General features: G+C 58.2%; 53 protein-coding genes (1 of these 53 running past the window's edge). 26 read left to right on the plus strand and 27 right to left on the minus strand.

The window, feature by feature from the left end:
• Positions 1–469 carry the 5' portion of a hypothetical protein gene (locus FHT86_RS26685; RefSeq protein ID WP_133710182.1) on the minus strand. It extends 14 nt beyond the left edge of the window, so 469 of the gene's 483 nt are visible here — the first part of the coding sequence; its start codon is at positions 467–469; its stop codon lies beyond the left edge, outside the window.
• Between the two features lie 257 nt (positions 470–726).
• On the opposite strand from FHT86_RS26685, the gene FHT86_RS26690 reads away from it, so the two are divergent.
• Positions 727–1,227, plus strand: a complete 501-nt coding sequence (locus FHT86_RS26690; protein WP_133710181.1) for an NUDIX domain-containing protein — start codon at positions 727–729, stop codon at positions 1,225–1,227.
• 53 nt (positions 1,228–1,280) lie between these two features.
• Here FHT86_RS26690 and FHT86_RS26695 read toward each other — a convergent pair whose 3' ends face one another.
• Positions 1,281–1,781: a histidine kinase gene (locus tag FHT86_RS26695; RefSeq protein ID WP_133710180.1), complete on the minus strand. Its 501-nt coding sequence runs from the start codon at positions 1,779–1,781 to the stop codon at positions 1,281–1,283.
• 361 nt (positions 1,782–2,142) lie between these two features.
• On the opposite strand from FHT86_RS26695, the gene FHT86_RS26700 reads away from it, so the two are divergent.
• Positions 2,143–3,027: an AraC family transcriptional regulator gene (locus FHT86_RS26700; RefSeq protein WP_133710179.1), complete on the plus strand. Its 885-nt coding sequence runs from the start codon at positions 2,143–2,145 to the stop codon at positions 3,025–3,027.
• A gap of 173 nt (positions 3,028–3,200) precedes the next feature.
• Complete coding sequence (locus FHT86_RS26705; protein WP_133710178.1) at positions 3,201–5,387, plus strand: TonB-dependent siderophore receptor; 2,187 nt, start codon at positions 3,201–3,203, stop codon at positions 5,385–5,387.
• Positions 5,388–5,515: 128 nt separating this feature from the next.
• Here the strand turns inward: FHT86_RS26705 and FHT86_RS26710 are convergent, their stop codons facing one another.
• The 3 genes from FHT86_RS26710 to FHT86_RS26720 form a co-directional block, all read right to left on the minus strand.
• Positions 5,516–6,286, minus strand: coding sequence for an alpha/beta fold hydrolase (locus FHT86_RS26710; RefSeq protein ID WP_133710177.1), 771 nt, complete (start codon positions 6,284–6,286; stop codon positions 5,516–5,518).
• A 367-nt stretch (positions 6,287–6,653) separates the two neighbouring features.
• The gene (locus tag FHT86_RS26715; protein WP_133710176.1) at positions 6,654–8,441 is read right to left on the minus strand and encodes an adenylate/guanylate cyclase domain-containing protein; all 1,788 of its coding nucleotides are present in this window, start codon (positions 8,439–8,441) and stop codon (positions 6,654–6,656) included.
• A 134-nt stretch (positions 8,442–8,575) separates the two neighbouring features.
• Positions 8,576–8,845, minus strand: coding sequence for an antibiotic biosynthesis monooxygenase (locus FHT86_RS26720; RefSeq protein ID WP_133710175.1), 270 nt, complete (start codon positions 8,843–8,845; stop codon positions 8,576–8,578).
• Between the two features lie 667 nt (positions 8,846–9,512).
• Here FHT86_RS26720 and FHT86_RS26725 point away from each other — a divergent pair.
• The 6 genes from FHT86_RS26725 to FHT86_RS26750 all read left to right on the plus strand — a co-directional run bounded on the left by FHT86_RS26725 (position 9,513) and on the right by FHT86_RS26750 (position 18,443).
• A complete protein-coding gene (locus tag FHT86_RS26725; protein WP_133710174.1) occupies positions 9,513–10,115 on the plus strand; it encodes an ANTAR domain-containing response regulator in 603 nt (200 codons plus the stop codon).
• Positions 10,112–11,338: a CmpA/NrtA family ABC transporter substrate-binding protein gene (locus tag FHT86_RS26730; RefSeq protein WP_133710173.1), complete on the plus strand. Its 1,227-nt coding sequence runs from the start codon at positions 10,112–10,114 to the stop codon at positions 11,336–11,338. The genes FHT86_RS26725 and FHT86_RS26730 overlap by 4 nt, the downstream gene beginning before the upstream one ends.
• Positions 11,339–11,658: 320 nt before the next feature.
• Entirely contained in the window at positions 11,659–12,930 is a 1,272-nt protein-coding gene (locus FHT86_RS26735) for an MFS transporter (protein ID WP_133710172.1), read from the plus strand.
• Positions 12,931–12,948: 18 nt separating this feature from the next.
• Complete coding sequence (nirB, locus tag FHT86_RS26740) at positions 12,949–15,399, plus strand: nitrite reductase large subunit NirB (protein WP_133710171.1); 2,451 nt, start codon at positions 12,949–12,951, stop codon at positions 15,397–15,399.
• 10 nt (positions 15,400–15,409) lie between these two features.
• The gene (gene nirD / locus FHT86_RS26745; RefSeq protein ID WP_166656946.1) at positions 15,410–15,739 is read left to right on the plus strand and encodes a nitrite reductase small subunit NirD; all 330 of its coding nucleotides are present in this window, start codon (positions 15,410–15,412) and stop codon (positions 15,737–15,739) included.
• A 46-nt stretch (positions 15,740–15,785) separates the two neighbouring features.
• Positions 15,786–18,443: a nitrate reductase gene (locus FHT86_RS26750; RefSeq protein ID WP_133710170.1), complete on the plus strand. Its 2,658-nt coding sequence runs from the start codon at positions 15,786–15,788 to the stop codon at positions 18,441–18,443.
• Between the two features lie 65 nt (positions 18,444–18,508).
• Here FHT86_RS26750 and FHT86_RS26755 read toward each other — a convergent pair whose 3' ends face one another.
• Complete coding sequence (locus FHT86_RS26755) at positions 18,509–19,921, minus strand: DUF1254 domain-containing protein (protein ID WP_133710169.1); 1,413 nt, start codon at positions 19,919–19,921, stop codon at positions 18,509–18,511.
• Positions 19,922–20,125: 204 nt separating this feature from the next.
• On the minus strand, positions 20,126–20,890 hold the full coding sequence (locus FHT86_RS26760) for a hypothetical protein (RefSeq protein WP_246779705.1): 765 nt from the start codon (positions 20,888–20,890) through the stop codon (positions 20,126–20,128).
• 1,254 nt (positions 20,891–22,144) lie between these two features.
• On the opposite strand from FHT86_RS26760, the gene FHT86_RS26765 reads away from it, so the two are divergent.
• Together FHT86_RS26765 and FHT86_RS26770 are read left to right on the plus strand one after the other, a co-directional pair.
• Positions 22,145–22,342: a hypothetical protein gene (locus FHT86_RS26765; protein ID WP_133710168.1), complete on the plus strand. Its 198-nt coding sequence runs from the start codon at positions 22,145–22,147 to the stop codon at positions 22,340–22,342.
• Positions 22,343–22,547: 205 nt separating this feature from the next.
• The gene (locus FHT86_RS26770) at positions 22,548–23,354 is read left to right on the plus strand and encodes a Ku protein (RefSeq protein WP_133710167.1); all 807 of its coding nucleotides are present in this window, start codon (positions 22,548–22,550) and stop codon (positions 23,352–23,354) included.
• Here FHT86_RS26770 and ligD read toward each other — a convergent pair.
• Both ligD and FHT86_RS26780 read right to left on the minus strand, forming a co-directional pair.
• Complete coding sequence (gene ligD / locus FHT86_RS26775) at positions 23,351–25,891, minus strand: DNA ligase D (protein ID WP_133710166.1); 2,541 nt, start codon at positions 25,889–25,891, stop codon at positions 23,351–23,353. The genes FHT86_RS26770 and ligD overlap by 4 nt on opposite strands.
• Positions 25,892–25,894: 3 nt before the next feature.
• Positions 25,895–26,728 carry a Ku protein gene (locus tag FHT86_RS26780; protein ID WP_166656945.1) on the minus strand — a complete coding sequence of 278 codons (834 nt, stop codon included), beginning with the start codon at positions 26,726–26,728 and terminating at the stop codon, positions 25,895–25,897.
• A gap of 216 nt (positions 26,729–26,944) precedes the next feature.
• Between FHT86_RS26780 and FHT86_RS26785 the strand changes: the two genes are divergently transcribed.
• The 4 genes from FHT86_RS26785 to FHT86_RS26800 all read left to right on the plus strand — a co-directional run bounded on the left by FHT86_RS26785 (position 26,945) and on the right by FHT86_RS26800 (position 29,349).
• Entirely contained in the window at positions 26,945–27,118 is a 174-nt protein-coding gene (locus tag FHT86_RS26785) for a hypothetical protein (RefSeq protein WP_166656944.1), read from the plus strand.
• Positions 27,119–27,318: 200 nt separating this feature from the next.
• Positions 27,319–27,546 (plus strand): hypothetical protein, encoded by a 228-nt coding sequence (locus FHT86_RS26790; protein WP_133710164.1) that lies wholly within the window; start codon positions 27,319–27,321, stop codon positions 27,544–27,546.
• Between the two features lie 66 nt (positions 27,547–27,612).
• Positions 27,613–28,806, plus strand: coding sequence for a glycosyltransferase family 4 protein (locus FHT86_RS26795; protein WP_133710163.1), 1,194 nt, complete (start codon positions 27,613–27,615; stop codon positions 28,804–28,806).
• A 249-nt stretch (positions 28,807–29,055) separates the two neighbouring features.
• Positions 29,056–29,349 (plus strand): Sf3a2-prov protein, encoded by a 294-nt coding sequence (locus FHT86_RS26800; protein WP_133710162.1) that lies wholly within the window; start codon positions 29,056–29,058, stop codon positions 29,347–29,349.
• A 76-nt stretch (positions 29,350–29,425) separates the two neighbouring features.
• On the opposite strand, the gene FHT86_RS26805 is transcribed toward FHT86_RS26800, so the two are convergent.
• Positions 29,426–30,403, minus strand: a complete 978-nt coding sequence (locus FHT86_RS26805) for an alpha/beta hydrolase (protein WP_183868947.1) — start codon at positions 30,401–30,403, stop codon at positions 29,426–29,428.
• 807 nt (positions 30,404–31,210) lie between these two features.
• Between FHT86_RS26805 and FHT86_RS26810 the strand changes: the two genes are divergently transcribed.
• Complete coding sequence (locus FHT86_RS26810; RefSeq protein WP_133710161.1) at positions 31,211–31,648, plus strand: hypothetical protein; 438 nt, start codon at positions 31,211–31,213, stop codon at positions 31,646–31,648.
• A gap of 155 nt (positions 31,649–31,803) precedes the next feature.
• Here the strand turns inward: FHT86_RS26810 and FHT86_RS26815 are convergent, their stop codons facing one another.
• The 3 genes from FHT86_RS26815 to FHT86_RS26825 form a co-directional block, all read right to left on the minus strand.
• Positions 31,804–33,153, minus strand: a complete 1,350-nt coding sequence (locus FHT86_RS26815) for a carbohydrate porin (RefSeq protein WP_133710160.1) — start codon at positions 33,151–33,153, stop codon at positions 31,804–31,806.
• Positions 33,154–33,359: 206 nt separating this feature from the next.
• On the minus strand, positions 33,360–33,698 hold the full coding sequence (locus FHT86_RS26820) for a hypothetical protein (protein ID WP_133710159.1): 339 nt from the start codon (positions 33,696–33,698) through the stop codon (positions 33,360–33,362).
• An 80-nt stretch (positions 33,699–33,778) separates the two neighbouring features.
• Complete coding sequence (locus FHT86_RS26825; RefSeq protein WP_133710158.1) at positions 33,779–34,666, minus strand: MBL fold metallo-hydrolase; 888 nt, start codon at positions 34,664–34,666, stop codon at positions 33,779–33,781.
• A gap of 285 nt (positions 34,667–34,951) precedes the next feature.
• Here FHT86_RS26825 and FHT86_RS26830 point away from each other — a divergent pair, with 285 nt between their 5' ends.
• Positions 34,952–35,164, plus strand: coding sequence for a hypothetical protein (locus FHT86_RS26830; RefSeq protein WP_133710157.1), 213 nt, complete (start codon positions 34,952–34,954; stop codon positions 35,162–35,164).
• Between the two features lie 281 nt (positions 35,165–35,445).
• The gene (locus FHT86_RS26835; protein ID WP_133710156.1) at positions 35,446–35,844 is read left to right on the plus strand and encodes a cupin domain-containing protein; all 399 of its coding nucleotides are present in this window, start codon (positions 35,446–35,448) and stop codon (positions 35,842–35,844) included.
• Between the two features lie 130 nt (positions 35,845–35,974).
• On the opposite strand, the gene FHT86_RS26840 is transcribed toward FHT86_RS26835, so the two are convergent.
• Positions 35,975–36,301: a hypothetical protein gene (locus FHT86_RS26840; protein WP_133710155.1), complete on the minus strand. Its 327-nt coding sequence runs from the start codon at positions 36,299–36,301 to the stop codon at positions 35,975–35,977.
• Positions 36,302–37,156: 855 nt separating this feature from the next.
• Between FHT86_RS26840 and FHT86_RS26845 the strand changes: the two genes are divergently transcribed.
• Positions 37,157–37,414 (plus strand): hypothetical protein, encoded by a 258-nt coding sequence (locus FHT86_RS26845; RefSeq protein ID WP_133710153.1) that lies wholly within the window; start codon positions 37,157–37,159, stop codon positions 37,412–37,414.
• A gap of 152 nt (positions 37,415–37,566) precedes the next feature.
• Here FHT86_RS26845 and FHT86_RS26850 read toward each other — a convergent pair whose 3' ends face one another.
• On the minus strand, positions 37,567–37,854 hold the full coding sequence (locus FHT86_RS26850; protein WP_133710152.1) for a hypothetical protein: 288 nt from the start codon (positions 37,852–37,854) through the stop codon (positions 37,567–37,569).
• A 271-nt stretch (positions 37,855–38,125) separates the two neighbouring features.
• Between FHT86_RS26850 and FHT86_RS26855 the strand changes: the two genes are divergently transcribed.
• The gene (locus FHT86_RS26855; protein ID WP_133710151.1) at positions 38,126–39,106 is read left to right on the plus strand and encodes an MYG1 family protein; all 981 of its coding nucleotides are present in this window, start codon (positions 38,126–38,128) and stop codon (positions 39,104–39,106) included.
• Positions 39,107–39,126: 20 nt separating this feature from the next.
• On the opposite strand, the gene FHT86_RS26860 is transcribed toward FHT86_RS26855, so the two are convergent.
• Positions 39,127–39,294 carry a hypothetical protein gene (locus FHT86_RS26860; protein ID WP_166656943.1) on the minus strand — a complete coding sequence of 56 codons (168 nt, stop codon included), beginning with the start codon at positions 39,292–39,294 and terminating at the stop codon, positions 39,127–39,129.
• 350 nt (positions 39,295–39,644) lie between these two features.
• Between FHT86_RS26860 and FHT86_RS26865 the strand changes: the two genes are divergently transcribed.
• A complete protein-coding gene (locus FHT86_RS26865; RefSeq protein WP_133710150.1) occupies positions 39,645–40,292 on the plus strand; it encodes a hypothetical protein in 648 nt (215 codons plus the stop codon).
• Position 40,293: 1 nt separating this feature from the next.
• Positions 40,294–41,571, plus strand: coding sequence for a hypothetical protein (locus tag FHT86_RS26870; protein ID WP_133710149.1), 1,278 nt, complete (start codon positions 40,294–40,296; stop codon positions 41,569–41,571).
• A gap of 70 nt (positions 41,572–41,641) precedes the next feature.
• Here the strand turns inward: FHT86_RS26870 and FHT86_RS26875 are convergent, their stop codons facing one another.
• Positions 41,642–42,256 carry a hypothetical protein gene (locus tag FHT86_RS26875; RefSeq protein WP_246779679.1) on the minus strand — a complete coding sequence of 205 codons (615 nt, stop codon included), beginning with the start codon at positions 42,254–42,256 and terminating at the stop codon, positions 41,642–41,644.
• A gap of 85 nt (positions 42,257–42,341) precedes the next feature.
• On the minus strand, positions 42,342–43,031 hold the full coding sequence (locus FHT86_RS26880; protein ID WP_133710148.1) for a DJ-1/PfpI family protein: 690 nt from the start codon (positions 43,029–43,031) through the stop codon (positions 42,342–42,344).
• An 85-nt stretch (positions 43,032–43,116) separates the two neighbouring features.
• Between FHT86_RS26880 and FHT86_RS26885 the strand changes: the two genes are divergently transcribed.
• The 3 genes from FHT86_RS26885 (at position 43,117) to FHT86_RS26895 (ending at position 46,526) form a co-directional block, all read left to right on the plus strand.
• On the plus strand, positions 43,117–44,067 hold the full coding sequence (locus FHT86_RS26885) for a GlxA family transcriptional regulator (RefSeq protein WP_133710147.1): 951 nt from the start codon (positions 43,117–43,119) through the stop codon (positions 44,065–44,067).
• 257 nt (positions 44,068–44,324) lie between these two features.
• The gene (locus FHT86_RS26890; RefSeq protein ID WP_133710146.1) at positions 44,325–44,762 is read left to right on the plus strand and encodes a hypothetical protein; all 438 of its coding nucleotides are present in this window, start codon (positions 44,325–44,327) and stop codon (positions 44,760–44,762) included.
• A gap of 480 nt (positions 44,763–45,242) precedes the next feature.
• Entirely contained in the window at positions 45,243–46,526 is a 1,284-nt protein-coding gene (locus FHT86_RS26895) for a cystathionine gamma-synthase family protein (protein WP_133710145.1), read from the plus strand.
• Positions 46,527–46,662: 136 nt separating this feature from the next.
• On the opposite strand, the gene FHT86_RS26900 is transcribed toward FHT86_RS26895, so the two are convergent.
• The 8 genes from FHT86_RS26900 to FHT86_RS26935 all read right to left on the minus strand — a co-directional run bounded on the left by FHT86_RS26900 (position 46,663) and on the right by FHT86_RS26935 (position 54,496).
• The gene (locus FHT86_RS26900) at positions 46,663–47,610 is read right to left on the minus strand and encodes an ABC transporter permease (protein WP_133710144.1); all 948 of its coding nucleotides are present in this window, start codon (positions 47,608–47,610) and stop codon (positions 46,663–46,665) included.
• Positions 47,611–47,615: 5 nt separating this feature from the next.
• On the minus strand, positions 47,616–48,593 hold the full coding sequence (locus FHT86_RS26905; protein WP_133710143.1) for an ABC transporter permease: 978 nt from the start codon (positions 48,591–48,593) through the stop codon (positions 47,616–47,618).
• Position 48,594: 1 nt separating this feature from the next.
• Complete coding sequence (locus FHT86_RS26910; RefSeq protein ID WP_246779680.1) at positions 48,595–50,091, minus strand: ATP-binding cassette domain-containing protein; 1,497 nt, start codon at positions 50,089–50,091, stop codon at positions 48,595–48,597.
• 27 nt (positions 50,092–50,118) lie between these two features.
• Positions 50,119–51,132: a substrate-binding domain-containing protein gene (locus FHT86_RS26915; protein WP_133710142.1), complete on the minus strand. Its 1,014-nt coding sequence runs from the start codon at positions 51,130–51,132 to the stop codon at positions 50,119–50,121.
• A 145-nt stretch (positions 51,133–51,277) separates the two neighbouring features.
• Positions 51,278–52,162: an SMP-30/gluconolactonase/LRE family protein gene (locus FHT86_RS26920; RefSeq protein ID WP_166656942.1), complete on the minus strand. Its 885-nt coding sequence runs from the start codon at positions 52,160–52,162 to the stop codon at positions 51,278–51,280.
• Between the two features lie 2 nt (positions 52,163–52,164).
• A complete protein-coding gene (locus FHT86_RS26925) occupies positions 52,165–52,356 on the minus strand; it encodes a tautomerase family protein (RefSeq protein WP_133710140.1) in 192 nt (63 codons plus the stop codon).
• A 124-nt stretch (positions 52,357–52,480) separates the two neighbouring features.
• Positions 52,481–53,227, minus strand: a complete 747-nt coding sequence (locus FHT86_RS26930) for a response regulator transcription factor (RefSeq protein WP_133710139.1) — start codon at positions 53,225–53,227, stop codon at positions 52,481–52,483.
• Positions 53,228–54,496, minus strand: coding sequence for a GAF domain-containing sensor histidine kinase (locus tag FHT86_RS26935; RefSeq protein ID WP_133710138.1), 1,269 nt, complete (start codon positions 54,494–54,496; stop codon positions 53,228–53,230).
• A gap of 286 nt (positions 54,497–54,782) precedes the next feature.
• Here FHT86_RS26935 and FHT86_RS26940 point away from each other — a divergent pair, with 286 nt between their 5' ends.
• Positions 54,783–54,986: a cold-shock protein gene (locus tag FHT86_RS26940; RefSeq protein WP_133710137.1), complete on the plus strand. Its 204-nt coding sequence runs from the start codon at positions 54,783–54,785 to the stop codon at positions 54,984–54,986.
• Between the two features lie 622 nt (positions 54,987–55,608).
• Here FHT86_RS26940 and FHT86_RS26945 read toward each other — a convergent pair.
• Positions 55,609–56,388: an alpha/beta fold hydrolase gene (locus FHT86_RS26945; protein ID WP_133710136.1), complete on the minus strand. Its 780-nt coding sequence runs from the start codon at positions 56,386–56,388 to the stop codon at positions 55,609–55,611.
• Between the last annotated feature and the right edge of the window lie 124 nt (positions 56,389–56,512).

The following is a 56,512-nucleotide window of genomic DNA, read 5'->3' on the forward strand; positions in this document are numbered from 1 at the left end:
GCTGTATAGCCCCGGCATGAGGAAGTTGCTTGATAAGAGGATCATTTCGACCGTCCACGAAATAGGCTCGCAACCGCTCATAAATCTTTGCATTTTCCCTCGGACTGCAGTGCCACATCGTTTGTTGGAGCGTGTCGCCGAGCGTTACCGACCGCTGATTTCTCCCATGCATCATTGAGAAAAACTGCTTGGCGATCGTGTGGAAGAGATTCAGTTGTGAATTGTGTCTGAGCTTGCCGGCCTCGTTCAGATCCTCGAAATAACCCTGGACCATATCGAGACGATGCGCCTTTCCTTCAACATAGGCTATCATCACCTGTGCAATGATAACCTGTTCGTTCGCCCAGTTCGGGAATACCGCACTCTCTTCCGGCATGGCGCCGTTGACGACAAGGATGGTCTGCATATCCGGTCCGAGGATAATCGTCTTCATCCCGTAACTGTCGACGATCCAGTGCGCCATTTTCATCGATCTGCCTGGTTATCGGCGGCAATCTAAAGTCGCCTTCTGACAGCGACCTGAATCGCTGACGCGTTGGCGACCTGCCGGTGCGGCAGGCTATTTATCATGTTCGCGGCGCCGATCACGGCGATGAATCGGTTGCTGGCTTCAAGGAAAGGCCTCTCTTATGGTGTCATGGAGGTCTTCTCGTTACATTGGCACGGCTTGCCCGGCCGCGCGTTGGCAAAGGTGGGGTATGGCTTCATTCGCAGGAGCGATCGTCGATGAAGAAGAGCGCCGGCATCCTGATGTATAAAAGGACGCAAAGCGATATCCTGGTGTTGCTCGTTCATCCCGGTGGTCCCTTTTGGCGCAAACGGGATGAAGGCGCATGGTCCATTCCCAAGGGAGAATATCCGGAGGATGAACCAGCCGAGGCCGCCGCTCGACGCGAATTCGCCGAGGAAATGGGCCATGTCCCGGAAGGCAGCTTGCAGCCGCTGGGAGAACTGCGTCAGAAGGGCGGAAAACATGTGACCGCCTTCGCTCTCGAAGGAGAATTCGACACGTCCGCGCTGCGCAGCAACCTATTCGAAATCGAATGGCCACCCCGAAGCGGACGTCTCCAGTCGTTTCCCGAGGTTGATCGCGCCGAATGGTTTACCCTTTCCGATGCTCGCGGGAAGATCATTGCCGGCCAACTTCCCTTCCTGGAGCGTCTGGGAACGCTTGACCGTCCAACGGTACCGATCACCGACACCACACAGACGGAAGGACCGCGATAAAGCAAAGGCATCAGCATGTGCGGTTCCCTTTGCCATCCTTTGCCTCTGAAGACTCAGTCGTTGATTGGCTTAAGAGAGTTCATAATCTTCTGCACCGCTTCGTCATGCTTGTCCTGAGTTTCCTTTGACCCCCAGTAGGTGACGACCAGAAGCTTGTCCTCGGACGGCTGCAGCAGGCCGAGTTCGACATCGACCGGGCCGTCCTTGTCTTTGCCATCCCATTCGAGATGCGCCATCTTCATGCCGTTAAGCACGGAATCCGGATATTCATGCTTGGACTTGTCGTCGATTTCGACGCCGTTTTTCAAAAGAAAATCGATGACGTCGTCGAGGGTCTTGTCAATCGTCTTGTCGCTGGCGATATCGATGGAGAAGTAGATTGCGGAGTCCGGCGAGGTTGCATCGACGCCTGTTTCCGTTTCCTTAGGCCCCCAACTATGCGGAATTGAAACCTCGGCAATCGGTTCCTCGCTCGGAAACTGCAGGGTCTCAGCGTGAGCAAGAAGCGGGAAAGTTGCCGCGAATGCCGCAGCGATGAGAAGCGCTTTTTTCATTTTAGGTCCTATCAACGTCGATTGAATGCTGTTTTGTCAGCCGCAGGCGTGGGACTCACGCTCCTCTTGCAGAAATATCGACAACCCATTGCGAAGACTAGGCAAAGGCGGCTTGCTGCGAGGCTCAAAATTGGGGTGTTCTCAAAAAGCGAATGCGTCGCCACCTTTGAGAGTTGCGTTGCGTTTGTGTGTCCTGGTGTCTCGACGGCCTCCGCCGTCCAAACCGATCGTCCACCATGCGAAAGAGGTGATGCGCTTGACGCGAACCTTCCTCAATCGACGCATTGCCACGAAAGTTTCGCTGATATAATAACTTGACTTTATTACGAAGGATTATTGCAGGCGGAGTTTGAAGCTGAGGATGACGTTTCAGCCAAGGATGCAAAACAGGATCGGCGGTTTCTCGGTCATTGGTGGCGTTCATCGACGCCGGTGGAACGGCATCGTTGCCGACGTCTGGAATGTCAATTGCGCGGCCCGTGCCGGCGGCTACTACATCGCCGACGATCCCAGGCTCTTCATCCTGCTTGATCAGCGCGGCTCCGGTACGAGCAGCGTCAGGCTCTCGCCGCGTGTTCAAAGCCGGCAGCAGGATTATGACCATGAAAGGATTTCCTACATTCCAGCGGGAATGGAGCTATGGGCCGATCTTGCAGGCATCGATTTCGTGCGTCATCTCGATATCCATTTCAACGCCGAAATCATCGGCCGACGGCTGATGGAGGATCTCGATCCGGCCCGCCTCGACAATCCACGCCTGCATTTCTCCGATCCGCGGGTGATGTCGCTTGCCGAGCTGATCGCGGCCGAATGTGAGAATCCCGAGCCTCTGCATGATCTTTACGGCGACGGCCTCACACTTTCGCTGCTGATCAATGTGCTGCAGCCTCGCGGATCGCAGCCGCGTCGGCGCAGCGAGCTCGCCTCCTGGCAATTGCGCCGGGCCGTCGACTACATCGAGGAAAATTGCCTCCGAAACATCCGCCTGGAAGAGCTGGCGTCACTGACCGGCCTGTCGCAATCGCATTTCAGCCACGCCTTCAAGGCGTCGACCGGCCTGCCGCCGCACCAGTGGCAGACCAAAGCCCGGTTGGAACGGGCCAAGCAATTGCTGCTGAAAGGCAACACGCCGCTCACCAATATCGCCGTCGAAACCGGCTTTGCCGATCAGGCGCATTTCACCCGCGTCTTCCGCAAGAATGTCGGCATCACCCCGGCAAGCTGGAAACGAAGCCAGATTGCCTAAAAGCCACACCCTGCGGGCAATTGCCGGCACTGTGGAGAATTGCCCAAAAACGTTCAATTTCCCGAATTCGCGACAAGCCGTCCCGTTAAATATGAGTTAATTGCTCATCTTATTGTGAAGGAGTGCCCACCTGGGTTGAGCTGGGTGTCGCAAATTTGGGGCTGACGACGGAAATGCAGGGTTTGACTGAAGACGTATCGATGAAACGGGTATTGGCGGTGGGCGCTGCCGTTGCAGCAATGGTGCTGGCCTCACAGGCCACGGCGCAGGAGAGCCCAACGGAACTGAAACCGCTGGTCATCCAATCCGGGCAGGATAACAGCGAAGCGAGCGGCACGGCCCCGGTCAAAGGTTATGTCGCCAAGAAGACGACGACCGGTTCCAAAACCGACATGCCGATCACCGAGGTGCCGCAATCGGTCTCCGTCATCGGCCGGCAGGAAATGAACGATCGCGGCGTCACCAACAAGGTCGACGAAGCGCTGCGCTATACACCCGGTGTCACCACGCAGCCCTTCGGCAATGACGGCGATACTGATTGGTTCTATATCCGTGGCTTCGACGCGACGCAGACCGGCGTTTTCCTGAACGGGCTGACGCTCTACAGCTATGGTTTCGGCGGCTTCCAGATCGATCCCTTCATGCTCGAGCGGGTCGAGGTGCTGAAGGGCCCCTCCTCGGTGCTCTATGGCGGCGCCAATCCCGGCGGTCTTGTCAACATGGTGCGCAAGGAGCCGACCGACGATCCCTATTATGACACCGAGATCGGCATCAACAATCTCGGCAACGCCTTCCTGGGCTTCGATTTTTCCGACAAGCTCTCGGCTGACGGCGTCTATCGCTACCGGCTGACCGGCAAAGTCGCCGGTGGCGATACCTACAGCGACAATACGCATGATCTGCGTGGCTTCGTCATGCCGCAGGTCACCATCTCCCCTGACGACTCCACCAAGCTCACTGTGTACGGCATGGTCAGCGGCCTGGATGAGGTCCATACCGGCAACGGCTTCTTTCCCTATGTCGGCACGGTGGTCGACGCGCCCTTCGGCAAGATCGACCGCAAGGCCTTCTATGGCGAGCCGGACATTGATAACCTGAAATATGCCCAGCAGATGCTTGGCTACGAGTTCTCGCATGAACTCGACGGCGGTTGGACCGTGTCGCAGAATGCGCGCTACGGCCATCTCTACAAGCGAGAGGAAGGGCCTTACCTAAACGGCTATGTGGACGGCAATCCGCTCGATCCGTCCTATGACGATCCGAACTATATGCTCAACCGCATCGGCTTCTTCGAACGATCGAAGGTGGATACCTTCTCAGTCGACACCCGAGCACAGAACGAATTCGACACCGGCGCCATCAGCCATAATTTCATGATCGGCTCGGACTACTCGATCTACCGGCTCGACCAGATCCAGGCTTGCTGCGGCTCCAATCCGATCAGCGCCACCGATCCGGTCTATGGCACGCCGCAGGGTGCCAATTTCGTTTACCTCAACCAGTCGCTGACGCAGCAGCAGCTCGGCATCTATACGCAGGACCAGATGCGTTTCGGCGGCGGATGGCTGTTGACGCTCAACGGCCGTTACGACTTTGTCGATATCGATTCCGATGCGAAGGTCGGCACCACCTACAGCACCAATGAAAAGGCGGCGAGCGGCCGGGCGGGCCTCGCCTACGAGTTCTCCAACGGCATCACGCCCTATGTCAGCGCCGGTACCTTCTTCAATCCCCTGATCGGTACCAGCGTCAGCGGCGGCGGCCTGACGCCCGAGAAGGGCGAGCAATATGAAGCCGGCGTCAAATACGAGCCCGATTTCATCGACGGCCTGATCACGGCATCGATCTTCCAGATCGACCGCAAGAACATGGCGCTGACCGACCCCGTCACCTTCCTGCAGCGCCAGATCGGCGAAGTGCGCTCACGCGGCGTCGAATTCGAAGGCAAGGTCAATCTTAACGACAATTGGAAACTGCTCGGCTCCTACTCCTACACCGATCTCGAAATCACCAAGGATCTCGACCAGACCGTTGTCGGCAATTCGCCCTACCTCGTGCCGAACTCCACCGCTGCACTCTGGCTCGACTATGCCTTCACCAGCGATACGCTTGACGGTCTCAGCATCGGCGCCGGCGTGCGTTATCAGGGCAAGTCCTGGGCAGACGAGGCCAACACCCTGCGGGTGCCTTCTGCGACGCTCTTCGATGCCGGCATCCGCTACGAGAAAAAAGGCTGGGGCGCTTCGCTCAACGTCGCCAACCTCTTCGACAAGGACTATGTCGCGGGCTGCGCGGGCGAAAATGTCTGCGGTTATGGCGAGGCGCGGACCATTACCTTCAAGCTCAGCAAGAAGTGGTAACACCAGGATACAATTACACTTTTATTCTGGAGTAACAGAGAAAAGAGGATTGCCGATTGGCAATCCTCTCCCAGTGTAAACATTCGCATATCGGCTACATTTATGAGCAGGTATGCGATGGGTTCTTCTTAGTTCGAGACGGCCTTTGCGGCTTCTTCGATGAGTTTTGCAACGTCGTTCGGTTTCGACAAAAATACGGCGTGGCTTGCTTTCGCCTCATAGATCTTGCTTCCGGCACGCTTTGCCATGCTGCGCTCGAGGTCAGGATTGATCGACCGGTCTTCTGTGGCGACGAGTGCGAAGCTCGGCTTCTTTTTCCAGGCCGGCTCACCCGCTTCGGTACCAAATGCCTTCTGCGAGGCAAACACCTGGGATCTGCCGATGAAGTCCGCCTCCGCCTGCGGCAGGTCAGCGGCAAACATCTCATGCACCGCCTCTGGGTCCATATAAAGGAAACCGTCCGGCGTTGCCTTGACGCCGTTCTTCCTCATGTGCTCGACAGGCTTGCTCTCAACAAGCTTTGCCAGGCTTTCACCCTTGTCAGGCTGGAATGCTGCAACGTAGACCAGTGCCGCGACATTGTCGGCATTACCGGCATCGCTGATGACCATGCCGCCATAGCTATGGCCGACAAGCACGCTTGGACCATTTTGCAGGTCGAGGACCCGCTTCGTCGCAGCGACATCGTCGGCCAGCGATATCAGCGGCTCCTGCACGATCGCAACCTTGTACCCGTCCTTCGTCAGAATATCGGATACGGTTCGCCAGCCGGACCCATCGGCAAACGCGCCGTGAACGATGACGATATTCTTCACCTCGGCAGCAGAGGCGATGGACAACGGCCCCGCCGTCGTTACCGCGAGAGCCACAGCCGCCCGGAACAGAATGTGTTTGATCACAGAGAAATCCTTTCGCAAGATAGTTTGCGTGATATTGATTATGATGCAAACTATCTACTGCCACTCTCTGCGTGTCCAGGTGCCCCGGACAAGCATAGACGACAAATTTGTCCGCCAATGTGTACGGTGGGCTTCTTCGTACATTGGCTTACAAATTTGCGGTATTAGGTAGCGAATGCCCCAACCGCCGTTTCATGCAACGGGTGGCTAGCCGCAACCATGCGCCACATCTGGACATTCGGGAGCAGGAAGTCCTGGGCTAAGGTGCATCGGATCCGAACACCAATCCGTCGCAGATTAGGGAAGAGCGGCTTGGTGTCCGGGATCCACAGTCCAGCTTGTCAGCGGACGCTCCACCGCCGCCAAGCTATTCGGGCAACCCCAGTATGCGCGCGCCTTCTGCAAACCTGTCGGCCACTGCCCGCACCATCCCCAGTTCGAAGAACACATGGAGCCGAAATCCCGGTTCCAGTTCGAGCAACCGTTGCACGACTGGCCGTGCTTCCACCTGGCGGCCAGCGAGCGCCAACGAAGCGGCCTGAAAGAAATAAAGCGTACTGAACCGTGGATTTGCCTGAGCGGCCCTCGCGCAATGCGATACCGCCTCGTCGTATCGCTTCTGCTGGATGGCCGCTGTTCCGAGCGCCAAATGTGCTGCAAAGGCCATCGGATCGAATGGGCTGAGCCTTAGCGCGCGTTCGGCATTGGAGGTCGCCTTGGCGTCTTGACCGGCGAAGGCGTAGATGACGGAGCCGAAGTAGAGTGCGGTAGCGCAGGAGGAATTTAGCGACAGGGCGCGCTCGGCGGCGTTCAACGCCGCTTCTTGATCCTTGCCCAGCATAAGGATCGCAAAAGCGGCGATGGCCAATGCCGTCGCGTCGTCGGTGCCGCTCGCAATCACGGAGCGCGCGTGCCCGATCCCGGCGACCTTGTCGGCCTCGCTGAAGCCGCCCCGCGTGAAGAAAATCTCGTGGCACCAGGCAAGACGCGCATGGGCGGCGGCGTAGTTTGGGTCCAGGCCTAGCGCATCCTCCAAAAACCCGGCAGCGATCTTGGCGTCGGCGGGCATGACGGTTGCCATGTGTGGGACGGCGCGCAGATAGAGGTCATAGGCGTCAAGGTTTTCAGGGCGCTTTTGCCGAGCGCGTTCGATCTCCGATCGCTGCAGGCTCGGCTCGACGACGCCGACTACCTTGTCGGTGATCTGGTCCTGCAGGTCGAAAACATCCTCCAGCGCGCCATCGTATCTGTCGGCCCACAGATGCGCCCCGGACTCGGCTTCGATGAGCTGGGCGGTGATGCGCAATCGATTACCCGCCTTACGGACACCCCCCTCTAACACATAGCGCACGCCCAGCTCTCGCCCAACCTGCCTGACATCCACCGCCTTCCCTTTGTAGACGAAGCTTGAATTGCGCGCGATGACGAACAACCATTTGATCCGCGACAGCCCGGTGATGATGTCCTCGACCATGCCGTCGGCGAAGTACTCCTGCTCGGGGTCGCCACTCATGTTCTGGAACGGCAAGACCGCAATCGAAGGCCTGTCAGGTACCGCGAGCGACATCGAGGGCTTTTCCGGCTCGGTGGGATCCCTTGGTTCCGCGGACTTCGACTGCGCCTGGGCGGTCACACCGACTTGCAGCGAATAGACCCGGATCGGCTCCGCGATGTTTTTCAGTTGCACTGCGCCGCGATCGTTGATCGCGAGATCGAGTCTTGCCTTGACCTGCCAATACGCCTGCTCGGAGAGGCAGATACGACCCGGCTCGCAAATCCCTTCTAGGCGCGCGGCGATATTGACGCCATCGCCCATCAGATCGCCGTCGCTCTCCTCGACAACATCACCCAGATGAATACCGACGCGGAACTCGATGCGACGCTCGGCCGGTACGCCGGCATTACGTTCGAGCATGGCATTTTGAACTTCGATCGCGCATCGTACCGCATCGACGACACTGCGAAACTCGATTAGGCTTCCATCGCCGGTGCGTTTGACCACACGACCGTTGTGCACGGCGATGGTCGGATCGATGAGATCGCTGCGCAGCGCCCGCAAGCGCGCCAGAATGCGATCCTCATCCGCGCCGGCGAGCCGGCTGTAGCCGACCACATCCGAGACCAGGATCGCTGCTATTTTCCGGGTCTCAGTCATACCGTCCTCCTTCTATCATGGTGCGACGGCTCGAAAATTTGCGATCGGAGTGTGCCAACGTAAGTCCTCGGAGAAGGCGTACTCAAGCTCGCAACAAGCGTGACCCCTGCGCCGTCTCCTTCGCTCCCGCGAGGTTACACTTTGTGGGTGAACCACACTGTTGGTGTGCCGACTACTCCCCCATTCTGCATCGCCTTTCTCAACTCTTCCATCTTGGTGAAGGCCTGAGCGGCTTCCAGCGTGGCGAATTCGTGTGTCACGGTGACGTCGTTGGGATTGTCGGCGGCTTGATAAACTGCCTCCGCCGTAACACCGTTAGCTTTTTGGACCGGCGCAAACGCATCATAAACCTTCCGCCAAGTCTTGTAGTCGGAAACCGGATGCCTCACAAACACCGTCGTCATGTCATCCTCCCTTGTCGCGTTTCCAATTGTCGTTCTAGCGTTAGTCGTTGCTTAGATCTGAGTTCTTGCCATCAATAGCGGCACCCGATGCCAAATGACGGGCAAGTCCGGCTTGGCAGCAACTCAGACGAAACGGCCTTTGGCCGCTCGCGTCTCATCGGCATCAGCCGGACGTGGGCGGGGAGCTTTGGGTCGAATGCCGGCGCTTGAACTTGTCTGTTGGTGGCTCTCCTCCAAGCCACAGAGGACTATATCACGGAAGCCACATGCCAGCGCGGTGAATTGCGTTTCGCGAGCCATAAGTCGTCCAGTCCAAGAACCGTCCAGTTGCAATGGCAAATAAGCCGTGAGTATGTTGGAGGGGCTTCACGATCATGGGCGGGGGCCAAACTCGGCCGCGCGGCTTCACAGGTTAGCCGGGGAACGGATTACTTCAGCCGCACCGCCATCGCGAACTATGGTCCCAAGGCAGCGGCCATTGACGGTTCACGGGCTCCACCAGCTGTGCTGCAGGTGAAATAAGCTCTTGGGAGGGTCCCCTGCCCGTATCACTGCCGCAACAGCCAGCGTCGTCCCTTGCGATTGTGGCAAACCGATCGTAAGGAAGCACACGGCGGCTCTGGCGGTTGAACGTTGCTGGGAGCTGGGCCTGAGGCTAAATGCGACGATGAAATCTCATACCCTTGCCGTGCTGGTCATAGACGAGAACCGTATTCGCGCGTCGATCATCGAGGCCGGATTGCGCGAGGCCGGCTATGAGAACGTCACGATCGTCCATGATATCAACGGCATCGCCCGCAGGATCAGCGAAATCAATCCGGATGTGATCGTCATCGATCTGGAAAATCCCAATCGCGACATGCTCGAAAACATGTTTCAGCTCTCGCGAGCCGTAAAACGGCCGATCGCGATGTTCGTTGACCGCTCGGACGAAGCCTCGATCGAAGCGGCCGTCGATGCCGGCGTTTCGGCCTATATCGTCGACGGGTTGAAACAGGAACGTGTGCGGCCGATCCTGAAGATGGCCATCAGCCGCTTCAACGCATTCGCGCGCCTCAATCGCGAACTGGAAGAGACCCGGGGCGAACTCGAAAACCGCAAGGTGATCGACCGTGCCAAAGGCTTGCTGATGAGGTCGCGGGGCATTTCCGAAGAAGAGGCCTATGCGCTGATGCGCAGGACGGCCATGAACCAGAACCGCAAGATCATAGACATCGCGCAAAGTCTGGTAACCGCGATCGGCCTGCTCGATCCAGGAGAAAATGCATGACGCAGAAACACGAGATCGTCGCCGGGTTCCTGCCCCTTCTCGACAGTGCGTTACTCGTCATCGCCAAGGAAAAGGGTTTCGCCGAGGCCGAGGCGATCGATCTCCAGCTCGTGCGGGAGGTCTCCTGGGCCAATATTCGCGACCGGCTTGCGGTCAGCCGTTACAACGTGGCGCATATGCTCGCCCCGATGCCGATCGCCTGCAATCTCGGGCTGACCCCGCTTGCACCGAAGATGATCGTGCCGATGGCGCTTGGTCTCGGTGGAAACGCGGTGACGGTATCGTCAGCGCTTTGGGCTGAAATGACTGCTGCCGGCGCGACAGATGACCTCGATGCCGGCCGCAACGGCAAAGCCCTTCATAGGGTCGTCCTCAGCCGCGCGGATCGCCCGCTCCGTTTCGCGGTCGTCCATCCCCATTCCGGGCACAATTACGAGCTGCGTTATTGGCTCGCGGCTTGCGGCACAAATCCCGATCGCGACATCGAAATCATCATCCTGCCGCCACCGGAAATGGCCGATGCGCTCGGTGCCGGGAGGATCGACGGATATTGTGTCGGCGAGCCGTGGAATACGGCTGGTGTCCTAAGCGGCAAGGGCCATATGGCAACGGTCAAAGCCGCGATCTGGAAATCCAGCCCGGAAAAAGTGCTGGGCGCCAATGCCGGCTGGGCGGACGATCACCCCGACGCGATGGCCGCCCTTCTGCGGGCCTTATACCGCTCGGCTGTCTGGTGCTCCGATCCGGAGAACAGGGAAAGCCTGGCGTCGATACTCGCCAAGCCGGCCTATATCGGCCGCCCCATCGATTGGTTGCTGCCGGCCCTTTCCGGCGATCTACAGGTCGGGGGCGGTCAGGTCACCAGCGTCAAAGACTTCTTCGTTCCCCGCGCCAAGGCGGCAACCTTTCCATGGAAAAGCCACGCGCTGTGGTTCTATACGCAGATGGTGCGCTGGGGCCAGGTCGCTCACGACGAAGCTAACGAGACCATTGCCCGCAACACCTATAGACCGGACATATACCGATCGGCGTTGCAGCCGCTTGGCGTCCCCCTGCCCGGCGCCAGTGCCAAGGTCGAAGGCGCGCTTCGCGTCGAAACGCCGGTCGGTTCCACCGGCGCCAGCCTGACGCTCGGTCCCGATGGCTTCTTCGATGGCGGCCTGTTTGATCCGGACAAGATCGATGCCTATATCGAAGCGCAGAGGACAGCCGAGGCTGGCTGAGCGCCCTGCACGATTAATGTGCACCGCAGCAATGGCCGCCCAAGATTTGACCATTCTGTCGTTGAACCAATAACCGTCTCCGTTTTCCCCATTTGATATTGCAGGGCTTTCCAGACAAATTCGATTTGGCATGCAACTTGCGTTGCTGTTGTTGAGGCCGATAAGGCTCATCGATTGGCGTCCAACGTGGGGCGTCTCAGGCAAAGCTGCTGATCAGGATTGACGAACACGCTTTCAGCGTGTGCGAACCCTGGCCGGCAGCTTTTTTGTTTTAATTCGAACCGAGGAAAGGCGCGACGTTGTTCGCGCACGGAGAAGCTATGCCCGCTTTTGACCAAACGCCGCCATCGCCCGCTGACGCGCCGCAGCGCGCACTGTGGATCTCCACGACCGCCTTCACCATCTGTTTTGCCGTCTGGACAATCTTCGCGATCATCGGCATTCGCATCAAACAGGATCTTGGCCTGAACGAGGCCGAATTCGGCTTGCTGGTCGGCACCCCGGTCCTGACCGGTTCGCTCGTCCGCATCGTCCTCGGCATCTGGACAGGCCGCTATGGCGGCCGGCTCGTCTACACGCTGACCATGCTGGCCGCCGCATTGGCGACCTTCCTGCTCTCCTATGCCCACACCTATGCGCAGATGTTGATCGCCGGCCTCGGCGTCGGCCTTGCCGGCGGCTCCTTCGCTGTCGGCGTTGCCTACGTCTCGCCCTTCTTCCCGCCGGAGAAGCAGGGAACGGCGCTTGGCATCTTCGGCGCCGGCAATGTCGGCGCCGCCGTGACCAAGTTCGCAGCCCCCTTCGTCCTCATTGCATGGGGCTGGCAGGCTGTCGCGGAGATCTGGGCACTGGTGCTTGCAGCCATGGCGATCGTCTTCTGGTTCACCACGACGGATGATCCGGCCTTCCGCGCTCGTCGTAACAGCGGCGGCACATCCAAGAGCCTGCTGCAGGAATTCGCGCCGTTGAAGAACGTGCAGGTCTGGCGCTTTTCCCTCTATTACTTCTTCGCGTTCGGCGGCTTCGTCGCCCTGTCACTGTGGCTGCCTCGCTATCTGGTCGGCGTCTACGGCTTCAACCTCGAGACTGCCGGCATGATCGCCGCTGCCTATTCCATTCCTGGCAGCATCTTTCGTGCCTTCGGCGGGGTGATTTCCGACAAGAAGGGAGCACGAAGCGTCATGTACACAATGCTGGCGGTGTCGGCACTCGCCACCTTGATCCTCTCGCTGCCGGCCGCCACCGCAACAGCTCCGGCCTTCGGCATTACTCCGGCAATCTTCATCGTCGTCATCTTCGTCCTCGGCTTCTTCATGAGCCTCGGCAAGGCAGCCGTCTACAAGCACATTCCGGCTTATTATCCCGGTGCCGTCGGCGCTGTCGGCGGCATCGTCGGCATGATGGGTGGCCTTGGAGGCTTCATCCTGCCGATCGCCTTCGGGCTGCTCAAGGATATGACCGGTCTCTGGTCGAGCTGCTTCATGTTGCTCTTCGCGATTGTCGCGATCTCGCTGGTATGGATGCACCTCTCCATCCGGCAACTGCAGCGGAACAACGCATCGAACGCAAGCGCCAGCGTTTTTGCCCAATAATTTGGATCGGAGCCCCTCATGACCCAGAAACTTGTCATCATCGGCAACGGCATGGCGCCCGGCCGCATGCTGGAACACCTCCTCGAAAAGGCGCCCGATCGTTATGAAGTGACGATCTTCAACGCCGAGCCGCGCGTCAATTACGACCGCATCATGCTGTCGCCGGTGCTTTCCGGCGAAAAGGACTATGAGCAGATCATCATCCATGGCGATGGCTGGTACATCAAACACGGCATCACGCTTTACAAGGGCCACAAGATTGTTGCGATCGACCGTGCCGCGAAGACGGTGACGTCGGATCATGGTGTGATCGAGAGCTACGACAAGCTGGTGATTGCCACCGGTTCGGTGCCCTTCATCATCCCGGTTCCGGGCAAGGAGCTGCGGGGGGTCATTACCTATCGCGACCTCGATGACGTGCAGGCGATGTTGCTTGCTGCCCAGTCGCGTGAAAAGGCAATCGTCATCGGCGGCGGCCTGCTCGGTCTCGAAGCGGCCGCGGGGCTTGCCGCCCGCGGCATGGACGTGACGGTTCTCCACGTCATGCCGACGCTGATGGAGCGCCAGCTCGATCCCGCCGCCGGCTACCTGCTGCAGAAGGCCGTCGAGGAACGCGGCATCAAGGTCATCACCAAGGCCAATACCAAGGCGATTATCGGCAACGGCAAGGTCGAGGGGATCGAACTCGATGATGGCCGCGTCATTCCCGCCACGCTGGTGGTCATGGCGGTCGGTATCCGCCCGAATGTCGGACTGGCGAAGGAGGCGGGCCTGGCCGTCAACCGCGGCATCGTCGTCGACGATGGCATGAGCACATCCGATGGCGACATCATGGCTCTTGGCGAATGCGCCGAAGTCGGAGGCATGGTCTACGGCCTGGTGGCGCCGCTCTATGAGATGGCGCGTGTCGCCGCGTCGCACCTTTCTGGCGAGACCACAGCCGGCTTCGTGCATTCCGATACGCCGACCAAGCTCAAGGTCACCGGCATCGATCTCTTTTCTCTCGGAGACTTCGCCGATGGTGACGATCGCGAGGAAATCGTCCTGCGTGACGCGGCAGCCGGCGTCTACAAACGCGTGGTACTCAAGAACAATCGTATCATCGGTACTGTGCTCTATGGTGAAACGGCAGATGGCGCCTGGTTCAACGACCTGAAGAAGAAGGCGACCGATATTTCGGAGATGCGCGAGACGCTGATCTTCGGCCAGGCCTATCAGGGAGGGTCACCGCTGGACCCTATGGCGGCCGTTGCAGCCTTGCCGGATGATGCGGAAATCTGTGGCTGCAACGGCGTCTGCAAGGGCAAAATCACGTCAACAATTACCGCCAAGGGTCTGACATCCCTGGATGATGTGCGCGCCCACACCAAGGCGTCCGCCTCCTGCGGCTCCTGTACAGGCTTGGTCGAACAACTGATGACGATCACGCTTGGCGACAGCTACAATCCCAAGGCTGTGCAGCCTATGTGTGCCTGCACCGAACTCGGCCATGACGACGTGCGCCGCCTGATCAAGGCCAAGGGGTTGAAGACCATTCCCGCCGTCATGCAGGAGCTGGAATGGAAAACCTCGTGCGGCTGCGCGAAATGCCGGCCGGCCCTGAATTACTACCTCGTGTGCGATTGGCCGGACGAATATGCCGACGACTATCAGTCGCGCTTCATAAATGAACGCGTTCACGCCAATATCCAGAAGGACGGCACCTATTCCGTCGTGCCGCGCATGTGGGGCGGCGTCACCAATTCGAACGAGCTGCGCGCTATCGCCGATGTCGTCGACAAATTCGAAATTCCGATGGTGAAGGTGACCGGCGGCCAGCGCATTGATCTGCTCGGCATCCAGAAGGAAGACCTGCCTGCCGTCTGGGCCGATCTCGGCAAGGCCGGTTTCATTTCCGGACAGGCCTACGCCAAGGGCCTGCGCACGGTAAAGACTTGCGTCGGTTCCGACTGGTGCCGTTTCGGCACGCAGGATTCCACCGGTCTCGGCATCCGCATCGAGAAATTCATGTGGGGCTCGTGGACACCGGCAAAGCTCAAGATGGCCGTGTCGGGGTGTCCGAGAAACTGCGCCGAGGCGACCTGCAAGGACATCGGCGTCATCTGCGTGGATAGCGGCTTCGAGATCCATTTCGCTGGTGCCGCTGGCCTTGATATCAAGGGCACGGAAGTTCTCGGCCTCGTCAAGACCGAGGACGAGGCGCTGGAGCATATCGTCGCGCTGACGCAGATGTACCGGGAACAGGGCCGTTATCTCGAGCGCATCTACAAATGGGCGAAGCGCATTGGCCTTAACGAGATCCGTCGCCAGATCATGGAAGATGCCGAAAGGCGCAGGGCTTATTACGACCGCTTCGTCTTCAGCCAGAAATTCGCCCAGGTCGACCCCTGGTCGGAGCGCGTCTCCGGCAAGGACAAGCATGAATTCCGGCCAATGGCGACGGTCGGGTTCCATCAGGCCGCCGAGTGAGGAGATTGACATGAACTGGATAGAAATCGGCGACATCTCGGACATCCCGCTGCGCGGCGCGCGCTGCGTGAAGACCCCGCAGGGCAAGATCGCGGTCTTCCGCACCGCCGAAAACGAAGTCTTCGCCATCGAGGACCATTGCCCGCACAAAGGCGGGCCGCTGTCGCAGGGGATCGTGCACGGCGCGGCCGTCACCTGCCCGCTGCACAATTGGGTCATCTCGCTCGAGACCGGCAAGGCGCTTGGGGCGGATGAAGGTTCGGTTCGGACCATACCGGTGCGCAACGAGGATGGATTGCTATCGATCGCTCTTGATAGCCTGATGATGGCGGCGGAATAGATGGTTTTGCGCCTGGCGACATCTTCAACCCGTGGAGGCCATCTCCATGGCCGCTGAAACCAAGACGACCTGTCCCTATTGCGGCGTCGGCTGCGGCGTCATTGCCAGCACAGATGACCACGGCAAAGTGTCCGTCAAAGGCGATTCCGATCATCCCTCCAATTACGGGCGCCTCTGTTCCAAGGGTTCGGCGCTCGCTGAGACGGTCGATCTTGACGGCCGTCTTCTCTATCCGGAAATCGGCGGTCAACGCGCAGGCTGGGACGATGCTCTTGATCTGATGGCGAGGCGTTTTTCCGAAACCATCGCCGCCCATGGTCCGGATTCGGTCGCTTTCTACGTCTCCGGCCAGCTTTTGACCGAAGACTATTACGTCGCCAACAAGCTGATGAAAGGCTTTATCGGTTCGGCCAACATCGACACCAATTCGCGGCTCTGCATGTCGTCCTCGGTTGCCGGCCACCGGCGTGCCTTCGGTTCGGACACCGTGCCCGGCACCTATGAGGATATCGAGCTCGCCGATCTGGTGATCCTGACCGGATCCAATCTTGCCTGGTGCCATCCGGTTCTCTACCAGCGCCTTGCTGCCGCCAAGGTGGCACGACCCGGCATGAAGGTCGTCGTCATCGACCCACGCCGGACGATGACCTCCGATATCGCCGACCTGCATCTGGCGATCCGCCCGGACGGCGATGTCGCGCTGTTCATGGGTCTGCTTGCGCGCCTTGCCCAGAGTTCTGCCATCGACCAGAATTTCATCGCGAACCATACCGAGGGCTTTTCCGAAGCCTTCGCCGAAGCCTCGGCGCTGAGTTTCGGTGATCTGCTCGACAAGACCGGCCTGCCGGCGATGCAACTGCGCGAATTCTTCCGTCTGTTCGAAACGACGGAAAAGGTGGTGACCTGCTATAGCCAGGGCGTCAACCAATCGTCATCCGGCACCGACAAGGTCAACGCCATCATCAATTGCCACCTCGCGACCGGCCGCATCGGCCGTCCCGGCATGGGGCCATTCTCGTTGACCGGCCAGCCGAACGCCATGGGCGGACGCGAAGTCGGCGGACTCGCCAACATGCTTGCCGCTCACATGGCGATCGAAAACGCCGATGATCGCGATCGTGTACGACGCTTCTGGCGGTCCCCGACGATTGCCGAACGGCCCGGGCTAAAGGCCGTCGACATGTTTCGCGCCGTTGCCGACGGCCGCGTCAAAGCCTTGTGGATCATGGCGACCAATCCGGTGGTTTCGATGCCGGATGCCGATGCAGTCGAAGCGGCAATCAAGGCCTGTCCTTTTGTCGTCATTTCCGATGTCTTGCGGCAGACGGATACGACACGGCACGCGGATGTGTTGCTGCCCTCGCTAGGCTGGGGAGAAAAGGATGGCACGGTCACCAATTCCGAACGTCGGATTTCCCGGCAGCGCCGGTTTCTCCCCTCTCCCGGCGAGGCAAAGCCCGATTGGTGGCAAATGACCGAAGTGGGTCGACGCATGGGATTTGTCGACGCTTTCTCGTTCCCCTCGACGGCCGATATCTTTGCCGAGCATGCCGCCCTCTCCAGCTTTGAAAATGACGGCAGCCGGGATTTCGATATCGGCGCTTACCAACAAATCGCGGCTGACGATTACGACGCACTTTCGCCGTTCCAATGGCCGCAGTCTGTGGGATCAGCACCGCAGGCGACGCGCTTCTTCGCCGACGGTCGGTTCTTTCACGCCGATCACAAAGCCCGTTTCGTGGCCGTCAAAGCGCAGGCGTCCGACCGCACGAATGCGGAATTCCCGTTCACGCTCAATACCGGTCGCATTCGCGATCAATGGCATACGATGACCCGCACCGGCAAAAGCGCTCGGCTGTCAGCACATATCGCCGAGCCCTTCGCCGAGATCCATCCCCGCGATGCGATCGAGATCGGCGTCAGCGACGCCGGTTTGATCGAAATCGAAAGCCCGCATGGCAAGGTGATCGTCCGGGCACTGGTGACAGAGCGGCAGGCGCGTAGCAGCCTGTTCGTGCCGATGCATTGGAACGATCACTTCGCCGCAAAGGCACGCATCGACGCCGTCGTTGCACCATTGACCGATCCAGTCTCCGGCCAGCCGGCTTCGAAAAATGTCGCTGTTGCAGCACGCCCCTTCAGGGCATCGCGCTATGGCTTTGCCGTTTCGATGGCGAAGCCGCAACGGCTGGAAGCTGCCTATTGGGCGCTCGCCAAAGCCGATGGCGGATGGCGAATGGAGTTGGCCTTCAACGAGACCACAGAAGACTGGGCGGATTGGTGTCGCGCCACTTTCGATATTCCACCGGACGTCGAACCGCTCGGCTATGCCGATCAAACCTCCGGCGATCTGCGTCTTGCTTTTTTCGATGGAGACAGGCTGCTTGCCGCTTTGTTTCTAGCCCGTCAGCCGGTGGCCGTCGCCCGCAACTGGGCAATCGCGCAACTGTCTGCATCGCATAGCAACATGCGCAAACGCTTCGCCCTTGTCGCCGGGCGACCGGGTGCCGACACCCCGGATCCCGGAGCGACGGTCTGCTCGTGTTTCGGTGTCGGTATCAACCAGATCGTCGGCGCCGTTCGCAATGGCTGCCACAGCGTCGAAGCGGTCGGCAAAATGCTGAACGCCGGGACCAATTGCGGCTCCTGTCGCGCCGAAATCCGTGGGATCATCGATGGATGCCTTGCGACTGCGGCTGAATAGACGCTTGCTGGCCTGGCAACGGCACCACAGAGCGTGCGGCGGGCCTGGTGATCTGCTTCTAGCCGCTACGACTTCGTCAGCGGCGGCTGCTTCCACGTTCCGTCAAGCGCTGCTTTCTTCGGCCAATAGAGGCGCATGGCCATAACGAAGGGTCCCTTCGGCGCGGGTAGCCAGTTCGGCTCCTTGTCCTTACCGGGAGATTCGTTCTGAATATAGAGCGTCAGACCGCCATCGGCGTCCTTCACCAATTGCGGCAGCATCGGCGAGTTGATGAGGTAACGGTTGATTGGATTAGCAACGAGCAGGCTCTGCGGCAGCTTATACATGGTCAATGACCAGAAGGCGTTCACAGGTGGTAGCTGGCCAGCCGCGATGCGCATCGTGTATTGGTGGGCTCCGTCCAGCTTCTGCCCGTCGGAATCGATGGCATAGACCGGATACATCGCCTCCTGCTTCGAATTGCCCCCGATGCCGAGCTTGGCACCCGCCATGCGATAGAGGTAATTGTTCTTCAGGAAAGCGCGCGTGCCGAACAGATCACCCGAGGTCACTTTCCCGGTGTCGATCTTGTCTTTTTCCAGATGAGCGAGGTCAACCCAGGCGTCGGCCATTCCCTGATCGATGGCGGTTTTCATTTTCGGCGAGAGCTTGCTTACATCGAAAGTCTTGCCCGCCCCAACTCCGATCTTGGCAAAACGCGCCATGAGTTTGGTTTCGGAAGGGTCGGTTGGGCAATATTGCAGGATGAAGTTCAGGATGTTGAAGAACTCCGGCGACTTCGTCTCTTCCTCTGGCGAAAGCGGCTTGATGAAGTCAACGGCAGGTGCGGCTTTTGGCGCGGGCTTGCCGAGGAATTTCGACAGCGGCTCTGCCTTGTATCCGGCCTGGACTTTCTTGACGTTGTCGAGGTCCTCCGGATTGAAGAGCTGTGTGCGATAGGCTGCCCATATAAAATCGGTTTCCGAGCGGATCACTTTTTTCACGCCCTTGGGTGTCTTGCCTTTCCAGCCAGGTCCGGCCACGAGAAAGCTGCCGCCATCATTGCCGGTCGTGCGGCTGCCGATATAAGCAAAGTTGAAAGTGTAGGCGTCGATGAATTGGACGCTGAAGTAACGATCCTTCTCAATTGGCGGCACGGTGAGCACCATGGGCTCGGTGCGCAGGTCAAGGCCGAGCCACGAGTATGGCGTGTCCGAGTTGGGCGTTTGAATCGCCGTGTCCGCAGGCGTATAAACGCGCGGCGTGTTGATGATCTGGTTCCAGGGTCCCTTGTATTCGGGATTTTTGGTGTCGACGAAATAGGCGTACTGGATGCGGTAGCTGTCCACCATCGGGAAGCCGTAGATGTAAGCTTCCTTGGCGATCTTTCGGGCCTCATCCGGCGTCGCGTCTTGGGCGTCGGCGCTTTTAAAGCCAAACCCGGCGAGAGCGACGGTCAATGCCGATCCCTTCGCGAATTCGCGTCTGGTTATGGTCATCGTGTTTCTCCCCCGTTTGCATGGAGCGGCGTCAATCCGGACGGCCGCTCGGTGTGCCCCGTCATCGGATGCTGCTTGCCTGCATCATTCAGTGCCTCTTGCTGAGGCTGGTCGAGCAACAGAGGCGTATGTTCGGCGGGAAGAGGCTACTCCCCTGTCGCGCCAGTACGCGCGCTGACCCCGGGGCCTAGGGTCAATGTTTCCCTAGAAGTGGATCGCGACCCCCAGGATTGGCCCCTGCTGGACAACGTTGAAGACGAAACTGTCGTGGCTATAGTCGACCCCCAAGGCGCGATAGCCCGCAATCGCCGAAATCCTGTCGTTGAATTTGTATCCAAGGCCTGCGGCGACATCCCAGTCGATGTCCGCTCCGCCACCGCCAACAAGACCCCAGCCGGTCAGATAGATGTGCGGCGTGAAGAAATAGTTGCCCCTGACCCCGGCAACCGCATCCACCCATGTGGCGCTGTCGTCGCCCTCAACGCCACCGAGAAGGCCGCCGTTGAAAGAAATATTGGTGTCGACCGACCACACCTTGATGCCGCCAACCAGGTCGAGATGCCCGTTCGGTTCGTCGATGACCGCATAGCCGGCGCCCAAAAGGCCGGCGAATGTCTTCGACGTAACTTCGATGTTATTCGCCACGATGCCTCTAGGCGTGTGGGCGTCTTCGGAAAGTTTCACATAAATGATGTCTCCGAAGATGCTGTAACGATCATACCGCGCCTCGCCGGTCGCCATGAACGCGAAATCCAGATCCGAAAAAATATCACTGAAGCTCTCGTCGACGTGCACTTCAGGCAGACCGAATTGCGCAATATCGCCCTTCATTCCAGCGGCCCAGAAATACGGCGCGAATGTGAAGGTCCACCCGCTTTGGGTGGCGACGGGCTTGGATTCCGAATTGAGAAGCGGCGTCAGATCGGCAGCGTGCAGCGACCCGCTGACCGTGATTGCGCTCATAAACATCAACAGATAGCCGAGGCATAATTTCATCGTCATGTCCCCTCCAGGATTGATCATGGCTTGAGGCAATTCGCTTTCTGCCTCGAGCCCTCCATGCAAGTGTCTGAAGTGGCCATCCTTGGGAGGAACTGCTTGCCGTCGAAAAGGCGTCGATCCCCTTGCTGCGCCGCAGCCTCCTCAATGCATGGCCGAACACCCGGTGACGATTCACCCAGTGTTGTAGCGAAGCATGAGCGCAGGCGCCGAAAACTGTAAGTACGTTACAGTAACAAACCCCGAAAATGACCGGATATACGGGCTTTGCTCAGGGCAATTGGCTGCCTTTGGGCCAAAGTTTTGCGCAGGAGACCCTAAAGCGGCGATCTCTGGCTAGGCGTTTGCAAGACATCGGAATCCGGCTCGATATGCTGGCTTCTAGCTGCAAGTTCTCCCACGCCCCGACCCGTATACTCTTCGGCATAGGGATAGTTCGGTTAGAGGAGCCCAAAAACTATTCTAACGTACTTTGAGAAAACCATGAATAATCAGAGGGGCGTATGTCGCCGCTTTGCTGCGACGGGGCGCTCACAAATGCGCCGACGTGCACACTGGGAAGAATTCGGGGCCGACATCGGCGGGAGGAAAGCGGCGGCGTTGACTGTAAGCAACCAATCGAAGGGCGGTCAGCTTTTTGGATCTGCCACGTGGCCAGCTCGGCACAGTTGCCGTGAGAGCTTCAGGCGGCCGTGGCTTGCTCGTCGTAGGCACAATGGATCGCTTGACCGACTAGCCTATTTAATGAACCAGTTTCGCAATGTGCGGCTCCGGTGATACAGGGGCTTCGTGCCGCGCCGAAATCAACCCGGTGATAACCGCGACGACTGCAACCACTATGTAAATAATGGTCCCTTTGGGCTTTCGATCCGATATGCAATGCCTTGTCGACTCCAGCGAGCGCGAATGTTCAGACATTTTGATCCTTTGGTGTTGAAGGACGCTTACTTAGTGGATCAGCGGCGCCTAATGAACACCTAGATTCGCGTGCCTCCTTTGCAAAGAGCGAATAGCGCTCGTCCCTATGGCGGGCCGGACTAGCGCGGTCCATTGCAATGAGCCACCGGGCACCTGGATGTGGCCCTTGCCGATCTTCATGAAGGTCAGGATGCCAAGAATATGGTATAGCCATGAGGCGGGGAGCGTCCTATCGCATCGACGTGGTCATCTACTTGGGCCAAGACGACGCTACATAAAAGACGCCAAATAGGGATGGATGGACCTATGGAGACGAAACTACCCCTCTGGCTACGCCTAATCATCACCATAATTGCCATGCTTGCCGCGAGCTATCTCGTTGGCCTCCTCTGGCAATGGGCCTTTCGGTTTCCGATCCCGAGCTATATCGCCGGCATTATCGGAGGTGTTGCGGCGTTGCCAATTTGGGAGTTCGTCAAGCGCATACGCCCGTCGGGGAGCTAGGCCATGTTGACAACTGGCCAGCACTCATCAAACAGATCAGTGCCGCGTCAGATGTGAATATATTGACGGCCGAAAAGATTGCGCTTTCACACGATGGATGGCAGCGGCTTTGCAACTACTGGATCAATCATGAACCGGGCCACGCATCACCACATGGAACAAATCGTCATGCCTCCCGTTCGGTTTGAAACAGTGAGATGGAGGCGTGGCTCAGCGTTCTTTCTGGAAAGGTTATCTCAAACTTTCACTCGTGACCTGCCCGGTCGCGATGGTGCCGGCCGTATCCGAAAATGAGAAGATCCGTTTCCACACCCTCAATCGCGAGACTCGGAACCGAGTCGTCAGCCAATATGTCGATTCCGTCACCGGCAAGGCGGTGAAGGAGGACGACGAGGTTAAAGGCTATGAGCGTGGCGAGGGCGATTATGTCCTGATCGAAGACGACGAACTGGAGTCTGTCGCACTCGAAAGCACGCGCACGATCGATATCGATGTTTTCGCGCCGCGCGACTCCATCGAATGGATCTGGCTCGACCAGCCGCATTATCTGACCCCGGACGATCCCGTCGGCGAAGAAGCTTTCTGCGTCATCCGCGACGCCATGGCAGCAACCCGGACGGTCGGCATCTCCCGATTGGTCATGTATCGCCGAGAGCGGGCTGTGATGCTCGAGCCCCGCGACAAAGGCATCGTGTTGTGGACATTGCGCTACCGCGACGAGGTTCGCGATGCGGCCACCTATTTCGAAACGATCAATGCGGACAAGGCCGAGCCGCCTCTAATGTCGCTCGTCCTGCAATTGATCGAGGAGCAGACGAAGCCATGGACGCCGTCGATGGCGAGCGATCCGGTACAGGACAAGCTGCACGATCTGATTGCTGCGAAAAAGAAAGGCCGGAAACAGACGGCCAAAGCCGAGCCAGAGGCAACCGAAGCACCGCCGAGCAACGTCATTAACATCATGGATGCATTGAAAAAGAGCCTTGCCGCCGCCTCGAAAACCAAGCGCTAACGCACCGTTCTCTTCTTGGACCTTGCTTGTTCCAATGGCGCCGCAGCCGCTCGAAAATCCTCCCAAGGGTCGGAGCGAAGGGCGGCGAGCCTGGTCGGTGCATTGTTGACCGTGAAATAAGCTGGCCCAATCGCAGGATTGAGCTCCTCCCAGGTAAGGGGCATCGAGACCGCAGCTCCCGGACGCGCCCGCGTCGAGTATGGCGCGACTGCCGTTGAGCCGCGCTGGTTGCGCAGGTAGTCGATCAGGATTTTTCCTGCACGCTTCGACTTGGTAATGGTGGAAACATAGCGCTCTGGGCTGTCGGCGGCCATCTGGTCGGCGACGGATTTCGTGAAGGCTTTGACGGCAGGCCATTCTGCTGTTGCTTTCAATGGCGACACGACATGCAGGCCCTTGCCGCCCGATGTTTTGACGAAGGCTTCCAGGCCAGCCTGCATCATACGATCGCGCGTTTCTTCCGCCGCCTCGATCACCTTGTCCCAAGGCACGCGCGGGCCAGGGTCGAGATCCATGACGATCATATCGGGATGCTCCCAATCGGCGGTCGTGATGCCCCAGGGGTGAAGCTCGAGCGATCCCGCCTGCACGAGACCGAGCAGACCATCGAGATCATCGATGCTGACCAGCGGGATGTCGTCCTTGTCCTTCGGATCATGGATGAGGACAATGTTCTTGTTCAGACCTTTCCAGGCATGCTTCTGGAAAAAGTGCTGGCCGCTAATGCCATCGGGGCAACGCAGCAGCGCCAGCGGCCGCTGGACGATGAACGGCGCCATATATTTCCAGACATCGGTGTAATAATCGGCGAGGCCTTCCTTGGTAACGCCTTCGTCCGGCCAATAAATGCGGTCGGGATGTGTGAGAACCACCGTCCGCTTCGGCAGCTCGGGTTCGGTGACTGCGCCGACTGATGTCTCTCGAACAACCTCGCTCGCGGGCTTGTCCGCACGTAGGCCGCGGAATGCGGCGTGCCGCAGCAGGCCGTCCCCCGTCCAAGTACGGAATTCGATTTCGCCAACCAGTTCCGGGCGCACAAAACGGACGCCGCGCGCTTCATCGGTGCCGAGGCGTTGATCGAACGGGCTTTCATCGGAGCGCATGCCTTCAAGTTGAGAATAAAGATCTTCCGCAACCTTGTTGGTAAATCCCGTGCCGACGCGGCCGACATATTGCAGCCTGCCCTTATCGAAAATGCCGAGTACGAGAGAGCCGATCGCCTTGCGTGCCGTAGATGACGGTACATAGCCCGCAATCACGAATTCCTGCCGGAGAGAACACTTCGATTTCAGCCAGCCTCTGCCGCGGCCGGAGCGATAGGGTTCGTCGGCTTCCTTCGACACGATGCCTTCCAGGCCCAGCAGACGGGCCTGCTCCAGTATCAGATCGCCATCGGCATCGAAATCAATGCTGAAGCGGATTTTGCCGGTCCCCGAAGGTATGATTTTCTCCAGTACCTTTTTTCTCTCAATCAGAGGGGCGGCACGCAGATCATATCCGTCGAGATAGAGGAGATCGAAGGCATAGAAGACGAAACGATCGCTCCGGCCGTCGCTAAGATCGGCCTGGAGGGCCGCAAAATCCGATGCGCCGGAACTGGTCTCAACCACCAGTTCGCCATCGACAAGCGCCGTCTTAACCGGAAGAGCGGCGAACTCGGTCAGAAGTGTTTTCCCGAACTTGTCCGACCAGTCGAGACCGCTGCGTGTCAGCAACTTGACATGACCGTCCTCGATGCGGGCCTGCAGGCGGTAGCCGTCGAACTTGATCTCATGAAGCCATTGCTTGCCGTTCGGCGGCTTCTTCGCGAGCGTCGCCAATGTCGGCTCGACGAAATCGGGCAAAGGCGACTTCCTGGCGTTCTTCACAGATGAGGGATCAGCCAGAGTTTTCGCTGCCGACCGTTGGGGTGGTCTGCCATCGGTCGACGGTCGTTCTATCTTACCCGTCTTCGAAGACCATCCGGGCTTTTCTCCTTCGAGCTCCTCGATCAGCCGGCCGGTCTTCACGGATTCCGGCCGCTCCTCGAGAATGTCATCCGCACCCTCCGGGCGGGCCGCCTCGTCGTCGGCTTTAATCAGCAGCCAATTGTCCCTCGTCTCCCGCGCACGTCTTGCCATGCGGACCAGATGCCAGCGCCCGTGCAGCTTCTCGCCATGCAGTTCGAGTTCGATGTGACCCTTTTTGAAACCGTTGTGCGGATCGCCCTCCGGCTCCCAGGTGCCACGATCCCAGACGATCACCGAGCCGCCGCCATATTCACCCTTCGGAATAGTACCTTCGAAATCGCCGTAATCGAGCGGATGATCCTCCACCTGGACAGCCAAGCGTTTTTCACTTGGAACCAGGCTCGGACCTTTTGCAACCGCCCAGCTCTTCAAAACCCCGTCAAGCTCCAGGCGAAAATCATAATGCAGACGGCGGGCTGCGTGTTTCTGGATGACGAAACTATTATGCGCTTCCGTTTTGCGCGTGCGGCCCCTGGGTTCGGATGTCTTCGAGAAATCCCGCTTTTCGCGGTAGGTCTCAAGCGCCATGGATCAACCCGCCTTTCGCTGTCGGGAGGCATTGGAAACGGTGCGTTTCTTGTCTTCCTTGACGCCGGCACTTTGGCGAAGCGCCTCCATGAGGTCCACGACCTTTTCCGGCTTGCGCTCGTTGCGGATTTGAATTTTGCGGCCTTCGAGCTTCGCCTTGATCAACTCGGTAACTGCGGCCTCATAGCGATCATCAAACGCTTGCGCGTCGAACGTGCCGCTTTTCGTGAAGATGATATGTTTTGCCAGATCAATCATTTCGCCCTTGATCTTAATGTCGAGCACATCCTCGAAAGCCTTGTCCGCGGAGCGGACCTCGTAATCGAAATTCAGCGTCGTCGCGATCAGGCCCTTGTCGTAGGGACGGATCAACAAGGTCCGCATTCGCCGGAAAAGAACCGTCCACGCGATGGCTGCCACCTTCTTGTTCTGCATTCCCTCGCGGATCAGCACAAACGCCTCTTCGCCGCCGCGATCGCTCGGTGTCAGATAATAAGGTTTATCGAAATAAACGTCGTCGATATCGGAGTATCCGACGAATGCTTGCAGATGAAGGGTCTTGTCGCTTCCGGGCACAACGGCAGCGACTTCATCCGGCTCAAAGATCACATAGTCATCCTTGCCGACTTCGTAGCCTTTGACCTGATCCTCGCGCGCTACGGGTTTGCCTGTGCTGCTATCGACGAACTCGCGCCGGACACGATTGCCGGTCGCACGGTTGATGGTATGAAAAGACACACGCTCGGATGTCGACGTCGCGGTATAAAGCGCCACCGGGCAAGTCACCAAACCGAATTGTAAATAACCTTTCCATTGCGCACGCGGCGACATCGACACATCTCCGGGTGAAGCCAATGCAATTGAACGAAATCTTCCGGGCTTTGTTCCGTTACCTCGGCTGGTTTTGTTCTGGAGCCCCCTCTCTTCAATAGCGACGGGCGCAAACGCACTATAGTTCAACCGGCATTCTGCTTTCATAGACAAGAGACTTTGTCAGCGACTTGACTATCAGCGCGCAATATGAGAACATTTAGTGAACAGATGGAGGTATCCATGACGAAATCCGAACAAGTCATCGAGCGCGCCATGACTTTTGTCGCGGTCTCGAAAGCGCTTAGGGAACGCGAGCAGGAACGGCGCGCCGCCTGGAAACGCCGTGTCGATATCAGCCGGCCACTACCGCCATTACCGCGTGGCTTGCAACTTTCCCTCAAGCTGGACCGATGATGCGCCCAATGAGGGTTCAAAGCTGCATTGCCGGCGGTCATGGACATCGATGCCGTTTTTGCGATGCTGTTCGCGGATGGCAGATACCCGCAGCGTAAGCTGCTGGCCAAACAAGCAACGACGTGACGAAGCTGCTTGGGCCAGCGCCCGGAAGCAGGCTCCCAAATCCCATTCAGCCACCATCGGTAGAGCCACCCGCAATGGGCGGGGAGAACGCAGGCAACGATGCGGCCGCCTGTGCGCGTGGAGCGGAAGGCGGCCATCGCAGCCGTTTCCGGATGGTGTGCAGCGCCACCAAATCACCCTTCTTCAGTAGTTCGGGCCAAGATGTAACCCTTTTGGAACGCGCCGTTTCCGGGATCAACTATCGCGTAAGTGAGTATTTCGTGATATACGGACAGTATCAACAGCTGCCGCTCAAGATCTGAGCACTCGCCAAACAATCCCCTGGTTCGTCAATCGAAGCCCCAATTAGACCTTGGAGGGACTGGAGAATGGCCGAAGGCATACGAATACTCGCTCCTGTTGGCTATCCTTGGGAATTCACTGGTCCACGGATACAAGACTATGAAATAATACGACGGAAATTTATACCGTTCGACAGGCTGAGACAGGGATGGGACGGCTTTACCTTTTTCAATCCGATTGATGTTGTCAGGTGTGACCTTATTCATGCGTTTAATAGAATCCCTCTGAATGGTCCTCCTTACGTCATCGGCTTTGAATCGCACCTGCCTCGAACATTCTCACCGGACGGAAAATACTACAGGTCGTACCTATACAAGAAGCTGCTTTCCGAACGATGCAGGCGGATCGTTGCCATCTCCAATTTTGCAAAGCAGAATTTCTTTACGGGACTACATGTGGACGGACTGCCAGAACAGGAACGCGAACTCCTCATTTCCAAGACGACAACCCGCTATCCCAATATTAGAATCGATTCTGGGACGCCTCCCAGGTTTCAGGGACGCTCCGACATATTGGAGCTGACGTTTGTCGGAAGCCACTTCGGAAGAAAAGGGGGATGTGTGGCCGCAAGAATTGCGGAGCTCGCGCATGAAAACAATCTTCCTCTGCGGGTCAACATAATATCAAAGCTTCAGATGGGCCGAGCAATATGGACCGATCCTTTCGACGGTGGGGTCCTAGAGCCATTCGTCAAGATGCTCACCTTGCCGAACGTCAGATACTACAAGACATTGCCGAACCGCGATGTCCTGGCACTCTTCGACCGGAGCCACTTTTCCCTTCTGACAACCTTTTCTGACACCTTTGGCTTCAGCGTCATTGAATCCATGTCGAGAGGAACGCCGGTCCTCTGTACCGCCCAAGGTGCCCTGCCGGAATTTGTCTCCGACAAAACCAACGGCCTGATGATCGCCCCGGCTTTGACGCCTGGACTATCGCACTGGGGTCCAGAAACGGATGACAGAAAAACGCCGAAGTTCGAAAAAATGTATCGGGATGAAATAGAGCGCATGGCGGTCGAGAGCGTGCGAAAACTTGAAGCGATCCTCAATGACTATCAAGGCTATATGGCGATGCGCGCAGCCGCCATGGTCACATGCAAGCAATTGTTCGACGCCAGGGATGCTGCGGAATTCTGGAGCGATACTTATCGAACTGCGCTGGCTACCTATCCACGGAAGTACCCGCCGTTAGTCCCGGCAGGCGTTGAAAAACGGTAAGATTTTGATAGGCATGACATAAATCCCTGCGATGGTTGCTCCTCGCTTTCCCTCACGTTGATCGATGAGCTACGACCGATGCGGGTTGAAAGCTGCATCGGCGGCGATCGCGGACGTCAAAGCCGCCCGCGGATGGCAAATGTCTGCACGTGAGCTGCCGGCCAAACAAACAGGACATGACGAGGCGGATCGGGGTCGTTCAGGGAACCGCGACGCTGCCATGGCGTTTTCCCACAGGAGGAAAAAACCATGGCAAAATATGATTCAACGCTACCCCCGGTCCCCGCGCCGGAAGCTGGGCTCCCAAATCCCATCCAGCCACCATCGGTAGAGCCACCCGCAATAGCCAGGGAAAGTGCAGCCGACGATGCTGGCGCAGACGACGATGATGCAGCGGCCTATGCGCGTGGAGCGGAAGCGGGCAAACGGGAGGCTGAAGCCGACAAAAATCCCTATCCCGAAGAAAGCAGTCGGGCCAAGGCATTCGAGCATGGCTACCTCGATGCGCAAAAGGTTCGGAGCGACGACAAACCGCCGCGTTGAAGTCATTCCCGATAATCGATCTTCATCGGCGATGGCGAGCCGCGGGAACGCTTGCCGTTAATATGGATTATAATACCTATTCCTCGGGCCTGTCGGCAAAGTGAGAAATAGCAAACTCGGCGACTTTTCCGTTCGACTTGCGCGCATCGTCAAGCCAAAATGGGAAGATCTGCCATTGATGGATCATGCCCGGCCACACTTGCGCGGTCACGTCGACCCCTGCCTGGCGCGCCTTGTCTTCAAGCCGGAGAGTATCGTCGAGCAGCGTTTCCCGCGAACCGACCTGCAAAAGCAGGGGCGGAAAGCCAGTCATATTGGCGTAGAGCGGTGACCGCTCCGGATCGACCGGAGACTTATCGCCGATATAGGCGTTGCGGATGACCTCCAGCTCGGCCTTGCCCATGAACGGATCGTTCTCGGCGTTCGTGGTCATGGACGCACCCGTTGCGGCGAAATCGGTCACCGGGCTCATCGCGACCACCGCCGCCGGCAAAGGTCCATCGATCCGAAGCTGATTTAGGGTTGCCTCGATAGCCAGGGTTCCGCCCACGGATTCGCCAGCGATCACGATATTCTCAGGCCTGTACCCTGAATTCAGAAGCCAACGATAGGCAGCGAGAGCGTCATCGATCTGGGCTGGAAATTCATGTTCCGGCAGCAGTCGATAATCGACCAGCAGGACATCGGCGGACGCGGCCTTGGCAAGAGAGCCCGCGATGTTCCGGTGCGTTCTCAGGGAGCCGCTGTAAAGTCCGCCTCCATGGAGATAGAGGATCGCGCGCCGACCGATCGGATGGTGGAGTCTTGCAGGCCATATCAGGTCGGCCTCAACGCCGTTGGCATTGACATGACGGATCTGGACGCGCGTCGGATCAGGCGTGGATGCCATAAGCCTTTCGAAAGCGGCGCGCCGCTTTCGAAGATTTTGAGTGGCACTGTCGTTCTGACGCAGGACCCCAATGAGTTTCTCAATCTGCTCATTCGAGGTTTTCGTCTGCGCAGCAGCATCTAGCGCTTGAGCGTCCGACGCCAGCAGCGCCGGCGAAAAGGCCATAGCGAGCGCTGCGATCAACATTGTCACCAAAAAGCGCATGAAGCGAAGTGACCAAAATTCGTTCATGCGATCAACCTTTCTACCGCCGAGACCAGACGCAATATCGTACGCCCACGGTCGCAGAAATGATGGTTGAGTCAAGCGTAGTGCCTGCGATAGGACCAGGTGATAAGGCCCCTTTGGCGACAACCAGGTCTCACGCCGAAGTTGAGCTATAGTGCAGCCTTTGCGCACGTAACAGACGGGATGATGGGTAATTTGGAAGGACCGGCCGTGAATGGCACCGAAGGCTGGCCGCTTGGCACATGAGCGCAAAGCTTTAATTTTCAGACAGAATATGAAAATTGGGTGGATCAGGACCGGCGCCGATTGCTGCCCAACCTGCCACGAAATTTTCACGTGAACTCAGTTACTTAACGGCAGCCTGTTCAGAGTCGGCGCAAAGCCGCCGCAGTACCAAGGCTGCAAAAACGCCTGACGCGAAAGCTTCTGAAAAGGCAAGATCGTTCGCCGCGTAAGATGATCACTGACCAGCTTCGATCTGATGGTGGCAGTGAAACGGGAGATCATGCCCGGCGTCGAGCCTCGTTCGCAAAATAGCCTCAACAATCGGGCCGAGAACTCTCATCAGCCGCCGAATGTCGGGCAGAACTAGAGAACCCTATTTTTGCTAGGGTCCGGACTCATAGCAAGCCGGCGGCGGGGCAGACGGCAAACCCTTGCCCAGAAGATTCGAAGCAGCCGATTGCGAGGAGAGGAGATAACGAGTAGAATTTCAGGCGTTAATTCGACCATAGGGAGTGGGCTATGAGCAGACTGTTGATCCTGTCTGCTGGTGCCATCCTGGCACTAGCGTCCGTGGCGTTCGCTGCGCCGGCTATGCAACCGCTAAAGATCTCTAAGGAATGTAGCCAGTACACCGGCGATACCCCGAGCTTCTGCACCATCACGGAATCGAGCCTCGCAGCGATCCCGGTGGGCACCAAGATCTTATACTATGGGCCGGTGACCGGCAGTCCCCTTTTCGGCAGCAGCATGGCGGTCATTGCCGTTGGAAACGGAGACACAGCGGTCGGGTACTGCGTCACCTACGACACGGCCAGCCCGCCGAGCGGAACCTGTGCGTTCCATGCTGGCAGCGGGACGCTTGCCGGATTCCAGGCGGTCGTCAAGGTCACGGTCGACGACAAGCAGATCTGGCACTGGGACGGGGGCTACCTACTTGGCGCCGCCAAGTCAGAATGAAAGAAATGCTGCTCTCGTCTGGCTGTTTGACGTGAATTCGTGCCCTGACTCATAACCAGTAGGTGACAGTGGCGGCGACGCAGACGGCCGCAAGGAAGTTCGTCGCATAGAACCGCCGTCAACGGAATCCTCTTTATGGGTCCGAACCCTAGCTCCTAGAAGGTTGCCACGGCTCTGAGGCCAAAAATCGCGGCATTCTGTATCCGCGAACCGGGCTTGTTTGGATCGGCCACATTACCGCCGGGCCGGATGACATATTGAAAGAAGGGCTGCGCCGACAGCCATGGCGTGACGGCGGCCTGGTATGTAGCCTCGATCACAGCCTCGGAACTTGGAACCGGCTGTGACGCCGCAGTGAACGCATTCTGAGCCTTTACCAGATCCGACATGCCCGAACTCATGCTGGCATAGGCAAAGCTGACGCCAGTCGTGTCGTCGTTGCGCCCGGGCAGAAGCCCTTTGTAGGCAAGCCCCATATCAAAATACCAGTTCATGCTGTTGCGATCCTGCTGCGGCGCAACCGCCAGACGGAAAAATCCGTTGAGACCATTGTCGCTGCTGCCGGGCTCCTGCCAAAGGGTCTGATCGACAACGGCATATATCGCATAATTGCCCGAGAGCCGACGAGGGCTTCCGCTCGACAAAGGATCGGCCAGGGAAACGCCGTTCGATGCGGTGGAAAGACTGTTAAATTCCTCCGAATTATACCACGCACCGATCTTATATGTGCCCGGCAAACCAGGATCGCCCTTCCCCGGCATATAGGCATAAGCCGCTTCGGCAATGGCAAGCACGCCATCTCCAATTGGAAATCCCAATCCATTGGAATTGCCGTTCGGATCCGATCCGGTTGGACTTCCGTTGAAGACGGCGGCCTGGAGCGTCCAGGCATCATCCGGCTTGACGATAATCTGAGCGCCGGGAACGGCGAACGGGTACGCCGGCCCCCCTCCGGGAAGATCGTCGGCAAAAATGCCCGGCCACCCGAATGTCGAATTGACGAAAAGGCTGGCCGTGTTGCTGATCGCAAAATTCTGGTCCGCGAGAATCTGGCCGAGCTTTACCGTCACCGCGTTATTCAGGAGACTTTGCGAGAGATAGAATTCTCCGAGCCTGAAGCCAGGGTCTGCCTCGACCGATGTCACAGCCAGTAGATTGCCGATATCCTTCCCCGACAAGCCCTGGCCCTGAATGGCATAGCCGGAAATGTGAATGTTGGCGCCGCTCCAGCCGGTCAATCGACCCATGTCGAAGTCGCCCTGCAATTGGAAGACACCGTCATAGGCCGCGCCCCTTTTCAGACCGCCCGAGACGTTGCCGAGCACATCGCTAGTCTGCGACATCGTGAAAGTGACACCATGATCCCGCAGCCAATTGCGATAGCCGTGCCAGTCTCCGGTGAACGTCGTTTCAGCGTAGGACGGCGGCGCCGTATCGTCCGCCTTGGCAGTCGCCGCGAACATTGTCATGGCGAGCGCAAGCGCCACCAACGCATGGTTTCTCATCTTTATCCCTTCGCTTGACTATCGTGACCTCGTCCTTTTACGCAAACCGATGCGGCAGTGGTATCCCCATTGCTTTGGCGCCACCCCGTATCGCGGAAAATTGTATGGGCGGACCTCGGGCCCTCAGGGAACATGGAACTTGATAACCCGGCACGGCGCTTTAGACTTAGCGCCTCGAAAACAGGATTTGAGATTGCAGCTTAGGGTCAGGCGGCGTCGAGGCGAGCGATATCGCTAAAGGTTTTCAGGGCTGCGTCGCGGAGTTCGCGATGATGGGCCAGATTGCCTGTGGCGGCGGTGAATGTGAAGGAGGTCGGCAATCGGGTCGTGTATGAAAACGAAACGCTGAATCTTTCGATCAGGCGTTTTGCAGCCTTGGCACTGCGGCGGTTTTGCACCAGCATTTCGAGAACAAAAGACGTCCTGATCGACGGGACGCCAGAGCAAGTGTTTCCTTCCCTTGATCGTCCGACGGCCTCGTCGAAGTGCCATTCGTCCCCGAGGCTGCCGCCTGATTGCTTGCGGATATCCTTGGCGAAACGCATGCCGAATTTCTCAGGCCAGAGCCTCGCGGTCTGCTCAGAACGTTGGTTTCTACACCTGGGACTCCAACATATTTGTCCAGCTACTCGGACTTGTCATTCGGAGTCCATTTGAAGTGGTCGCCCTCGGCCGCAATATATCCGACGCCAGGGAACGGAAAGTGCGGCGCGAAGATCCTCTCGTGGCTTTTGGCGAGCGTGGTCAATGTTTTGACACGGTTCTGCTCGGCCTCCGGCTTATCGCCGTCGAAGGATATCGCCCACTCTGGCTTGGCAAGCGAAATGATGGAGCTATGAACAGTGTCGCCAATATCGAACAGCCGCTCCTTTCCCGATTTGATCTGGTAGCCGACGTGGCCAGGCGTGTGACCACTGAGCGCCACGGATGTAATCCCGGGGACAACCTCACCTCCAGGTTTGAACGTCTTCACATGGTCCGCGATGACCTTGACGATGTCGGCCAGTTTTTCGTTTGCCTTGGCATAGGACCATTCCGTTTCCGACATGCGGATCGTGGCATTTGGAAAAGCGAGCTTTCCATTCAAAACCAGTCCGCCAACATGATCCGGATGAGAATGGGTGATCAGAATTTCATCGACTGCATCCGCACGATACCCGGCTTTTGCCAGACTGCCCTGAAGGGCGCCGCCGACACCGGTATCGATCAGGACGAGGTGCCGGTCCGACTTGACCAGCAGAGCGTCGACGCTAAGGGTGACAGTATCGGTCGGTGCGCCCGCCGCTTTAAGCAAATCCGCGACCTCGGTTGGGCTATGGTCAAGACCAAATATCTTGCCGTCATTGGGTTGGACAAACTGGGCATCGTGTAAGGCGACAATGTCGAACTTCCCCAGTTTGAAGGCCTTCGCATCTGGCTGTTGCTGCGGCATCTGCGCGAAAGCAAATCCTTGGTGGGCCACCATCACTGCAGTCACTGCCAGCAACCTCGCTGTCGTCTTGAAATCAGCCATCCCCATTTCCTCCCTGAGCGAAAATTCTAACGCATCTTATTCGAGTTTATACGATTCAGACATGTAACGAATCTGTGTTCAGCAAGATCGGAGAACGGACCTGTCTGGCTTCACGTCCATCGCGGCGTCGCGGCCAACCGCGTAAGAGGTCCAAAGTCGAGGCAGTCAGAGTTTCTGCCGTAGCCAAATATGGCCAGCGATCGACCTCGCATTAACCAAATATTTTTCCAACGCCATTACCGATACGACCAAAATGCAGATAGCTGTGCGTTATCGGGAATGAAGATGTCGAAGGCGAAGAATTTCACCGGTTGGGCAGTCAACCGGGCAGAAACTATTGTGTCCAATCAGGGACTGGATTTGCTGCGTTCGACCGACCCGAACTCTCGTTGGACCACGGACCAGTGCGTCGTTCGGCTCACATTCGCCATCTTAGAAGCGCTGATCGACGCCCAGAATTTTGAAACGCCGGTTAATCCTGATAGCACCCTGAATTAATTTCGCTTTGTCCGCGCCTGGCGAGAGCGGTTTTCTCTGCGATACAATCCGATCGCAGCGCACCTTTTGAATTCGCCAACGCACCTTGGCTGCGGCTTCGCGCCATCAGCCCTTATTTAAGGTAGACACCAGCATGTGCTCATGCTTTTCCCCCCGCGACCGCTGATACATTCGATTACAAAAATGGGAGTTTGCAGACATATCCTTGGTTCATTCATCGACTGAAATCCCGATGCGTCCCAACGGGCCGAAAACGCCGTAAATTAAGGAAGGATGTCAAAATGAAAACGATCCAGGCTATCGCGCTTGCCCTTGTTCTTGGCGGCGGAGCAGTTTCACTCGCGGACGCTCAGGCTGGACAACCACTGCAGCGCACCGATCTGCTCAAGAATGACATCGACGTACCCGGCCACGAGGTGGTGCAGGTACGTGTCGATTTCGCACCGGGCGTCCTTGCCGCCAAGCATTCCCATCCCGGTGAGGAGGTCGCCTACGTTCTCGAAGGAACGCTGGAATATCAGCTCGAAGGAAAGCAACCGGTGACCCTCAAAGCCGGCCAGTCCCTGTTCATTCCTTCCGGCGTTGTTCACTCGGCAAGGAATGTCGGCAGCGGCTCGGCTTCGGAATTGGCGACCTACACCGTCCGCAAAGGCGAACCGCTTGTGAAGCCTTCCAACTGAAGGTGGCGTTCAACAGCAGAAGGAAATCCACCTGCGTGGGAGTGGCGAGATTCATGCGAAAACTAGCGCCGAACTCGGCGATTTCCGCGACATGCTTCGGCTGCGTATTTATTTGCTTGGATAGACGGGCTTAAACCAGAGCGCCCGTTTCATGGCTGATGAATTCGAAGATCTTGGCGTGCTGTGCGTAGACGATGCCGGTTTTATGATCCAGTGTTCCGTCCTTTCGCATCTTCTGGCCAGTGAAATAGAACGCCTGGTCCCCGGTGAAGGTGATGTCTTGAATAAGGATCGCGTAGCGATGGTTCGAAGCGAACTTGCCGATTAAACCAGACCGATCACAACGTGCTCTGTGGTAGCTTTTGGCAATCGCATTGTAGCGTGTATCAGCCTGCGCTTTGTCGGCGCGTGCGGCCTCCATCTGGCGCTTGAGTTCTTCAAGGGTACGGTCGGTCATGTCGCCAGTCCCTCGTGATCCCTCCAGCAGGTGATGCGATCGGGCTCAGTGCGCCGAAATTGCTTCACCCAAAAGGCCCAGGCATTTCCGTTGCAGCGCGAAACTGGATAGCTCCATCCGTTTGGTTGTGCTGCTGTTGGCGTCGCATCATGCGCCACTGCCGGGGCACCGGTCATGGCTGCAAAAAGAATAGCTGCTGGCTTGCTCATGATCCGTACCTCTGAGTAAAGGGAACTTCGATTTCGAAGCTTTCCTCGATCCGGTTTTGGCCGCCGTAAACAATGTCTCCGCCGTATCAGGCGGTTTTAGTTCTGGTCGTGTCGAGCGGTATGTTGACCCATTCGACGGCTACTTTCTGGGGAACCGTCCCGCGAAAGTATATAGTTCAACCATAACAGTGGCCCCCCGACCTGACTATTGACCGGGAGGACGGATCGCATACCAAAGAGGTGAGGATGACTTATACGTAGGTCTATTTGCTTTTTTTACGGCCTTATCCGAAGCGAGTTCAAACATATCGGCATCGTCTAAACAGTTGGCGAATAGCCGCCGATGACCTCGGCGGCCATGAAACAGCCCGCCAAATTCATGGCAAGCAGCTAGCGCCGGTCGACGAAAAGATCAGGCGTATGCCAGGCAATGCTCGGCCCGGCACCCTCAACCTGATAACGGACGCCGTAGTGCGTTTGGCAGAGAACCAGCTCCCTATCAAATGAGCTGGTTCAGCGCTGGAACCAGCGACTTGAAACCATCGGTTAACCACCCGCTCCTACCCTCGTCTGTGGTGAGTCCACTATGGAACCGCGCCTTCGCTCTTTATGCAGCGACGGCGGTGAACGTGCGAAGGACACTCGGATGGCTGACGATACTGCAAGGATTTCACGCTCTGCAGAGGAGCAGATGCTGGAGGATCACTATTGCGAATATCCCGGATGTGTGAAGTGGGGCGGGCTCGGTTACGACGTCGACCAGGGCACCCAGTGGTTCTGTTCTGAACACAAATGGGACGACTATCGGCTGGGCAAAGCCCGGCGCTCGTTCTTCGACGATGAGGCCTTAGGAATAGATGCCATCATGATCGAACCGCCAGCCGTTGTCGGCATGGGACGATAATCAATCCGAAGAGGCTGGACGGAAAAAGGGAGCAGCTCGCGCCGCTCCCTTCCTCATCGACCTCTCTGCCAGGAGACCCATATGCTGTCACACTCCAGCCAGTAGGTGGCTGCATCTGATTGGATCTTTCGATCGCCTTCGCTATCGCTCAATCAGTGAATCGAAAGGCTCTGCGCGGGATAAGGATGTCTCAAACGGAATTGCGATATTAAGGTCATTGCCTGTTGCAGCAGGACATTCGCAGCTTCAATTTCGTCAGTCGCCAGCTCGTCGGAGGAACCCCTGATAGTCAAAGCAAGATGGCGAGAGTTTTCAGCATAAGTAGCCTCGCCCTCTAATGAAGCTTCCGTGGAGCTTTCTTCCAGCGTATTTACGACCGCCGATAATATCTCCTGCCGTTCATCGATTGTCATTTCGTTGATGGACTTGAATCCAACCATAACTGATCTCCTCAAAAGGAGAGAAACGCTTGTTTCTCGTTGCCATGCATTTGGCGATGACTGCCTTCGACTACAACGGCTATCTGATGCAATTAACGCATGGCAGCCATCTGCGTTCCTCAATGCGAGCGTGAGCGCAGCATTGCACGCCTGATATCAAGGCCGGACAACGCACTCAAATGGCCGAATGATGGGTTGAGATAGGATCCAACAATGGCTATCTGGTGCCAGCCCAAGCGGCCGCTCGGCGAACAACAAGGTACAGACCGGCATGATTCCAGATTTCCTCGTCACCCATTCCGGTGGCTTCCATGCCGACGAGCTGCTCTCCAGCGTTATTCTGACCCGGCTTTTCCCGCAGGCTCGTCTGATCCGCAGCAGAGCGCCGGAATGGATCACACCCGGCGTCGACCGCATCATCTATGATGTCGGCGGCGCATATGACGCTGCAGCGCGAATTTTCGATCACCATCAGCGGGGCGCGCCGCTCAGGGAGGACGGTCAACCGTACAGTTCTTTCGGATTGATCTGGAAGCATTACGGCCGTGACTATCTTGCTGCCTCAGGACTTCCCCTAGCACATATCGAGGCCGTACATGCCTCTTTCGATGCCAGCTTCGTCCTGCCGGTCGATCTGACGGACAATGGTGCGCTTAGCCCCTCCGTTGCAGGCCCACTCGCCGGGCTCACGCTGCCGGTTCTGCTGGAGACGTTGAAACCCGTTTTCGACGAGGTCGATCCCGAGGCAGACGACCGCGGATTCCAAAGTGCTCTCGCCATTGCCCGTAGTTTCGTTGAGGCAAAGATCGCCCAAAACGCCGCAAAATTGCGGGCCGAGGCGCTTGTGCACCAGGCAATCGAGGACGCGGGCCAAGGGCGAATTCTTGAACTCCCGATGGGAATGCCCTTTCGCCCCGCCATCGTGAAGGCAGGCGCCGAGCACCTGCTGTTTGTCGTTCACCCGCGCGAGAAGGATTGGTGCTTGACCGGCATTCGTCGCGCAGACGATGGGTTTGAGCTACGGGCGGATCTGCCTGCAGCGTGGGCGGGCTTGGTCAATGGTGATCTGGAGGCGGCATGCGGCATTGCTGGTGCGAGCTTTTGCCATAATGGCCGCTTCATCGCCGCCGCCAAGAACCGTGAGGCTGCTCTCGCCATGGCGGAGTTGGCGGTCAGGGAGGCTATCTCTACCGGACAGAAATCGGTCGTCGATACCGGCCTTGCCGTGCCTGCAAGCATCGTTGCCGGTTAGCTGAGGATGTGCCGATCGCTCTAAACGCCGTCATCGTCGAATATCCAGCGAACGCTGTCCTTGAGGTGCAGATTGGGTATGGCTCCTGCTTTCTGCGCGTCTCGATAGGCATGCCGTGCAACGTCGAATGACGTTACCCACAGGATGGAACTCAACAGCATCGCAATGATGTAGGCTTTAGCAGTCATCGAAACATCGTCCTTGGCAAGATCCCGCATCCCATATTTAACGACGCTGACATCTGGCTGAACCCATCATCACCCGCAGCACGTCGACGCAAACCACCAACGGTGTCAGAATAGCGTACGCCTGTGACGCTGCCCTCACCGGCCTAGATCGCAGATATAAGACGAAGCATCTCCACGAGCGCACGACCGACGTAGCCACATCCGAGAAACAAAGATGCCAATTCATCCATCTATGCGCGAAAACAACGGTTTTGTTGGCGCAAGGTAGAAGCATATGTTACTATTCTAAGGAAAGTTGAGTTTTGTCGAGGTTGCCGCCAAGCGGCTACCACCGCGATTGGAGGCATTCCATGCGAATTCTCCCGCCGCCCTTACCGGTATTCGCCATGCTCGTCGGTCTCCAGCTTGTTGCCGCGGTGCCGGCCGCTGCGATAGGCCCGGACGTCCCGCTTGCTTTCCGCGATTCGTTTGAACGCCTCGACCTTGTGATCGGCCCGCAGGAACGCGGCGACCTGTCGGCATCCTGGACTCTGTACGATCACGGCAAGGTCGTGCGCGAGAAACGCCTCGATTTCCAGATGGAGAAGGGCTCGCAGGAAGAACGCGTGGCCGAGATTCCGCTTGGGCTCGACGAGCTTTCCGACCTCAAACCAGGCTACTATGCAGTGAAAATTATTGTTGTCGAAACGCCAGCAAAGGGCGAGACAACGGAACCTCTACGGATCGACCAATGGGTACATGTTGTGGTCTCCGAGTCCGGTGTCCATCGCGTAACGCAGGAGGAATATTCGGGAGCCACGGATCCAGTCGAACTTGGCGTCGATGCAGCCGGCGAGCGCGTCCTTCTCTCCGGCGGCGCGGCTGGCAAAGCTGAAGTTCCGCTCGACAAGACGGAGCATCATCAGGCTCCGGCGCTTGGCCTCGGGGGTGGTGCTGTTCAGGAGCAACCAGGCGAGCAACGCCAGTTGCGCCTACGCGACGAAAGCCAGGAGCCATGACATGACGATCGCGGCCAGATTTTTCATCGCGATAGCAACGTTTTTCCTGTTTGCAACGGTCGCAACGGCAGCACCTCGCACCGTCTGCTTCAATCTCCGCTTCGCAGACGACCGCAACAATTGTCCGGCTCCCGCAAACGGTGTGCTGCGCGGATGCCAGGCAGGGTCGGACGTGGATGCGATCGGCCATCAGATCGAACTTTGGGACAAGGATCAGAACAGCCCGGATGACCTGATTGGCACCTGGTATGTCAACGGCGGCGGCACGCAATGCGCAACGTTCGAGTGGGAACGATCGGCCGCGAGCCTGGGCGAGCATGATCCGGACGTCTACATGCGCTACATCAACCGCGTGAATCAGACCGGTTTTTCGAACTACGTGTTCGTTCAGGTCGTCCGGCGGGACGGAGGCGCGCACCCGGCGACGACTTGGCGCAACGGTCAGCCGGGCGACCCCGACCGCTACGTCGCCAACAACTGTACCGCAGGGTCTACCTGCTACATGTTTCCGTCGGGATATCTTCTTCCGACATCGGATGTGGCGTCGGAACGCGCGCAGCGGATCATGACGCTCGATTCCGCCCAGCACATGTTGCAGGTCTACAGCGATCTGATGAACCGCAATGTGAAACTCCACTTTCCCGGCAAGGACGATTGCACGACGAGCTGCGCGACGGACCGCGAGAACTATCATATCTTCAAGACGCAAGGCCGAGATGGGATACTTTCGACGCACGAACTCGGCCATGTGTTGCAAATGCAGATATTCGGCCAGGATTCGCTCACCGACGATGTGAGCAAGGGCGGCAATGGATGGAGCCTTACAAGCGACGAATTCGATTCCGGGGCGACCACCGAGGGTTGGGCTTCCTATGTCGCGGTCGTTAGCTGGTTCGACCCCAACAACAGTGCCAGCAATCCAGTCGGCTGGTCGGTGAACTTCGATGCGGCCACGCCCACCAACGCCACTTGCAGCAACAACCGAGGCATTCCGCTCCAGGTAGCTCGCGCCTTTTGGGACATCGATGACTGGAACAATGAGGCCGGCGCGGGTGCGGCGGGCCGAGCGCGAGATGCGCTCGCCTACGGCACGCTCGACATAGCCCGCGGTTGGCAGCACTTTGCCGACGGCTCGGGCAACAGACAGAACGATGAATCCGACATGCACGGACTGAACGCCCGCGACTATTACTGGAACAATACCTGGTGGCTCGCGGCGCCGGAATTCTTTGAGACTTTCATCGAGCACAATTGCCTGCAGGACCAAGACAACAACTGACTGTTTGCATTTTGGACGACTAGGCCCACCAATGGCACTGTGCTGGATAAGGATGCCTCAAACGGAATCGCTATATCTTCGTTCGCCCTAGCGGACCTTCATCGGTTTCGTCTCGAGCGGGATGAGAGGCTTGTATAGCTCCTCCGAGTTCCCTTACGTGCTCCTGCTTCGCCCGGCCGATCAATTCGTTATCCGTAAGACATCTGACGGCGGCGGCCGCCAGGACCTTCCCGGCTTGAAGCATTCCCTTATGGGCGTAGGAGGTCTTTCCCTGCGCAACCACTTGCCAGCTATGCGGAGGTGTTCCGTATGCGGCCGTCGCCATATAGACCTGTCCGGTGGGAACGATCCAGCTGACGTCGCCGACGTCTGTCGACCCGTGCAGAAACGTCGGCTTTTCTGCGAACTCGTTGACGTGTCCGGACAGGATCGTACCGCGCTTCTCGATGCGAGCTTGAACGTCCCGGGGAAAAGTCTTCTGGATCGTCGCCGCGAATTCCTTCTTGCTGTTTGAGAACGACGCTCCGCCGATCTTGTTGAGCTCCTGGTGAATCACTCCTGCCAGCATGACATTCGGTATCAGATCGGCAGACGCTGCATCGAAGGTGATTTCAACCGCCGTTCCTGTCATCAGCGAACGGCAGCGTCGATTTGGATACTGTCCGAGGGCAAAAAACATGTCCATTCGATTGCACCTGGACGACATCGTCAGCGGTTCGAAACCTTTCTCGTCAGCACGAAGCAATCACGAAAGATACGGCGAAGCCTGCTTAAGTCCGAACGCGCGCAGCCGCCGTCAGGCGGGCGATGATGGCTTCCCGCGCCGTCCGTGAGCCGGCAAGACGCCGCTTCGTCCGCGCAATCACATCGGCTGTCGCCTCCTGTGGCGTGCCCGAATGAAACGGTGGCGCCGGCGCATATTCCAGCGAGAGCTGAACCGTCTCCGCTTCCTCCTGGCCAAGGAGGGCCGCAAGAACAGCCAGCCCGAAATCGATGCCGGCCGTCACTCCGCCGGCGGTGATGAGATTGCCGTCCTTAACGATACGGCCTGCGGTTGGAATTGCGCCGAAGCTTGCGAGGAAATCGTGCGCATTCCAATGCGTCGTTGCCTTCTTGCCCCTGAGCAGACCGGCAGCGCCGAGGACAAGGGAGCCGGTGCAGACGGAGGTGATGAAACGTGCCTGCGCTGCCTGCACGCGAATAAAGGACAGTACGACCTCATCCTCAAGCAGTGCATTGATGCCGCCACCGCCAGGCACGCAGAGGACATCGAGCTGAGGGCAATCATCGAATGTTGTCGTTGGCTGAAGCACCAGTTTCGTTGCGGAGACGACCGGTGATGTGTCCTTCCAGATCAGATGTACCTCCGCGCCTTCCGTGGAGGCGAAGATCTCGTAAGGACCTGTCAGATCGAGTTGTTGAATGCCGGGAAAAACGAGCAGTCCGAAGCGAATGGTCATATCGCAGCTCCAATGGTTGACTTCGGCAAGCTTACGCGATCACTATCTGGCGTATTTGCCAAAGTCCCCTCATTTTGTGCCAACCATGCGCCGCATTGAAATCCTCACGTTCGAAAACGCCCAACTGCTTGACATAACCGGGCCACTGCAGGTCTTTACGAGCGCCAACGAGGCGGCACTCGCAGCCGGTCAGCCAAAGCCCTATGACGCGATCGCGGTTGCAATAAACCGACAGACTGGGACGACCTCGGGTCTGATGCTTGCGACGACGGTGTTGCCCCAGGACGATGAGCCGATCGATACCTTGATTGTCGCCGGTGGCATCGGCGTCAATAAAGCCTGTGAGGATACGGCCCTCGTCGACTGGGTCCGAAAACGTTCAGCAAGAGCGCGGCGGGCTGCATCGGTCTGCAGCGGCGCCTTTCTTCTCGCCGAGGCCGGACTTCTGGAGGGACGACGTGCGGTGACCCATTGGCACCGGTGCAACGAGTTTTCCAAACGCTTCCCCAATGTGCGGTTGGAGCCCGATCCGATCTTTGTCCAGGACGGCAACATATGGACATCGGCAGGCGTTACGGCCGGCATCGATCTGGCACTTGCGCTGGTGGAGGCGGATCTCGGTCGCAAATTGGCGCTCGCCGTCGCACGCGAACTTGTCGTCTTCCTGAAGCGGCCGGGCGGCCAGGCACAGTTCAGCACCATGCTCTCACTACAGGAAAACGGTGATCGCTTCGACCGCCTGCATGCGTGGATCCTCGACAATCTCAGTAGAGACCTTTCGCTGCCGGCGCTTGCCGAGCAGGCGAACATGAGCGCGCGCAGCTTTTCGCGGCATTATCGCCAGGCAACCGGGCGCACACCTGCCCGGGCCGTCGAGGATATCCGTGTGGAGGCTGTACGGCGTCTGCTGGAGCAGGGTTTTTCACTTCGCCAGGCACGTATCCGCTGCGGTTTCGGTTCGGACGAGACCATGCGCCGGAGCTTCCTTAAAACATTCGGAACGACACCACAGGCCTTCCGCGATCATTTCGCATAAGGCTGCGGCCGAAAACGGATGAACGCACGGCCATTCCGAAAGAACAGGATGCGTTTGTCGCAGGACACGCCTCAACGTGAGGCGCGAACTTCCGATCGCCCGACATGAGCGGGGGCATGCGGTGTGGGTGATATTTCTCGTTCTGCAGATCATCCGGCAGCCCAACGTGACTGGACATCTTGTCTCTTTGGGATCACCATTACTGTGGGCTGAAGTTACATCTGAGGGGACCAACTATCGCCAAATAGGAGGCCGAGATGAAGCAGCATGCACGCGATGACCTGCAGAAAATTGCAAAAGTTGATCAGGATTTCATTGATCGAGAGATGTCGCGAAGCCAACGGCTCGAACGTTGGATAGATCTTCTTGAGCGGAGTCCTCGGCAGTTTCTTTCCACTTTGCGCGAAACCGAATTTCAGCCTAGTGAGACGCGGGCGGCGATGCGGACGGACAGTTCCCCGATCTCCGTTGCCTTTGCCGATCCGGTTCTTCGCGCCGCCGGTTTGGAGGGCGACAGCTACGGGGAGGCAAAGCGCTTCTTCGAACTCACGGATCATGAGTTGCACGGAATTGTCTGCTATTGCCATTTCGGCGAAACGGTCAGTTCTGCCGTAGTCGCACGCTCTATTCGTCCGCTGCTCGCCGGAAGGCCACCGAGCCTATTTGCCCGGTTGCGGAAGCTGCTGTCGATATAGTCTTTGCTTTCGGCATGACCGCTGCAGCTGAAAGCCTTTGGCGACGCGGCTGTATCACGCATGCAAGATGTCGGTGGGAAGCGCTGGCTCGGCAATCCCTGAGATTACACAGTCTCAAGGGTCGCCGTAGCCAATGTGAGGCGCATGGCATTTGCCTAGGGCGGCGGCAGCTGTGCCCACCGATCAAATCTTGCCATCAAAGTAGCCACCGCACGTCGTTCTTCACAGTGCGGTGCATCGTCAGCACGACGGGCGTCAGCCACAATCTCAGCTACCACGCCTGCAAAGACCTTCCTCATACCTCCGCCGGTTCGTCACCTTGAACTTCGTCTTTCCGATGTGACGGCGGCTGGAGACGTTATGCCTATGTGGCATCAGCCACATAGGTGGTAGCCATTGGACTTTGATCCACGCATCAACGCCCATCGGCAGTGTTATAATGTGCAATCTGAAGTTCTTGTCATCGACCAGGAGACCGTCATGACAGCACCACATCCATCGAAAACCCATATTGGCAACCATCCCCTGCACCCCGAAACTCAAATGCTGAATTACGGCTACGACCCCGAACTGTCGGAGGGTGCGGTCAAACCTCCGGTCTTCCTGACGTCGACTTTCGTCTTCAAATCAGCCGAGGATGGGCGCGATTTCTTCAATTACATATCCGGTCGCAACGAACCGCCGGAAGGTAGAGGCGTAGGTCTCGTTTATTCGCGCTTCAATCACCCGAACAGTGAAATCGTCGAAGACCGCCTGGCCGTCTATGAGCGCACGGAAAGCGGCGCGCTGTTCTCCTCGGGCATGTCGGCAATCGCCACAACTCTGTTGGCCTTTGTCCGCCCTGGCGATAGCATGCTGCATTCCCAGCCCCTCTACGGTGGCACTGAAACGCTCATTGCAAAAACATTCCTCAATCTCGGCGTCTCAGCAGTCGGTTTCGCGGATGGGGTCAGCGAAGCATCGGTGATGGCTCGGGCCGAGGAAGCAATGGCAAAAGGCCGCGTCTCTGTCATTCTTCTGGAAACGCCCGCCAATCCAACGAATAGCCTGGTCGATATCGCGATGATCCGCCGCGTAGCCGATGCAATCGGCTTGAAGCAGGGCCATACACCGATTATCGCGTGCGACAACACCCTGCTGGGTCCAGTCTTCCAGCGCCCGATCGAACATGGAGCCGATATTTCCCTTTATTCGCTAACCAAATATGTGGGCGGCCATTCCGATCTGATTGCCGGTGCGGCGCTCGGCCCAAAGGCGCTGATCAAGCAGGTCAAGGCATTGCGAGGAGCGATCGGCACACAGCTCGATCCGCATTCCTGCTGGATGCTCGGCCGTTCGCTGGAAACTCTGCAAATACGCATGGAACGAGCAGACAGCAATGCACGGGCAGTCGCCGATTTCCTGCGCGACCACCCGAAGGTCGAGAAGGTCCACTATTTGCATTATACTGACCCGGCATCTGCGACTGGCCGGACTTTTGCCGCGCAGTGCAGCGGGGCAGGTTCCACCTTCTCCTTCGATATCCTGGGCGGTCAGCCGGCGTCGTTCAAGTTCCTGAACGCGCTGCAGATCTTCAAGCTGGCGGTTAGCCTGGGGGGTACGGAGTCGCTTGCTTCCCACCCCGCGACCACAACGCATTCGGGCGTTCCGACGGAGGTGCGCCATCGCATAGGCGTGTTGGAATCAACGATCCGACTATCAATCGGTATAGAACATCCCGACGACCTGATCGCCGATCTGGCTTCAGCTCTCGACAACGCATAACGGACATCTATGTCTCCCCGGCGCCTTCGATATCGGATGCACGCGCCTTTCCAACGTCCGCCGGCTGCCTTCGCTTCTACGCGAGATCGACCCGCAAGGCGAAGGTGCCGCCAAGTTGCCGAACTATCGCAGGACTTCACGTCGGAGATTTTTCGCCGCCCGCGACCGTGATCACTCCGACGATAATCAGGCCGGTGAGCAGGAGGCGAATGCCTGCGCTGACGCCGAACGTGTTGAGCATGGTCAAAAGCAGCACCAGGAAGAGCGCCGCACCCCAGACGCCTGGAACGTTCGCCTTGCCGCCGGCAACCGAGGTTCCCCCGATCACCACCACCGCGATCGACGCCAGCAGATATTCGTTGCCGATATCGACATTGGCGCCGCGGAAATAGCCGGCGAGCAAGGCGCCGTTCAAACCCGCCAACGTGCCAGAAAGCGTATAAGTGAGGAACCGGACCCGCCCGACATGGACGCCAGCCAACCAGGCGGCACGGATGTTCTGCCCGATGGCAAGGACAGAGCGGCCATAGATCATTCGGCGTAGAACAATCGCGGCGCCGACGGTAAACAATGCAATCAGAATCGCGAGCAGCGGAATGCCAAGAACTTGCACATTGGTGAATGCAGCAAAGCCCGGGGGTGGCTTGATCTGCAATCCGCGTCCGTAGCTGATATCGATCGACTGGATGACGAAGCTTGCCGACAGCGTGGCAATGATCGGCGGGATGCGCAGCGCCCATATCAGCAGGTAGTTGACGGCGCCGATCGCCGCGCCGCTGGCAAGGGCCGCCAGAAGTCCAACCGCGATCATGCTGTCCTGGCCGTCCATGACCTTCATCGCGACCGCGCTGGCGAGACCAATATTGGCCGGTAGCGACAGGTCGACATTGCCCGGCCCCAGGGTGATGACGAACATTTGGCCGGTGCCGGCAATCACCATGAACACGGCGAGCGACAATGCCGCGGTTATCATGCCTCCGGCGCCGTAGCCGCCGGTGAAGATGATCGTGGCCAGCCAAACCACCAGTGCGCCGACGAAGGACCATATCCAGGGCTTTGCGGCGAGCGCCTTGATCTGCTGCATGAGCCTTATGCCTCCCTTCGGCTAATGAGCACGCGAGCGGCAAGCACAATGATCAGGATTGCGCCATTGGCCGCGACCTGCCAATCGGGCGGGATACGCATAAAAGTCAGCAAGGAAGAGGCCGCAAGCGCAAGTGTCAGGGCGCCCAAGACCGCGCCGATCGGCGACACACGCCCGCCCATGAATTCGCCACCGCCGAGAATGACGCCGGCAATCGCCAGCAGCGTGTAGCCGTTGCCGATATTTGCATCTCCCGAGGAGGTGATGCCAATCAGCGTCATGCCGGACAACACTCCGAAGAGCCCCGCCAACGCAAAAAGAGTGACCTTGGTTCGCAGCAGCGACCAGCCGGCGCGACTGAGCGCGGCAGGGTTGCCACCCGATCCGCGCAGGATGACCCCATAAGAAGTGCGCATCAGCCCGAAATGCACGACAGCCGCAATGACAATCGCTGCAACGATCGGGAAAGGTATGAAGGGTGGTTTGAAAGAGGTGATCGCCTGCAGCCACTCCGGCGCCTTGCCGCCCGGCTTGGGCAGAACAAGAATGGCAAGTCCCTGCCAGACGAAACTCATTCCCAGCGTGACAACAATCGACGGCAGATTGCGCAGATAGATCAACGCGCCAAGCAGCGCATAAACACCGATGGATGCCAACAGAACGATGACACCGAGCAACGGCGCGTCGCGCAACCATGTCGCCGTGACGCAGCCGACAAAGCCCACGAAGGTCCCGATCGACAGGTCCAGCTCGTTGCCGGCGATGACGAACATCTGCGCTATCGTCGCAAGCGCGATGGGGATTGCAAGGTTCAGCATCAGGCTGAAACCAAAATAGGAAATAGCACGCGGATTGAGCCAGGCGATTGCGATCAACACCAGAGCCAGCGAAAGCGCTGGCAACAACGCACGCAAGGCACGCGCGCGTCCAGCGGATCCACGCGCCGGCGTCCTCACGAGCGACTGACTGGAAAAGGACGTCATGTCAGCCGGCCTCCACGAATGAGGATTGAATGATCTTTTCTTCAGTGAGCTCGTCTCGCCTGAGATCGGCAACGATATTGCCACTCTTGAAGACATAGACGTGGTGGCAATTGTCCAGCTCCTCGGTCTCCGTCGTATACCAGATGAACGTTCTGCCCTTCTTCGCTTCTTGCCGGATCAGGTCGTAGACCTCGAGTTTCGTGCCGATGTCGACGCCCCGCATCGGATCGTCCATGAGAATGATATCCGCGTCCGAGCCAAGCGCGCGGGCAAAAAGCGCCTTCTGCTGATTGCCTCCGGAAAGCGAAAGAATATTGTTGTTCATGTCGGGCGTGCGGATACCGATCCTCTGTTGCCAGACCGCCGCGAGCTCCTCTTCCTTTTTGGGCGAAATTAGCAGACCGTTGCGCAGCCGCGAAAGCGAACGGATGCCGATGTTCTCGGCGATCGACCATTGCGGAAAGATGCCGTCCGACTGCCTGTCCCCCGCGACCAGCGCCACTGGCGCCGTGACCTCGATGCCGGCCTTCCGGCGATCAGCGGCCTTGTATATATCAAGAAGGAGATCCGTCTGGCCATGTCCTGCAAGGCCGGCAAGACCGATGATCTCTCCCGCATGCGCGACAAGCTCCGTGCCATCGCGTTGCCGTGCTGCTCGGGCCCTGACTCGAAGCGCGCCAACCGTCCTTTCGCCGGTTTGAGCTTCAGCGGCAACCTTCTCGCGATGCCCGGCGCCACCCATGGTTGCAACCAGCCTGTCACGGTTAAAGGCCTTTGCAGCATCCGCGGCAACGACCTTGCCGTCGCGCATGACAACGATGCGGTCGGCATTCTGCAACACCTCGCCAAGCACATGCGAAATCAGAATGCAGCTACCACCACCTGCCACGAAGCGGCGCACAAAGGCGAGCAGTTGTCCGGCAGTATGCGCGTCAAGCGAGGAGGTGGGCTCATCCAGAATGACAAGGTTGAGCGGATCTTCGGTGACCGTGAAGGCACGCGCGACCTCCACCATCTGTCGCCGGCCAATCGAAAGATCCGAGACGATGTCTGACGCGTCGATGGCGTGATCGGGAAAGATCTCATCCAGCTTGGCACCGATGAGTGCGGCGGCGCGGCGATGCCAGCCAAAGCCACGCAGTGACGGATGATTGATGCGGGTATTCTCCGCAACCGAGAGATTGGGGCACAGCGACAGTTCCTGAAATACGCAGCGTATCCCAAGCTTTTTACCGCGGCTGACGGTATAACTATCCTCAGCGGTATCGGAGATCAGCATTCGACCCCGATCGAGCGACAGCGTTCCGACAAGCATATGCATCAAGGTCGACTTGCCGGCCCCATTATGGCCGACGAGCCCGACACACTCGCCCCGTCCGACTGTGAAGTTAACCCCATCCAGAGCGCGAACGGCGCCGAAATGCTTTTCGGCGTCGTTCAACCTGATGAAGCTTTTAGGAGCGTCAGCCAGCACCGGCATGTCCGAAGCCGTCATCATAGAGGGCAAAGATCGAAACGGCTGCCATCACTTGATGTTCGCCTTGATCGCTTCGATGGCATCATTCTGCGAATATTCCTTGCTGGCGACGCCTCCAACCGGAATGTCCGGAAGATGCTTTTCAAAATCATCCTGAGTGAAAGCGAGATAGGGAACGAGCAGGTCGTGCGGAATGTCCTTTCGGCCATCGAGAACCTGCTGGGCGACCCAGAAAGCCAACGTCGATACGCCAGGGGCGATCGATGCGGACCATGTCTTGTAGCCGTCCTTCGCCTTCTGCTCCTTCCAATATTCCAACTCGTCCTGACGGTTGCCCATGATGATCGTCGGGCGCGGCTTGCCGCCCGCGGCAAAGGCCTGGGCAGCGCCATAACCGTCGCCGCCTTGTGTGACGACGCCGACAATATCAGGCAGTGACGGCAGCACGGTTGCGACCGCCTTCTGCGCCGTGGTCTGATCCCAGTTGCCCGTCACGGAGTTGACGATCTTGAATTGCGGATTGGCTTTGACGCCTTCCAGCAGTCCCTTGTGAATGGCGTCGTCGATCGACGTTCCGGCAAGGCCGCGGATCTCAAGCAGATTGCCGCCGTCCGGATGAATCTTTTTCATCTGCTCGACTTCCTGCTTGCCCATGTCCTCGAAGTCGACGACGACGCGGTAAGCACAGGGCTCATTGACGATGCCGTCGAAGGACACGACGACGATACCGGCATCGCAGGCCTGCTTGATCGCGCCGTTAAGCGCGTCGGGCGAGGCCGCGTTGATAACGATGGCATCATAGCCTTGCAGGATGAGGTTCTGGATCTGGGCTGCCTGCGTCGGCACTTCCTGGTCCGCCGTGGTGAAGACATCGGCGGCACCGACGACTTTGTCGGCGACGGCCTTCTTGGTGACGATGTCGTAGCTCTTCAGCATCGCCTGCCGCCAGGAATTGCCGGCATAGTTGTTGGAAAAGGCGATCTTCTTGCCGCTGGTATCGGCAAAAGCCGTGCCGGAAGCAAGCGTCGCAGCAAGCACGCCAAGAACAAATAGTTTACGCATTTCGATCCTCCCTAGAGTAATTGACTTCTTTCCGTCTTCCTCCGGCCATCGGCTCCTCTTCCGATGTCTTCGCTCTCCGCGACGCCGAAGGCACTCTCATCACCGATCGAGCAATCAGCGACGCCCTTGCGCCGGTTTTCCGGCCTCAGAACAGTCTCAGCCCCGGCACGCGCACCCTCAGTCTGTGCAGCGAGCTTGACGCGGTAATATACAGGCTCTTCAGATCTTCGTCACCGAAGGCAAAATTCGCGCAGGGTTCCGGTGTGCGGATGACACCGAGCACGTTGCCCGAGGGATCGAAGACATGAATGCCGCCAGGACCGCAGCAATAGAGATTTCCGCGGCTGTCGATCTTCATGCCATCGGGCGCTCCCGGCTCGTCGCCCTTGGTTTCCGCCCAAACGGCTCCGCCCGTCAGTTCGCCCTGCGGCGTGACGCTGAACACACGGATATGTTGACGTTCCGTGTCGTTGACGAACAGCCGGGATTCATCGAGCGAGAAACATAGCCCGTTCGGCTGGCCAAAATCCGAGGCCAGCAGCGTCAGATGCGACCCATCCGGATCGACCCGATAGACCCCCCGAAAGGAAAGCTCGGGCTCGCGCGGGATGCCATAATATTCCATCCGGCCGAAGATGGGATCGGTGAAATAGATCGCCCCGCCGGTTGCCACGACGATATCGTTCGGGCTGTTCAATTCCTTGCCCTGGTAATGCGTGGCAAGCACCGTCGTCGAACCGTCGGCCTCGAGACGGGTGACGCTGCTTGTCGCGTGTTCGCACGTCAAAAGCCTGCCCTCACGATCGAGCGTATTGCCATTCGCCTTGTTGCTTGGTCGGCGAAAATCTTCAATGACACCCGATGGTTGACGCACATACATACGGTTTTCCGGCATGTCGCTGAAGACCAGCCATTTTTCATAGGGGTGCCACACCGGCCCTTCGGTAAAGCCAAGGCCGCTCGCAAGCGTCTCAAGCGTGGCATCACCCACCACGTCGGCAAAGCTGGGATTGCGTGAAGTGTTCGGCATGATCAGCTCGCGGGCTTTTCAGCCGTCTTGCCGCCCACATACCAATCGGAAGCCGCGACATCCTCGAACACGACCCAGATCGCTTCCTTCGGCAGCTCGGCGACCTCGCTGACAGCCTCGGTGACGCGGCGCGCAATCTCGTTCTTGCGCTGCTGGGAATGGCCTTTGAGAATTTGAATATTGACGAATGGCATACAACACTCCTCCCCTCACGCTTTCGTCTTTGTTTTCGTCAGAGTAGCCACAATCCCGGCCGGCACGATACGTTTCAAGACGCAGTGCCCACTGTGTGTTTACACATTCGCAATGACAACTTGCTCACTGCTTCCTCTCCGGCTCGTCGATCCGATCAAGCCAGGCTTCAAGGCTCTGCTGCTCGCGCCGCAGCGCGTCGACATTGATGAGGCCACGCGCCAAGGCGAGGTAAATTGCGCGTGTCCGCGAATTGAATATGGGCAGGTTATTGTCGGCCGGCTCTTCAAGTGCCGCCACGCCAAGCTTCTCGTAGAGATGCCGGATGCGGGCCTGGGCGCCTCTGGTCGAAAGCCCTCTGCGTGCCGCAATCGCCTTATCCGTCAGGCCGAGCGCAACGTCGATCAGGCTCTCATACTCGCTGTCGGTAATGCCTTCCAACCGGTTCTGCACACGATGCTGGATGCCGCGCACTTCACGGTCAATGATGCAATGTCCCTCGGCAAATACACCGCGCAGTGCCAGGCGCATCCCCTCCTCCGACGCCGACTTCAGCACGTAGCCGTAGACCGTGCCTGGCGGCACGATGCGCGCCACGCCGCGCACGTAGGACTCGTCGGCGAAGTTCGACCAGAACAGGATGTTCGTGTCAGCCCGGATCCCCCAGATTGACCGGGCGACCTCGATGCCGGTCGCCTTCGGCAATTGCAGGTCGAGCACGACGTAGGGTGGCTTGCGCTTCTGGGCGAGGTCGATCGCCACATCGCCGCTGCTGGCTTCGATCACCTCGACGTCGCCCGGCCACAAATGCTCGATCGTTGCCCGCGCGAAACTGCGGTGCAGACCATCATCCTCAGCTACCATCACAAGCATTTAAAGGCTCTCCAATGCTTCTAGACCTATGTCGGTCGCTGCCGGGATCTGACCGCAATGGCGGCCAATTTCGATTGCAACTCGCGTGCCACCCTTGCGGCCGGCGCGGCCAAGCTTCAGCGTCGCCCCGATCAGTGCAGCGCGGGTATGCATATGGCCGATGCCACCGACGACCTCGGGATCGACGGTGCCGCATCCGATGCCGTCATCGCTAATGACCACGCGCAGTGTCGAAGGCGTGGCTTCCATCCGCACTTCGATGCAACGCGGCGCACCATGCCGGACGGCATTGTTGATAGCCTCCTGCGCGATCCGGTAGACCGCCGTCAATATCCGCTCCGGAAGCTCGTCGGCTGCGCCATCGCTGGTGTCCTGGATCCGCACCGCGATCGAGGGCGTCGCACGACTGACGCTGCGGGTTAGATGCGCTTCTATCGCATCGCGAAGGCCGAACAATTCCAACACGCTGGGCCGCATGTCGTCGACGATGTGGCGAAGTTCCGTCAGACAGTTGACCACCTCACGCTCCAGCTCGGCCAGCTGTGCGGCCCCTGCAACGCCTTGGCGATGAAGCGCCGAAACCTGGCGCACGACACGGGAAAGATCGGCCAGCGTCTGGTCGTGAAGATCCATGCCGATGCGCCGCCGCTCACGCTCCATACCCTCGGTCAACCGTGCTGCGCCGACCCGCAACAGTTCGGCGCGACTGCGCGCCTCGCTTTCCGCCAGCATTGCCCGACGCGCTTCCTCGCTCTGGATCAGCGCGAAGATGTAGGGCGCGATGAACTCGGCGCAGTGCTGCGCAACCTCAAGGTCGGACTGGGTGTAGATACCCGGTTCGTGCCGACTGATATTGAGCGCCCCGATGATATTGCCACGAGCCCTGAGCGGCACAACGATACGACTGCGAAGATTGGCCGCATAAATCGGCCCGTCTAGGGCGCCAGGAAAATGAAAACGTGCGTCCTCCAAGGCATCCTGCGCAATGAGATAAGGGAGATCGCCGTGCAACACATCCCGGATCGGGCTGATATCGACCGGCAGCGGATGCTGGGCAAGCGCACTCCAACTCGTGTAGCAACCCGCCTCATAACAGACATGGCTGCGGCCCTCATCCAATACCACCGCGATATCCATGTGATCATGCGGCAGGAGCGTTTCGATCTCGACGGCGATGGCGCGGAACGCCGCGGCCGGGTCGATATGTCCGGCAAAAGCGCGCGATATCGACAACAACCGATCCATCAGCTGGGCGGCGGTATATGGCATGGCTCGAAGTCCTCCCTCTTCTCCCATTCCATTATGATGCGCTATCCGACGCCGGCTATGCCGTAGAGCCACCGCACGCGGACACGCGACAGATTGTGAGGCTGGCCTAAAGGGTCTGCCTTAGCAAGCCTGGACCGCAGATGTTCATCAAGGCTATACTTCATTGGCTGAGATTTCCGGCAAATATTGAAACTGCGGGAAAGTCGTGGAACGTTGATAACGAAGCACTTCGACTGTAAGTTCGGCAGGCGAATCAAACGATCCCGGAAATGAAGGGGGAACTGTCATGCCTACGGGTACTGTAAAATTTTTCAATGAGGACAAAGGATTTGGCTTCATTTCTCCCGAAAATGGGGGAGCTGACGTGTTCGTTCACGTTTCTGCTTTGCAGCGGGGCGGTTCGCTCAGAGAAGGCGAAAAGGTCAGCTACGAATTGGGTCAAGATCGCAAGACCGGAAAGTCGAAAGCCGAAAACGTCAGCGTAATCTGATCGCATCAGCTTAGGGATTGGCTGCGGATTTAGCCTGCTTCATTTTTTGGACAGGCTAAACCAATTCCACGCCTTGCGGGGATACGAACGTCCGGGCCGTCAATTCATGCCCCAATCTAGACCTGATGCGCCTTGTGAGTCTTCGGCAATGGTAACGAGGTGTGGTTCGGCGTCATTCTTTGATGCTGCTTTTCATCTCACCGAAATGGGTCGTGACGCGCGTCGGTAAGGCTGCTCAAGGTACCCATGTCGCGAGATTTCCGTATCGACCTTATCATCGGGACGAATGCACAGGTCTTAGTTAGGACTTGAGATAACGTCGGGCACGGCAAAAGTGTCACAGACCGCACGACTTCATAGCGGCGTTCTTGTGCTTGTGACTGCTTGGCCTGCCGACAGCGCAGTGCCAAAATGATTGGCCGGCATCAGCTCACATATTGGTCCTTCAGGCGTGTCCATCGCGCGAACGCCGCCCCGTGCGCCGGTTCATTCTTCGCCGGATCCAACCCGATTGTGCTCACTACGCTGATGATGCTCTCCAATGTGGGTGCAAACACGCCCACATTCCGACATCAGGGCCGTCGGTGGGCGTCTGCATCGTCAGAACCGATCATCCTACGGTTTATTTCAGAGCAGCGGGTACCGAGCAGCCAAGGAATTCATCCACCAGCGCCAAAAGCCTGTCCGGCGCCTGCAGCGGAGGGACGTGCGCGCAGCCTTTGAGGACGCGCAACTGGCCGTCGGGAAGTCGCTCGACCAGGTCGCGTGCCATCGGAAGCGGCGTTGCTTGGTCGGCATCTCCGACGACAACGAGTGTCGGAGCGGCAACCTTTGCAGCTTCAGTCGACAGATCAAGTTCGGCGAGTGTTGAGCAAGCGTTGCAGAAAACCTCCAAATCCATAAGGAGAAATGCCTTACGCCTGTCCTCCATCAAATCCGGATTGTCCGCTTGAAATTTGGGGGCAAACAATCTGTTCATCGCTGTTTCCACAACGGCTTCAAGGCCGCCCGCCCTGGCTGCAGCTGCCATTTTTCGAAAAGCCTCCCGTCCCTGGTCGGAGAACCTGGCACCGCAACCAACGAGCACGAGACGCAGCAAAAGCGCGGGATGCCGAATTGCGGTTTGAAGGGCGACAAACGCACCAAATCCATTTCCCAGGACGATAGCCTCACCATCCGAAGCGAAGGCATCGATCAGTCCCGCGATACGGTCGGCCGTTTCGGGAAGGCCTGTGCTTGCCGGCGATGCACCAAACCCCGGCAGATCGGGAACGACCACGCGATAGTTCGCAGAGAGTGCAGGCATAATCCGATCGAAGCTCTCGCGATCGGAGAGCAGTGAGTGCAGCAGGAGGAGCGGACGTCCATTGCCAGCCACGTACAAGTTCAGCTTATTGTTCATCACCACTCCCACATTTCAACAATTTTGACATTTCATAGATGCCATTTTTGTGTCTTGCAATTCCTTATTTTACGGGTGTATGAATCGCTCGTGAAATATCACGATGCCATTCCAAGATTAAGTC

This window comes from Rhizobium sp. BK313 (genome assembly GCF_014193655.1).
GTDB lineage: Bacteria > Pseudomonadota > Alphaproteobacteria > Rhizobiales > Rhizobiaceae > Rhizobium.

Excerpts from the sequence above, each read along its gene's own strand:
- FHT86_RS26810 (WP_133710161.1), top strand. The coding sequence starts at position 31,211 with ATGAGCAGACTGTTGATCCTGTCTGCTGGTGCCATCCTGGCACTAGCG.
- FHT86_RS26795 (WP_133710163.1), top strand. The coding sequence starts at position 27,613 with ATGGCCGAAGGCATACGAATACTCGCTCCTGTTGGCTATCCTTGGGAA.
- FHT86_RS26845 (WP_133710153.1), top strand. The coding sequence starts at position 37,157 with ATGGCTGACGATACTGCAAGGATTTCACGCTCTGCAGAGGAGCAGATG.
- FHT86_RS26750 (WP_133710170.1), top strand. The coding sequence starts at position 15,786 with ATGGCCGCTGAAACCAAGACGACCTGTCCCTATTGCGGCGTCGGCTGC.
- nirD (WP_166656946.1), top strand. The coding sequence starts at position 15,410 with ATGAACTGGATAGAAATCGGCGACATCTCGGACATCCCGCTGCGCGGC.
- FHT86_RS26695 (WP_133710180.1), bottom strand. The coding sequence starts at position 1,781 with ATGAAAAAAGCGCTTCTCATCGCTGCGGCATTCGCGGCAACTTTCCCG.
- ligD (WP_133710166.1), bottom strand. The coding sequence starts at position 25,891 with ATGGCGCTTGAGACCTACCGCGAAAAGCGGGATTTCTCGAAGACATCC.
- FHT86_RS26760 (WP_246779705.1), bottom strand. The coding sequence starts at position 20,890 with ATGTTTATGAGCGCAATCACGGTCAGCGGGTCGCTGCACGCTGCCGAT.
- FHT86_RS26690 (WP_133710181.1), top strand. The coding sequence starts at position 727 with ATGAAGAAGAGCGCCGGCATCCTGATGTATAAAAGGACGCAAAGCGAT.
- FHT86_RS26890 (WP_133710146.1), top strand. The coding sequence starts at position 44,325 with ATGAAGCAGCATGCACGCGATGACCTGCAGAAAATTGCAAAAGTTGAT.
- FHT86_RS26875 (WP_246779679.1), bottom strand. The coding sequence starts at position 42,256 with ATGGACATGTTTTTTGCCCTCGGACAGTATCCAAATCGACGCTGCCGT.
- FHT86_RS26930 (WP_133710139.1), bottom strand. The coding sequence starts at position 53,227 with ATGCTTGTGATGGTAGCTGAGGATGATGGTCTGCACCGCAGTTTCGCG.
- FHT86_RS26720 (WP_133710175.1), bottom strand. The coding sequence starts at position 8,845 with ATGACGACGGTGTTTGTGAGGCATCCGGTTTCCGACTACAAGACTTGG.
- FHT86_RS26705 (WP_133710178.1), top strand. The coding sequence starts at position 3,201 with ATGCAGGGTTTGACTGAAGACGTATCGATGAAACGGGTATTGGCGGTG.
- FHT86_RS26925 (WP_133710140.1), bottom strand. The coding sequence starts at position 52,356 with ATGCCATTCGTCAATATTCAAATTCTCAAAGGCCATTCCCAGCAGCGC.
- FHT86_RS26735 (WP_133710172.1), top strand. The coding sequence starts at position 11,659 with ATGCCCGCTTTTGACCAAACGCCGCCATCGCCCGCTGACGCGCCGCAG.
- FHT86_RS26895 (WP_133710145.1), top strand. The coding sequence starts at position 45,243 with ATGACAGCACCACATCCATCGAAAACCCATATTGGCAACCATCCCCTG.
- FHT86_RS26905 (WP_133710143.1), bottom strand. The coding sequence starts at position 48,593 with ATGACGTCCTTTTCCAGTCAGTCGCTCGTGAGGACGCCGGCGCGTGGA.
- nirB (WP_133710171.1), top strand. The coding sequence starts at position 12,949 with ATGACCCAGAAACTTGTCATCATCGGCAACGGCATGGCGCCCGGCCGC.
- FHT86_RS26945 (WP_133710136.1), bottom strand. The coding sequence starts at position 56,388 with ATGAACAATAAGCTGAACTTGTACGTGGCTGGCAATGGACGTCCGCTC.
- FHT86_RS26715 (WP_133710176.1), bottom strand. The coding sequence starts at position 8,441 with ATGACTGAGACCCGGAAAATAGCAGCGATCCTGGTCTCGGATGTGGTC.
- FHT86_RS26920 (WP_166656942.1), bottom strand. The coding sequence starts at position 52,162 with ATGCCGAACACTTCACGCAATCCCAGCTTTGCCGACGTGGTGGGTGAT.
- FHT86_RS26840 (WP_133710155.1), bottom strand. The coding sequence starts at position 36,301 with ATGACCGACCGTACCCTTGAAGAACTCAAGCGCCAGATGGAGGCCGCA.
- FHT86_RS26790 (WP_133710164.1), top strand. The coding sequence starts at position 27,319 with ATGGGCGGGGAGAACGCAGGCAACGATGCGGCCGCCTGTGCGCGTGGA.
- FHT86_RS26725 (WP_133710174.1), top strand. The coding sequence starts at position 9,513 with ATGAAATCTCATACCCTTGCCGTGCTGGTCATAGACGAGAACCGTATT.
- FHT86_RS26900 (WP_133710144.1), bottom strand. The coding sequence starts at position 47,610 with ATGCAGCAGATCAAGGCGCTCGCCGCAAAGCCCTGGATATGGTCCTTC.
- FHT86_RS26765 (WP_133710168.1), top strand. The coding sequence starts at position 22,145 with ATGGAGACGAAACTACCCCTCTGGCTACGCCTAATCATCACCATAATT.
- FHT86_RS26885 (WP_133710147.1), top strand. The coding sequence starts at position 43,117 with ATGCGCCGCATTGAAATCCTCACGTTCGAAAACGCCCAACTGCTTGAC.
- FHT86_RS26850 (WP_133710152.1), bottom strand. The coding sequence starts at position 37,854 with ATGGTTGGATTCAAGTCCATCAACGAAATGACAATCGATGAACGGCAG.
- FHT86_RS26880 (WP_133710148.1), bottom strand. The coding sequence starts at position 43,031 with ATGACCATTCGCTTCGGACTGCTCGTTTTTCCCGGCATTCAACAACTC.
- FHT86_RS26785 (WP_166656944.1), top strand. The coding sequence starts at position 26,945 with ATGACGAAATCCGAACAAGTCATCGAGCGCGCCATGACTTTTGTCGCG.
- FHT86_RS26870 (WP_133710149.1), top strand. The coding sequence starts at position 40,294 with ATGACGATCGCGGCCAGATTTTTCATCGCGATAGCAACGTTTTTCCTG.
- FHT86_RS26830 (WP_133710157.1), top strand. The coding sequence starts at position 34,952 with ATGTCGAAGGCGAAGAATTTCACCGGTTGGGCAGTCAACCGGGCAGAA.
- FHT86_RS26910 (WP_246779680.1), bottom strand. The coding sequence starts at position 50,091 with ATGATGACGGCTTCGGACATGCCGGTGCTGGCTGACGCTCCTAAAAGC.
- FHT86_RS26755 (WP_133710169.1), bottom strand. The coding sequence starts at position 19,921 with ATGACCATAACCAGACGCGAATTCGCGAAGGGATCGGCATTGACCGTC.
- FHT86_RS26860 (WP_166656943.1), bottom strand. The coding sequence starts at position 39,294 with ATGACTGCTAAAGCCTACATCATTGCGATGCTGTTGAGTTCCATCCTG.
- FHT86_RS26865 (WP_133710150.1), top strand. The coding sequence starts at position 39,645 with ATGCGAATTCTCCCGCCGCCCTTACCGGTATTCGCCATGCTCGTCGGT.
- FHT86_RS26935 (WP_133710138.1), bottom strand. The coding sequence starts at position 54,496 with ATGCCATATACCGCCGCCCAGCTGATGGATCGGTTGTTGTCGATATCG.
- FHT86_RS26855 (WP_133710151.1), top strand. The coding sequence starts at position 38,126 with ATGATTCCAGATTTCCTCGTCACCCATTCCGGTGGCTTCCATGCCGAC.
- FHT86_RS26700 (WP_133710179.1), top strand. The coding sequence starts at position 2,143 with ATGACGTTTCAGCCAAGGATGCAAAACAGGATCGGCGGTTTCTCGGTC.
- FHT86_RS26915 (WP_133710142.1), bottom strand. The coding sequence starts at position 51,132 with ATGCGTAAACTATTTGTTCTTGGCGTGCTTGCTGCGACGCTTGCTTCC.
- FHT86_RS26820 (WP_133710159.1), bottom strand. The coding sequence starts at position 33,698 with ATGCGTTTCGCCAAGGATATCCGCAAGCAATCAGGCGGCAGCCTCGGG.
- FHT86_RS26940 (WP_133710137.1), top strand. The coding sequence starts at position 54,783 with ATGCCTACGGGTACTGTAAAATTTTTCAATGAGGACAAAGGATTTGGC.
- FHT86_RS26800 (WP_133710162.1), top strand. The coding sequence starts at position 29,056 with ATGGCAAAATATGATTCAACGCTACCCCCGGTCCCCGCGCCGGAAGCT.
- FHT86_RS26825 (WP_133710158.1), bottom strand. The coding sequence starts at position 34,666 with ATGGCTGATTTCAAGACGACAGCGAGGTTGCTGGCAGTGACTGCAGTG.
- FHT86_RS26805 (WP_183868947.1), bottom strand. The coding sequence starts at position 30,403 with ATGGCCTTTTCGCCGGCGCTGCTGGCGTCGGACGCTCAAGCGCTAGAT.
- FHT86_RS26730 (WP_133710173.1), top strand. The coding sequence starts at position 10,112 with ATGACGCAGAAACACGAGATCGTCGCCGGGTTCCTGCCCCTTCTCGAC.
- FHT86_RS26835 (WP_133710156.1), top strand. The coding sequence starts at position 35,446 with ATGAAAACGATCCAGGCTATCGCGCTTGCCCTTGTTCTTGGCGGCGGA.
- FHT86_RS26815 (WP_133710160.1), bottom strand. The coding sequence starts at position 33,153 with ATGAGAAACCATGCGTTGGTGGCGCTTGCGCTCGCCATGACAATGTTC.